Genomic DNA, 57,671 nt, shown 5'->3' with positions numbered 1-57,671 from the left:
GATGTCCATTAGTGAAAAAATGTTGTACTTAGTCATGAATATGCATGATTAATTCCGGACACGACCCCCCTGCTAGGCATTCTATCTCCAAACTAGACCACTCCTTCCGACCGAAACCCATCTACGAACTCTTGCACTAATAGCTTGTCTTTTGTTTTTGATGAGTCTATTATTTAGCCTGGGTCTATTTTTTATTCGACGAGGAATCATGCGGGCAGCAGAAATACCTAGCGATCTTAAGTGGAGTGTACGAAAGCGTCTCGAGTTTATCGAGCATGAGCTGTTTTGGTCGGGTCAGCTCAAGAGGCAAACGGTTATCGACAAGACGGGGGTGTCTAGGCCCCAAGTCAGCTTGGATATTGCGCAGTACAAGGAGTTGGCCGAAAACAACATGACCTACTCCCTGAGCGACAAAACGTACTATGTGACAGACACATTTAAACCCGTTTTTATTGATACCGCTCCCGAGACATTTCTACTTCAGCAAGTCGGGCAATATGCTGAGCATGTGACCTTTCCACTTCGCCATGTCAGCCCCGATCATTTGCGCGTGATTCAGCGAGCAATTGAAAAGAAATCCTGGGTGACGATTGATTACAGTTCATTGTCGCAAAGCACAACACGACATCGCATTATTGCACCTCATCACTATGTCCACGATGGCCGGCGATGGCATGTGAGGGCTTATGATTTTGCCTCTGAATCTTTCCGTGATTTTGTTTTAGGTCGAATCGGTCGCACGGTTGAGACTCAACCGAGCAGAAGTAAGGGAAAACAGTCGTGGAATCCACGTCACGACAAGGGATGGAATACAAAAGTTTCACTTATTCTCAGGCCTCATCCTGACCTTCCCGAAGATAAGCAAGAGATTGTGGCACTCGATTATGAAATGAAAGCCGGACAAGCGGTGTTGAAGGTGCGTCAAGCCTGCCTGTTTTATGTAATAGGGCATATGCGCCTGCTTGACCCATCACCAAATCCATACATTCAACAAGTGGTTCTTGAAAACCGCGAGGAAATACTGACATTGCTGGAGGGGCAAAATGTCTGAACCCAACGAATCCGAGGACCAATCGACTGAGCAAGAGCGGCCGGTCGAAGACCTTGCATCTTTTTTTCATCCGAACATCGACCCCGATGATCTGCCTGGAGTGTTTCGTCTCAAGCAAGCTCAGGAGACTCTCGACGTTTTCTCTGCTTTGTTTTCAGGCTCTTCGAACTCAATTCTGGTGCGAATTTTGATACTGCAGGGAATCGGTAGTCGTTCAGAACAACCCCAGTGGACATCACGCGATTTAGAACGGTTATTCTCTTTCTTGGCTCCGGTTAAGTTTAACTCGGCTCTGCTCACTCTCAAAAAGAACAAGTTGTTGGCATATCTGCCGGAAGTCGGAGCCTACGAACTCAGCCCATTAGGACGCATGGCCTTAGCCTCCTTGTCGACGATTCTGGCCTTTGGACAAGAGGACGGCAGTGAGATCGGCTATATCACCTCACAGATTGCTGCTAGCCAGGCACTCGGCAAAGTGAATTCTGATGCGATGGAACACCTCCTGGGCCGCTTGACGGATCTGGACAGCTTCTTTGATCGTGCGCTCTTATCAGGGTCTGAGAAACGGATTAAGCAGGCTGAAGCTCGGCTTGAATCCGTTTGGTCCTGGGTCTCTAAGGGGACAGAGGTGATTGAGTCGATAAGTGCGGATCTTGAAGCGGATATCAGCGTTCATCGTCTTGCTCAAGAGATCGGAGGGCGCCAAAGTAAGATGCTTCATATCGCGGCGCGATTCCAGTCTGAACTGAACTTGATTGAAAAGAATCAAGTTATGATAGGTAGGGGGGTATCGACATCGGACATCTCCAACTGGTTGGAACGTCAGTCGATAGAAGATCTGGTCATTCTTGGGGAGCAATATTGTCCAACCACTCCCCAGCAGGCATTTGTTCTGGAAGACATCCTTGCCGATATCGCTGAGGACGTTATGGATGCTGAAAAAGGAGCCCAAGAAGAAGATATCATTCCACCTCTCCCCGAATCCGAAGAACTGACGGGGGTTGAGTTTGACTTCCTTAGCTACAAGCCGCTGCACGATCTTCATGGCGAATTGGTAGAGGTCAAGTCCTCAATGCCTATTGAGGAAGTGGTTCCAAGAGAGGACTTTGCAACATCCTCTTATCGTCTATCATTGTTGTCCCTGATTGGGCGCTGCGGAGAACTGGAAAAGAATAATCCGGTTAAGATTCTTGCAGGGCTTCCATTGGAAATGAAGATCCATAACTCTGATGTTCCAACAAAAATACAACGCTGCGGCATCGAAGAACTTTCGGCTGGAGCGATTACCCCGACTGGAGAATCGGCATGATGCACAACCAAGCACAAACTCTTGTTGCTCGACTGATCTCGCACCGATGGCTGCCACGAACCGATGAAATGGTAGCTCCTCTTATTACAAACGAAGAGTTTAGACAAAATGTGCTGTCGCGATTAGAATCATGTGGATTACGCCTTTTGGAAAATCCCTTTTCAGACCATGTCGCCATTGGACTGGCTCCGCAAGTCACGGATCAGGTGATGGGCCAGGACACCCATTACTTGTCGAACAACTTCAATTTGCCCAAGGATGCCGTCGCTCTTCTTGTCATTTTGTGGGCGCTTTTGATTATACCGAAACGGCAACGACAATATTCAGCCGGCGTAGAAGAAGAACCGCAGATGTCGTTTTTACCCTCCCCCGTTCTGGTCACCGTCCGGGATGTCGAAAAACCTATTGTCCGGCTTTCTGCATTGATCAACGATTTTGGTCGAAAACTTGGCGGAAAGAGTCGGATCAACATCAACCTGAAAATCTTGAAGCGTCATGGATTCATTACAATGCGCGGTAACGATCTGATGGAAGGGCCTATCCTAGACTTGGCTCTGGATTACGACTTCCTTGGGTCTCGGATTATTGATGGAACTTTGGGGGATTTACTCCGCGATCCTGATCAGTCGATCGATGATGTCAACGATGATAAGTATGAAGAGGATGATATGGTGTTGGAGGGGGAGAACAATGTTCGAATTCAAGAACTTTGAAGCTGTCCATTGGGACTTCTGGCAAAGAATAGCTATCCCGCTGGATGGGCAGATCAATACCGTTGTAGGGCCGAATGGGTCGGGAAAAACAACGCTTCTGGATGGCATCCGGACTCTTTTGGGCATCCGCTGTTCTTCTGAACGCGATTATCGACGCTATGTGCGTCGGAAGAAGATGGCCACATCATGGTTACGTTCTGTCGTCAAAAACGAGCGAACTGCTCGAGGTTTTGCGGCCTTTTTCCCCATCGTCAACAGTGAAGTAACCCTCGCCTGTCGTATCCGTCGCAAGGGAGGCGATTGGGAACGTCACTACTGTATTCTTGAAGGGGATGTCCCTATCGAACAGCTTGAGGAAAAAGCTGGTAAAGACTGGTTCGGTCTGAACGAATACAACTCTTTGCTAGCAAAAGCGGGGTTACGTGGTGCCATTCGTAAAGTTTTGACCCTCGAACAGGGAGCAACGGATGAACTCTGCACACGCTCCCCCCGAGAAATACTGAATCTGGTCTTTGAAGCGTATGGGGAGCAGAAGACCCTCGATAATTACCAAAAGGCAAAAGATGACCAGGCCATCATTAAGCAAGAACTCGACGAACTTGACCGAGATCTGGCATCACTTGGCCTTGAGATTCAGACAAATCAGGGGAAAATCGATAACTACAATGAGTGGAAGCGCAAGACCGAGGACGTCTATAGGTTATTGACCGAAGATATCCCTCGCATGGAACTTATGGAACAAAGCGAGCAGTCAGTTGGAGCCCGAAGGAACATCAAAGGGATTCGCCGTAAAGTGGCAGAAAAGAGAGAAACCCTTGTAGAACGACGCCAGACTCTTTCAAGTCTTAACACTCAGATTCAAGAAGCAGAGAGCAGTAAATGCATTGCCCAGAGTGAAGAAGATTCCTGTCGTGCGAGCTTTAGCAGTGTGTCACAGCAACTTACTAGTCTCAAAAAGACCCTGCAAGAAAAAGAGCGCCTTGAGAGTCTGGTTACAACGCGTAACGATGGTTTTGACGCTGAAGATTTCACACAGAAACTCGATGCAGCTCATCAAGATAAGGCTCGGATTGAAAACCGGATCAAAGAGATCTCAAAACAGATTAAAGAGGATACCGGCCGACAAACTCGTTTGGAAGTCAGTAACCAGAAGGATTTACCTAAACCGACTGACGACCTCATAAAGGCATTAAAAAATGCTGGGGTGTCGGCGCAGGTTTTCCGCGATACAGTCGAAATTCCTGAGCCGAGCTGGCAGCCAGCGATTGAAGGCTTGATAGCAGGCGAAGCGTTTACAATTCTTCTGGATAACCCTGATGACCGAAAAAAGGCACAAGTTTTTGGAGAAGATCAGAAGTATCGCTCACTGATCACGGCGGATAGAAAAGACAAACCAAAGCCTCGCGTCGGCTCAATTTTAGAGATGGTTGAATTCTCTGCCCCTGTTCAATCCTGGGTCATCGACTTACTTAATCGGACGATGCGCGTGGAAGATGTCCATGAAGGAAACTTTCTCCCCCAGGGGCAGGACTATATAACCAGAAAAGGCTATCACAGCACACAAAGGGGTGGTCGTTACGTCGGGGTGGATTTGCGTAGCAAGTTCACATTTGGTACTGGTGCGGTGCGTGCAGAACTGGAAGAAATTGCAGTCAGGCTACGGGACCTCAGAGAAGAGGCGGGAAAACTCGGAGAGGAACTGAATACTGCAAAGGACACGATTACAGATTGTCAACGATTACTCAACGGCTGGGATGCGGACGCTGAGCTGAAATCAAAACTACATGAGTTTACAGATGCAGAGAAACGTCTTCCAGAAATCCAGGAGCAGCACGATAGTCTTGAGAGTCAGGTAGAAGGAGCCTCCAAAAAAAGGGTCGGATTCGAAAACACCATCAACGCCCTGAATAAAGCCCTCGGCAATGTTGAGGGTCAAATCAAAACCATGGATGAGGATATTTTTGCCGCACAAAGAACAATCAAGGGCGAACAATCAAAATTACAGGACTGGCGTAAGTCTATCCTAAGTATTCGTCTTAAAATTCCTGTTTCGGGTCGAACCAAAGAGATTCTTGCTGACCTAAAGGCGCAACATGAAACCCTCGCTGGTGCTAAAAAAGCACTTGAGCTACGCCAAGATGACTTACAAAGTCAAGAATGGGAAACAGACCCTGTTGTCATTCAGATTGGCGCGCGTCTAGTCGCTGAATACAAGACCAAAGAGGAAACGGTATCTAAACGCCGTGGGGATAATAACCGGGCGTTAATGGAGATCCAACACGCGCGAGAACAATACATCCACGTTCTTAAAGCGACGCTGAACCGATATATCAAAAATGTCCGTGCACTTTCAGCTATCGCCGGAGTTGAAGTCAGACATAAAATGCCTGTTCTCGTAAATGATGATCTGTCTCTTGCCAGTGCCGGTTTGCAGATCGAGTTCAGATTTGATCGCAAGGAAACGGATGAGACGTCAGGGGGACAAAAGGTCATCAAGAGCCTCATCTTGCTTGTCAGTCTCATGATGGATCAGGGTGAAAGCGGAGGCTTCATATTTATCGATGAACCATTCGCGCATCTGGATGTCATGAACATCGCCCTTGTTAGCAATTTCTTGCGATCAAGCGGTGCCCAGTTCGTCCTGACCACCCCCTCGACCCACGATATCAAGGTCTTTGAAACTTCAGATATTACGTTATCTACCCGAACTTGGCGTTCCCCTGAACCTTGGGCACCCCAAATTGCATGGGCACGACGTCAAAAAACAGAGGACGCCGCATGACGATAGATCCAAAGATTATCGTTACAACCGAGGGTGTTGGTGAACGCAGTACCCTTAAAGGAAAACGATTCTGCCGACCGTCCTTTACACCTCCCACCGACTTCGGGCACCTTGCAGAAGATCAGAGAGATATGATCCGTTCGTGGGTGAAGGACATCACCCCCCGAAAGAAATGGTCTACGATTCGTAAAAAAGCCGGATTCACCGGCACGCTTTTGGCAGAAGACCTGATCAGCCTTCTATTAAACCACGGCTGGCTGGAGACGGAGGAAAAACGCACATCCCAAGGGTGGGAAAAGACGTGGATCACATTTCTTTATTACGAGGATTTGCGAGAAAAACTTGGATTAGTGAATCGGACCACCTTGCAGGAACAGGCGGATAATCTTGAAGGGGAGTTCAGACCTATCCTCCTCTGCGCTGCAGATCATTTGACCGCCTTTGGTCCTGAAACACGGTTAAAACGCCATGGACTACTTTGCTCGCTGGACAAATGGATAACCGAAAAGCGATTCGGTACTAAGCGTGACTTCTCTCTTTTTGCCCGAGGAACAACAAAAGCCATTACATCCTCCGAATGGGACTGGCTCGAATCGAATATCGATTTTGAGGAGGTTGGAATCTCGGGACACACCCCTCTTCTTTACATCAAATTACCTTCGGTTGTTTCGACTGAGGAGGGGGCTCTTGATTTACGACTTCTCCCCGGCCAGATAGGTCTCACTCAACAGCAAATTTTGACTATCACCAAGATCAATAATCCAATCTCTTGCTGGCGATTTGTCGAGAACTTGACGTCCTTCGAGCGCGTCGTCAAAAACTCTGCGTCTGAAGAGGGAATCGTCTGGCTTCCTGGTTTCGCCCCGAGTTGGTGGCAGATCTGTATCAAGCACCTTCTTCAGCTTTCTGCTACTCCAGTCTTTATCGCTAGTGACCCTGACCCAGCCGGGCTCCATATCGCTTCTCAGGTAGGTTCACTGTGCGCAGAGCTGGGCGTTGATTGGTCTCCCTGGAAGATGGATCCGAGTTTTTTTTCTGAGTCCTCCTCTCTTTCTATGTTGACTGTACATGATAAGAATCTGTTGAGGTCATTCATTGCAAGCGAACATCGACATCCAGACTTATTGATTTTGGCCGACTGGATCGAAAAGAACGGGCTTAAGGGTGAGCAGGAGCTATTCCTGTAAATGTCCATAACAGTTCAAGCTAGAACGGGGAATAGATTTTTTTGATAAGAAAGTCTGGCAGATTTCAGATAAGAGCAGGTAGCAGGGTTTGCATGATAATGGATGGCGGGGTTTGACTGGAATAAATACGATTCTGTCGACACCTTGATAACTCGCTAAAAAAAGATCGATCTTGATAGGGAGAATGAAGCCCCAGATCTAAGAATCCGGGGCTTGGTTCATGACCTCCTCGATTTTCCTCGATGCGATTTCGCTGGTTCGGGCCAGAGATGACGTCGCGACTTTTGCGTAGATTTGTGTACTCTTCAGAGATTTGTGACCGAGAATCTTACCGACAATGGAGATGTCCACACCGGCGTTCAATAAGTGAGAGGCGTGGCTGCGTCTGAGATCATGAATCCTCAGACCGGTGATCTTTGACTCACGGCAAACCGTCGCGAAGGTCCTTCTCACATCCTGTAAGTGCCCCGATTCCGAACTCGTGCGTGACGGGAATACCCAAGGGTTCGACGCTTTGCGTTTCTGCTTCATCTTTGTAAGCAGGCCATGACTGACCGAATTCAGTGCCACGTAGCGTGATTCACCATTCTTTGTGTCGCGCAGGTGGAGGTGGCGATCTGCCAGACTGACATCTTCCCAGCGTAAGCTCAGGAGCTCGGACTTCCTCATTCCCAGAGCAATCAGTAAAAAGATCGCGCAGGCCGAAGGCTGGTCAAGCTTTGTCTGTAACACCTGGATGAAACGAGTGTATTCATCCTCCTGTAAAAACCGGTCACGGCTTCTGTTTTCCTTGGCCTTCTTGATCCCCCGGCAGGGATTCTTTTCCAGTAAATCGTATTCCAGTGCCAACTTAAAGATGGACGACAGCAGGCTTAGGTGGCGGTTCCCCGTGGTGCCGCTGGTCTCATCACACACCTGCTGGTGAAACAGCATGACCTCCCGTTTTGAGATATCCGCCAGTGGTGTTGCCCCAAAGGTTTTGATGATCCGCTTATCCAGCATGTTTTGCTGATTGTGGAAGGTCTTGTAGTGTTTCCTTGCATAGGGCAAGAAATCCTGCTCAACGAATTGCGCCAGGGTCAGTTGGGACTGTGGCTGTTGCTCCTGACGCGGATCAATCCCGTCAGCAATCAGTCTTTTGAAGTGGCGGGTCTTATCAATGGCCTCCTGTAAGCTGAACAGCGGGTAGGGGCCGATGGTGATGAATAACCGCTTGCCGCGAAACTTCTGCTTAAAGCGCCAGGAACGTGAACCGTTCTTATACACGGCGAGACACAGGTTTGTTTCCTGAGCCACGGAATATTCAATATTGGACGTCTTTGAGTTTGATGGCGGACCGGGAAGGGACTCGATCACCCGCACCGTCATCCGTTTTGTTTTGGTTCTGGTCATTATTACACTCCGTTGTATTGGTCAAAAATGGGATCAAAAAAAGGATCGTCATCTGTGAGATCAGTGGGTCGTCTCCCGGCAGGGTCATCAAATATGACCACTGCCGGGAATGAAGGAACTCACGGGTTGGTAGTAGGTTGGTTTTGAGTCGAAGAACGACGCGTTAGGAGGGATCACTCGTGACGTTGTAACTCCCCATGGCGTAATAGCAGACAAAATTCTTTTGCCACACATCAAAGAGCGCTCTGCCTGTGGCAATGTCATAATCCCGGCCCATGTGACCAAAGACCCCTAAGCCAAAATCAAAGTCGAGTTCCTTTGTTAATTCGGCATAGGGGCCGACACCGACGTAGGCGAAATCAGTGATGTAGGCAATTTGACCCGAGGAACGGATCATGATCTCCACGGGGTGAAAGCCACCGCTCTCGGCGCTGTAGTTGTGATCTCGAAAGTGGAGAATGATATCACCGCTCACGTCAGAATTGAGTCGCTGCAGTTCATGGTTGAGAAGTGATACCAGTTTGGTGCTGAGGCGATAGGGACATGCCTGTGTATCAATTGTCATGTAAGACTCCTTGATAAAAATAGAGCCCTGATCCGATAAGGGATCAGGGCGCATTGGTTCATGAAGTTTATTCGCTGTTTGTGTGAAAGGTTAAGAAGAGTGAGCCGCAGCTTCCGCCTTGAGAACTTCGATCAGATGCAGATCAAGCCAAGGACCAGCTTCCAGAAAAACCGCGATGGTCTTGTCAGCATCAATAGCGACCACCATTTCGTAAATATCCCGGCCTACTTCGCGGTGGAGCTCAACATGCTCGAAGCCCAGCCATTCATTGTCCAACAGGTCATAAAGGCCGCCTTGAGCCAGGTCGGTTAATTGAGTCAGGTCATCACCCGGCTCCAGCCAGATCAGATAGCCGAAGATGTCTGGATCATAGATATCGTCTGTGCCTTCAAACTCTTGCATCCGCTTGATGACAAGTTCAGGCAGAATCCCCTTGAGGGATTCTGCCTGTTGGGTCGATGTAATACGGATCATGGTAAGTCTCCTGAGCTGTGACCAAACTGTTCAGCACGTTCTTCCGCGCATTGTTTGATCTCCCGGCTTATCAGGTTATTGAGGGATGCCAGTATCCCCGTCATCAGAGCAATGTCGTCAACAAAGCCACCCGGTAACGGGTCGGGTATCGCATCTATCGGGCAGATCAGATAACCCAGAACGGCGATAATAGAAAGTCTAACGGCGTAGGGTGTTTCCTTGGCCTTGAGCAGCTCATATAGCAAGCAGGCCTTAAGTACGATCAGACGTAACGCTCGGCCCGAGAGATCTTGCAATTTCATCGTCAGCTTCTCGGAACTGTAATGCCTTTCGTAGTCGGGGAAGGTGGGAAGACTCATGACAGTTCCTCCGTGATTTTCTTTCGCCAGCTATCAGGGAGCCATTTCTTGTCCGGGATAATAAGGGTGATTACACACTGATTGTCACGCAGCAGTCGGCACAGATACGCCTCGGCGTTGGAAATATGCTCAATGCTTTCAAATGGAATACGATGAAACATTGCCCCGAATTGGTTGATCACGGTTTTATCCGTGTCGCAATGCTCCAGAAGGAAGACCGCGCCGTCATCGGCTTCAAGGCGGGAACTGTGAGCGATCGATAGTTCAACAGTCAGGATCTGTTCAATCAATGCTGCAAGTGGTGGGGCAAGGTCGGATTGTTGAATGTCTTTCAAGCAAGCGTACTGTTTCATAAGGGTTACCTCCGTAGATAGGGTTGATATCAAGGAGGTAATATCTATTTGAACAGGTCGATATATACGGAAACGGGGACTGCAGATCACGGACCTTTGCTGTGTTTCGTTTGAAGATGTCACAAGGGGTATTTTAACCGAGTAGGTGACGGTAAAGGAAGTTGATCCATTGCTCACGCGCACTGGTAGCTGGGTAGGAAAGTCATAGAGGATTCTCTCTGACGAAATGGTATGTGGGTCAATCTGGGATCAATCTAAAAGAAATCAGACCAACCTACAACCAACCTTGTGAGGAATCCGTAGTTGGATTGTGTCGGTAACTCTGGGCGGATTTTTGCCAAAAATGGAGTAGTTTGGATCTGGGGGATTTTTTTAATCTGTGGGAAGGATGAACTAAGCGAAACGAGATGCTGGGGGTGGTTTGATTGGTGGTGCAGGTTTGTAACATACTGATAAGAAAGTAAAAAGCCCTGCCGATCAGTGATCAGCAGGGCTATATGCTTTGGCGTCCCCAGGGGGATTCGAACCCCCGTCGCCGCCGTGAAAGGGCGGTGTCCTGGGCCAGGCTAGACGATAGGGACTTATGTATAAAAATGGTGAGCCGGGGGGGGATCGAACCCACGACCATCTGATTAAAAGTCAGATGCTCTACCAACTGAGCTACCGGCTCACAACGAGGAGTGTTATACGTGATGACCCTATTGAAGTCAACCCTTTTTTCTAACCTAAAATAAATTATCCGGCAAATGGATTGCGCAGTTGAATTGTTTGGTCTCTGCGCGGGCCGACAGAGGCAAGAACAACTGGGCAACCGGTAATTTCCTCGAGCTTATTCAGATAATTTTTCACTTTGTCAGGGAACTCTTCATAGCTTGTTACGGCGCTGAGTGCGCACTTCCACCCTTCAATTTCTTCATAGACCGGTTTGCATTCTTTGAGGACGTTGGCGTCCTGGGGAAATTCTTCGAGCAGTTCCCCTTGGTAGGAATACGCGGTGCAGACTTTGATGGAATCAAGTCCGTCCAGAACATCCAGCTTGGTGATCGCCAGTCCGGTCAGGCCGTTGGTGCGAACTGCTTCGCGTAATGCCACCGCGTCAAACCAACCCGTGCGACGGGGGCGGCCGGTTGTCGCGCCGAATTCGGAACCTGCTTTACGCAGGGTCTCGCCCATCTCGTCATGCAGTTCCGTCGGGAACGGGCCCTCGCCAACGCGGGTAACATAGGCTTTGGAAATGCCGATAACCTCATTGATGAAGCGTGGGCCAAATCCGCTGCCAATTGCTGCTCCGCCAGCGCATGTGGATGAGGAGGTGACATACGGATAAGTGCCGTGGTCAACATCGAGTAGGCTGCCCTGGGCGCCTTCAAACAGGATGTTTTGGCCCTGTTTGCGGCAGTCGTCAAGCAACAGCGAGGCGTTCCCAACATATTTTTTCAGGATTTCACCGTAAGCATTGTATTCCTCAAGAATCTCTTCTTCAGTCAACGGGGAATCCTTGAGGAAGTTTTCCAGCAGAAAGTTTTTCTCTGGAAGGAATTCCTTGACCTTCATGGCAAAGACTGTCGGGTTGATCAGGTCGGACAGGCGAATGCCACGGCGACCGACCTTGTCTTCGTAGGTGGGGCCAATGCCGCGGCCTGTCGTGCCGATGCGGCGCTCACCCGGCTTGTTTTCACGCGCAATATCAATTTTCTTATGGTACGGCATGATAATATGGACGTTGCGGTCGATGATCAGTTGAGAATCGTCCGTCATGTAGCCTTTTTTCTTCAATCCCTCGATCTCTTCGATGAAAACCTTGGGATCGAGAACGACGCCATTACCAATGATGCAGCGTTTGCCTTTGTGGAGGATGCCGGAGGGGATCAGGTGCAGGACGGTTTTTTCATCACCAACTACCAGAGTATGTCCAGCGTTGTTGCCACCCTGGTAGCGCACGACTGCATTGGCATTCTCCGTATAGATGTCAACGACTTTGCCTTTGCCCTCATCGCCCCATTGGGCACCAACGATTACAACGTTTGCCATTTTTTTTCTCCTTATTTGCTACAGCTTAATTTGACCACTGGTCAGCTCGGCCATCGATATGGTGGTGTTCTGGCCATCGCTCAGCGTTTTTACTTCGATTTGGTCCGAAGTCGCTGTAACGGTCATTAAATATGTAAAGTTCATTTTCTTGGCGTATGTTTGTGCTTGCTCCAATGTCCGTGGGATGTCGATACAGACCGAGCGACCTTGAGCCCTTAACTGGCGTGCGACGCTGTGGGCTTGACCTGTTTCGTTGTCGCAGCAGTGGATGAGGATTTCCGTTGCCGGCTGAATAGTTTGGCTCAACTCGTCAGACATGGAAAACAGCAGGTTGAGCAGGTTGAACGCAAACCCGGTTGCCGGTGCTTGCAATCCATATCCAGCGGTCAAATTGTCATAGCGGCCACCGAGGCAAACCGCTTGACCGTAACCACTCAGGAAGCCTTGGAACGTGATGCCGGTATAGTAGTCAAGACCGCGCAGTTCGCCTAAGTCAACGGTAATATGCTGATCAACACCATAAATCTCCAGTGTTTTCAGAACGCTGTGCAGGTCGTCCAGAGCGCGTTTTGAGCGATCGTTAGTAACGACGGTTGCCGCCTGATCAAGAACGCTGCGGTTGCCAAACAGGCGAGGCAGGGCAAGGATTTCATCTTTTTCTGCGTCACTGATGTTCAGCGTTTCGAGATGTTGTTTCAGGCTTGAACTGTCTTTGCGCAGAATATCTTGCTGAACGGCGCAAAGATCCTGCGGGGTAAGGTTGAGGGAGTTGAGTGCCCCGCGGTAAAATTCAACTTGACCAATATCAATGGTGTATTGCGGTGTGGCAAGGCGGTCAAAGCATTCCAGCGCCATCGCGATCATTTCAGCATCTGCTTGAGGCCCGTTGTGGCCGATCAGTTCAACACCGGATTGAAAAACTTCCCGATCTTTTCCGGCCTGCTCTTCGGTATGACGCAATACGCGGCACGAATAGCACAACCGCTGCGGGAGTGGAGCTTCCTTGAGACGGGTGGCGAAAATCCGCGCGACTTGTGGCGTGATGTCAGGAGGAAAGGCCAGCAGCTTACCACTTTGGCGATCATCAAAGCGCAGTGTGCACTCTTTAAGATCATTGCCGAGACCCTGTTCCAAAACATCGAGGAATTCGAGGGACGGCGGTGTGATCGGCTGGAATCCCCACTGCTTGAATACGTCGTGCAGACAGCTTTTTAGGTGTTCAATCTTTACTGAATTGAGGGGCAGAAAGTCTTTTACTCCCTTGGGGATCATCGCTTCAATGGTTGCGGTTGTTTTCATGATGCTCTCTTCTTGTGGCAGCACGGCCGCCTTTGGGATCTTAAATAGTAAATGAACCGTATCGAATGGCTTATGGGAGATCAATCTGAACGGCGGAGAGAATGCTGTCGTGTCGACGCAATTCTTCCATGACCTGTTCTGGGATTTTGTGATCCACAGTGACCAGGCTCATGGCGTCCCCGGTGGATTTTTGTCGTGATAAATTCATCATCGCGACATTGATCTCAGCTTCTGCCAATAAGCGTCCGAGCAGGGCGATTACGCCGGGACGGTCCAGGTTGCGGACCACCAGAAGGTGCCCGCTCGGAATCGTCTCAATGGCATAATCATCCACACCGATAATGCGGCACTCACGGTTGTTAAAGATGGCGCCGCGCACCGATTGGCTTCCCTGTTCTCCCGAAACGATCAACTCTATCATGTTCGAGAAGCCGTCGGCAACATTTCTGCGCGTTTCAGTGACAGTTATTCCCCGTTCCCGTACAACATGAGTGGCGTTGACATAGTTAATCCGGTTGCCGATGATTGGAGTGAGAAAGCCCTTGAGCAGCGTCATTGTCATCGGTTCCATCGGGTGGCTGGTGAGGTCGCCGCTGTATTCAATGGTGATGGCATTAAACGGCATGTGCAATAGTTGAGCGAGAAATAGTCCCATGCGTTCAGCCATGTCGAGATAGGGGCGCATGGCCTCAAGGTGGTCAATGCTGATGGATGGAACGTTCAGGGCGTTGCGCACGGTTTTATTGGTGAGAAAGTCAATCACTTGGTGGGCCGCCTGGACCGTCACGTTGGTCTGGGCATCCACTGTCGCTGCCCGCAGATGTGGTGTGCAGATGACATTGTCCATGTGTAACAACCGGTTGTCCGGTGCCGGGGGTTCCGTTGCAAAGGTATCAAGCGCTGCACCGGCAAAGGTCCCATCTGTCAGTGCGTTGACCAGATCGTCTTCATTGATCAGACCCCCAAGGGCGCAGTTGATCAAACGGCAGCCGGGTTTAACCATGGCAAACGTTTCGGCGTTGAGGATCTGTTCCGTTTCCAGTGTCAGCGGCAGGTGGAGCGAGATGAAATCCGCCGTTGATAAAAGATCTTCAAGTGAGACTTTACTGGCCCCCAGTCGCGTAATCACCTCTTCGGAAAGATAGGGATCGTAAAGGTTGACATGCATATGCAGGCCGCGAGCGTATTCAATGACACGACGGCCAATTTTTCCGCCGCCGATGACACCGAGTGTTTTATCGTTGATATCCGAACCGAGGAATTCTGTTGACTGCCATTTCCCTTGGCTCATTGATTCATGGGCTTGAGGAATCAGGCGAGCTAGGGACATCATCATTGCGATGGCATGCTCGGCAATTGTTGTGGTGCTCCCCAGTGGGGTGTTGGTGACAACGATGCCCTTTATGTTGGCCGCGTCCATGGCGATGTTCTCAACGCCGATGCCAGCGCGGGCGATAATTTTCAGCCGCTTGGCGGCAAAGATCAGTTCTTCGCTGACCGTGGTGCCGCCGCGAACGATCAAAGCATCATAGTTGTTGATGATTTTCAGAAGATTGTCGTGGGTGATACCGGGTTGATAGTCTGCAGTGATGCCTTCAGCCTCGTCGAAAAGCTTTAAACCGGCAGAGGAAAAGTTGTCTGAAATGAGAACTTGCAAGAAGGTCACCTCGACGCAAGGTCGATCATCTATCGGGAGGTTTGTAATGTAAACAGTTTGACCTTAAGCAACCTAGCAACAGCCCGGAGAGGTGTCAAGGTCAAAGAGGGGTGGAATTTAGCCGCAATAAAAAAGGCCCTGCCGGGTTGGCAGGGCCTTTGTAATTTTTTAATTCGATTTTTTACAGCTTGATGACGTTAGCTGCTTGAGGGCCTTTCTGGCCATCAGTAATTTCGAATTCGACGCGATCGCCTTCAGCGAGGGATTTGAAGCCGTCGCCTTGGATCGCTGAAAAGTGAACAAATACATCCGGACCACCATCTTGCTCAATGAAACCAAATCCTTTTGCGTCATTGAACCACTTTACTGAACCTTGTGCCATTGTGAACTACTCCTTTTTTAGCCGGCAGCGCCGGTCTGTCAGTGTGCCGACAGCCGGAATTCTGTGGTGCGTTATTTCGTACCGTAAATCAAAAGAAATTCCGTACTAAACTGCAGGCATAAGATTACGCTAACATGACGCGAAGTGGGTGGGCAAGAAAAAAGTGCCTGGATTACGTGTAAGATACTAAATCTACACAATAAAAAAGCGCCGACGTTGCCGCCGGCGCTTTTTTATGAAACAGTTTGGCGATTAGCCTTCGACGATTGCGCCTACCGGGCAAGCATCAGCACATGCACCACAGTCAGTGCAGGTGTCAGCGTCGATAACGTACTTGTCAGAACCCTCAGAGATAGCCTCTACCGGGCAGCTGTCTTCACATGCACCGCAGCTGGTGCAATCTTCAGTGATTTCGTAAGCCATTTTAAATCTCCTTTAGCATGGTTAAATCGTGGGCTGTCTAACCAGCCCGATTGTATAAACTGACTCTCAATATACAGAGTTTTCTTGTCATGTCTAGCAAAAAAATGGCGAGTTCTCTCACCCGTCAACAGGCCTGTTTATGGTTGTTTCCGAGTTGTAAGGTCAGAAAAGACGCAGGCCTGTCTGGTAAACCAGAGTAGCTAGACCAAAAGCGATGGCGGTATTGAAAAACAGAGCAAAACAGGCCCAGCGCCATGAGGTTTCGCGCGCCATAACAACAATCGTGACAAAGCAGGGGGCGTAAAGCAGTACAAACAAAATGGCACTGATGGCACTGATGCGGTTCCAGTCGTTGTCTTTGGCGATGCGGTCAATCAGGCTGGTAGGCTCGTCGGAATCAACTTCGCCAAGGGAATAGGCTGTTCCCAGAGTTGAAACGATCACTTCTTTAGCGGCGACGCCACCGATCAGTGCGATATTGGTCCGCCAGTTAAACCCGGCCCAGGAACTGATCGGCTCAAGCATTTTTCCGAGTTGGCCGGCAGCAGAGGACTTTAGAGCCTCAAGGCTTTGACGGCGTGAAATCTCTGTGAGTTGACCTTCTAACTGGGCAACTTGCTCTGTGGTATTCGCATGCCTCAACTGCTGTTGCAGTTGGCTCCGTTGAAGGTTAAAGGATTCGGTTTGGGTGTGGTCGGGGCGGGGGAAGGTCATGGCCAGCCAGAGCAGAATGGAGATCGCCAGAATGACGGTGCCGGCTTTCTTGATGTATTCCCAGGTTCGTTCCCACGTGTGGATCAGTATCCCCTGCAGTGTCGGCCAGCGGTACGGAGGAAGTTCCATGACAAACGGCGTTGATTCGCCGCGGATCAGGGTTGATCGCAGTAGCCGAGCAACCAGCAATGCCATGGCCCAGGCCGTCAGCGTGATTCCGAACATGATCAGAGGCCGGTATTCGGCAAAGAATGCTCCAATCAGCAATAAAAAAACCGGAATTTTGGCGCCGCAAGGCATAAACGGAGCGGTCAGGATGGTGGCTAATTTTTCGCGGGGACTGCGTAAGGTGCGTGCCGCCATAACGCCTGGAACGGCGCATCCACCGGCAATGCCGCCGGAGATGATAAACGGCATGACTGAGCTGCCGTGCAAGCCAAACGTGCGAAAGATCTTGTCCATCATGTAGGCCACCCGGGCCATGTAGCCGCAATCTTCGAGGAACGCGATCATGATAAACATGATGACAATGAGCGGGACAAAGCTCAGGACACCGCCAACGCCGTCGATAACGCCGGAGACCACAAGCGATTGCAGGTAGCCGCCGTCCGGCAGCCAGCCACCAACAGTTCTGCCCAGCCATGAAAACAGAAATTCAAGGGCTTGAAGAGGATAGTCCCCCAGTGTGAATGTGATCTGAAACATCAGGTAGAGCAAGATCATCATCAAGGCGGGGCCGAAAACCTTATGGGTCAGAACCTTGTCCAGGTTATCGGTCAGGTCCATCCGTTCAACATCTTCGGGGTAGGTGACAATGCCCCGTTTCAGTAGAGAATGGATGAAACCGTAACGGTAGTCGGCAATGATCGCTTCGGGAAACGAGTTTAACGTTTTTGCACAGTGGTCACGTAGATTTTCAACAATACTGTTGAGTTCGTCGGCAATGGATGGGTTTTCTTTGCGGCCCTGTTCAATGATTTGCTCATCGTCTTCGAGGTATTTGATGGCCAACCATCGTGACGGATAGCGCTGGGTCAGAAACTGGTGCTGCTCGATTGCGGTGATGAGTGTTTCCAGCACCGGATCAATGTCCGGGCCGTAGGAAATTTGCAATGGTTGCCAGGTAGACTGGTCTTCCGCCGCTTCGATAATGCGGTCGAGCAGTTCCGGCTTTCCTTCTCCACTGCGGGCCACGGTGCCGACCACTGGACAGCCCATGCCTTTGGCCAGCTTTTTCAGGTCAATGGACATTCCCTTGTTGCGGACATCGTCCATCATGTTCAGCGCCAGGAGGATTGGCGCACCAAGCTCCATAAATTGAATGGTCAGGTAAAGGTGCCGTTCAAGTTTCGTAGCATCAACGACATTGACTACCAGTTCAGGGCGTTCCTCTACCAGAACTTGACGGGCAACCAGTTCTTCCTGGGTGTAGGCTGTCAATGAGTAACATCCGGGCAGGTCAACGATATTGAGTTCGGTCTCCTGATGAATCAGGCGGCCTTCTTTGCGCTCGACGGTGATGCCGGGGTAATTGCCAACATGTTGCCGTGACCCGGTGACATTATTGAATAAGGTCGTTTTGCCGGCATTCGGGTTGCCGGCAAATGCGACGTGGCAGGATTGCATCAGTTCGAATCTTTCTTGGCGACGTGGATATAATCGGCCTCGTTGTTACGTAGTGTCAGAGTGAAACCGCGTAAGCGCAAGGCGACGGGGTCTTTCAGTGGTGCGCGACCGATAATTTCAATTTCAGTGCCGGGAACAAGCCCCATGTCGCGCAGGCGGCGTCCCATTTCCCCCGGAGCCGTGACCGAAGTGATGGTTGCTTTATCGTGAACTTGTAACAAACGGATAGATGCGCTCATAAGGGTACCATGTTGAATAAATTGAGTATTCTTTGATTTTGAAAGTGTATTTCATTATAGTTTTGCCGGAGTGTGAGTCAAGGACAAACGCATGTTGGGCTGTTAATGTTATGATGTTGACCTTTTGATTCACACACTGACACGATAAGTTGATTTTTAAAACATCAAAATGTAGGCAACTCTCTTGGGGGAAAGATCATGGGCGGACGTCTTATTTTGCTTCCCGGCTTGGCAGCGGATGAACGGATGTATCAAGGGATTAACTGCTCGTGTCGTGAACTGGTGACGCCGCGACTTCTCATTCCTCGGCGGCAGGAAACCATGGCCTGCTATGCCCGACGTCATGTTGAGGCGCTGGATGTCGCTGCCGATGATGTGGTCGGTGGCTGTTCGTTTGGCAGCCTGGTGGCCAGTGAAATTGCCCGCCAGCACCCCTGCCGGGGGCTGGTTTTACTCAGTGGCGCAGTCTCGTCACAAGCGGTTGTCTCAAAAGGGCAGCAGTTGAATCGCTGGGCGACGTGGATCCCCTATCCTGTGATTCGGCATATTCTGACTCGTCGTTGGTTTTTGCAGCGCGTGTTTGGTGGTGGAACTGAGGCGCAGTTGGCGCTGGGTCGGACGATGATTCTCGAAGCACCTGCACAGCTCGTACGAGAGGGTGGGCGGCTGGCGGTCAGCTATTTTCCTCAACAGGATATTGCGGTTCCGGTTTTTGCCCTTCATGGAGCTCAGGACCAGGTGATTCGCCCGCCGCAGTTATCTGAGCTGGAACTTCTTGATGAGGCCGGCCACGGCATGGTAGTGAGTCATGCCAACACGGTATCGCAGTTTCTTGACAGATGCTGTCAGGAGCTGTTTTGAGGTATTGCAATGCCAGCGAAAATAAAAAAAGCCCGGCTGCATAAAGCGGCCGGGCTTTTTGTTGTGCATCCTGAAACGGATTAGAAGCTGTAACCGAAGGCTACATAACCCGTATAGGAATCACCATCTTCATCACCGTAGACATACATCTCATCAGATTCGAAGATGTCGTAGGTACCCGAAATCTTCGTATAGAAGGCATCGGAGAAGTTGTAAGTGGCGCCGAGAGTGATCTCGTACTGCTCGTATGAGAGGTCAGAGTACTCGTCGATCAGGTTGTTCTGGTCTACAGAATCGTAGTTGTACGCACCGCCACCCATGATGAGGGAAGCGCGCTCATAGAAATCCCAATCCCATTCGTCGTCAGCTTTGTTGTACACAACGCTGGCGTTGAGGTTGAGCTTTTCTGTCGCCTGATAGTCGGCAGTGAAAGAAACAGTGTGTACTTGGGACTCATACTCAACGATGTCACAGATCGACCCAAACTGGGCCGAAGAAACTGCGTTCGCTCAGCCATGGTACCAGCCAACGCAGGCACGGTTTTCAGTGTCCTGGTTGTTGAAAGTGTACGACATGGTGAGGTTGAGTTTGTCGCTCGGGGCATACCAGAAGGTAACGCCGGGAACATAAGTCGTCTGCTCGTATTCTACGTCGTCGTTCTCTTCGTAGCGAACGCGGGCAAACAGGGTGGCTGCCATGTTGGCAGACGGTGCCCAAGTGGTGCTCAGCTTGGTTTCGTGAACCGTATCAGGCTCCGTTGTGGCATCCATAGTACGGTTGGGATAGACGCTATTCCAGTACCATACTGCCGTGGCGCTGTTGTTCTCGATGCCGTAGTAGTCTGCTGTGTCGAGGTACCACAGGCCGGAACCGAGGGGATCCTCAGTGCCGATACCTTGGGCAATACCGGTAACGTCTTCACCACCGAACGGATCATCAATATCCTGGTAAGTGTAGCTGATGCGGCCGGACAGCTTGTTGCTCAGGCGAGTTTTCAGAGCAGCTTTGAAGCTGTGGGTTTCAGTTTCGCCCAGCTCTTCTTCAACGCGCTCAACTTCTTCGTACTCGTAGCCCAGGCGCAAAGTGGTGGCTTTAGCCAGACGGATAACTACGTCAGCACCAGCGTCAGTGACTTCGCGTTCTTCAGCAGAGTGGTACTCGTCGCTTGCACCGAAAGGCAGCAGGGACAGAGCGGGGTCAGCGTCGTAGCGAGCAGAATCTTCGCGGGCCTGATAGTAGATCTCGTTGTCGTCTGCTTCGATCTCATAGTAAGAACCGCGCAGGGACAGGCTGATCATTTTGTTGAACTTGGTGGCCAGCTTGGCACCGAAAGATTCGTACTCGGTGGTCAGCGTGTCGCCGTCAAGCAGTTGGTAGTCGGTTTGAGTTTCCGACTTGGAGCTGTCTACTTCAGATTTAACATAGCTTGCAGTGATGCTGGTGTTGCGGGGCAGATCAACGCGCGCCTTGATCATGTGTGTCTCTTTTTCAGAGTCAGGCGTACGGTTGAGCTCCAGGTCGCCCGCTTCATAAATCAGCTGGTCTGCCGCAGAGGGGTTGCCAGCATCTTCGTAGTAGCGGGTCGGGGTGGTGCTGTCTTCGTCAAAGTAACGCGTGAGGTACTCATAGTCCACGGTCAGGATACCGAATTTACCGGTAGCGCCGAAGGTGTACTCTTCAGTGATCTCATCGATGTCTTTGCCAACGGCAGAAACGTGACAACCGTCACACTTGGACAGGCCGATGGCTTGTTCCATGCCCTCGCGTGTTTCAATGCGAATGCCTGCCTTGAACGTCACGTTAGGCAGTTGGGGCAGAGTCAGTTCTGCTTCGTTTTTCCACTCTTTGCGGGTCACGATATACTCGTTATCCAGCTCTTGAGCGTAAGCTTCAGCAGCATCATAGTTCAGGGTAACGCCACCGACTGAGGTAACACCAATCTCGGCCAGGTCGGCAAAGATTTTATCGGTCGTTACAGAAGGCTGGGAACCGCCGGTGTCCTCACGGGCGGTGGCGCCCATCTGGTCCAACGTTTCATGATCCTTCCAGTGTTGCATAACACTGTACTCGCTGCCGAGTTTGAAAATACGACCTGCGTCGATTTCCAGAGCATGCTGCTGATCGCGAGCGCCATTAACTTCACTCTCGACTTCCAGCAGGAAAGAACCTTTTTCAAATTCCAAGTCCAGTTTCGGTGCCAGAGCAACCCCGTCATCCTTATGGACTGTTGCGAATTCATTTACACGTGCTGCATTGTCCTTGGTGGTGACAGCACTCATGCCTAGTTCCCAAGAACCGGACAGGTGGGCTTCGTCACCTTCAGCTGCTGCCACAGTGGCAGTGGCCAGCATCGCCAGGACGGACATCAATGCAAGCAGCCACAATCGGCTTTGCTTCATAGTTTTGCCTCCTATTAATACGAGCTGTTAACGAGTCAGGCCGTGGCCACTGAGTGGCTGGGACGGATAGTCACTGCCGTGGACAACCTTGTGACAGGTTGAGCACTTGGTGCCGAATGATGTCTGGAAACCCTCAGTTCCATGGGGGTTTGCAGTTTCCGTCATACCTGGAACTGTTGCGATGGTGCCAGCCGGGCTTCCTGGTGTCTGGGCAGAGTTGCGCAGAATGTGGAAGTGACCTTCATGGCATTGCAGGCACAGGAACGGCTCGTTTTGTACCAACAGGTTGTTTGCAACACTGCCGTGGGGGTCGTGGCAGATGGTGCAATCATCTTCAACCGGTGCATGGCCGAAGACAAAGGGGCCTTGGTAACGCGTATGGCAGTTCAAGCACAGATCGTTAAGACGCTCATCCGTGTTCAGGGACTCACCAACAGCACCGTGAGTGTTGTGGCAGCTGGAGCAGTTCATCTTGCCTTCAGCCAAAGGATGGCTGGAAGGGAAGTGTGATTTTGCCTGCTCTTCCTGGTGGCAGCTGTAGCACAGCTCAGGATCTTCCATCTTCAGGCTGAATTTGCCTTCGCCGTCATGGATGCTGTGGCAGTCGACACAACCGACATCGCTCAGAGCGTGAGCACTGTGGGTGTAGTCCATCAGTTTGCCGTCGGTGTGACATTTGGCGCAGATTGCCGATGCTTCGTCAGAGAGCAGTTCTGCAGGGCGCAGAATCATCTCAGTGTCGCCATCGTTATCAACGTGCTGGCTGCCGGGACCGTGGCAGGATTCGCAGCCTTTTTCCGCGCCCATCAGCTCCCAGGTTGCCAGGCGACCGTGAATGGTCTTGGCGAAGCCTTCAGCCGATGTAGAGGTGGCGAACATGTCGCCGGCCATGTCGTCGTGGCAGTCTGCGCAGGTCTCTTGACCGACGTAGCATGCACCTTCGATCACAGGCAGGGTCAGTACTTTTTCCCGGATACTTCCTGTGGCGCAAGCGCCAAGGATGAGTAGCAGGGGAAGAGCCTTCACCAGCCATGAGGCCTTGGTGTTGAACTTCCTTCGCATGTTTTCTCCTTTCGTTCTTCCTCCAATGATGTGCCCTGACCTTGGTTCTTTCCCGTATACCCATTAACGCTGTGTCGCTGGCGGGAAAGTTAAGGTCAAGAAAAACAGAGAGTTAAGCATGAAATGACTGTCCGATCATATTTATGCATAACGCCCACGTTTGATATCACTGTGTACAATACTTTTACGAGCTGGTAGTGTAAAACGAATCATTTTAATGGCTACATAAGCTTGGCTTATAGAATCCTTTTTTCATATTCGGAATACCCTATGGAAACACAATATCTAAAGACATTACTTATCGCTGCAGAAGAGGGGAGTTTCTCTCGGGCGGCGGCGAAACTGCATTTAACCCAATCCGCTGTCTCGCAACGGACCAAGAGCCTTGAAGCGTGTTGCGGCGAGCAGCTTCTCGATCGTTCCGGTGCGGTGTTGGAGCCGACGGCTGCTGGTCGCATTGTCCTTGAAGGGGCGCGGCGTATTCTGGATATGGAAGAGCAGATGCTGCAGGAGTTGCGATCACTGACGGACCGGCAGCATCTTTATATCTGTTGCACCCCGGCCTTTGGCATGGCACATCTGCCGCAAATTCTTAAACGCTTCATGCAGGAGTTCGGTGAAGTGGAGGACCTCAAGTTTTTGTTCGGTGCGCCGTTGCAGGCCTTGGACGGTATCAAAAACGGCGAGTTTGATGTGGCAGTCATTGAGCATCTTGCCGATATGGATTTTGGCACGATGCGTCATATGGACCTGCCCCAAGACGAGATGATCTTTGTCAGCTCACCAACCTATGGTCCGACAGCGCATGACATCACCCTGGAAGATATTCAGCAGTGTAACTTTATCACCCGGCGCGATGGCTGTAGCTGTCGTGATTTGCTGAGCTTCAACTTAAAAGGCACCGGGGGGGATCTTGCGGACTTCCGTCGCGTCATGGTGCTGGATGATTTCAGTCTGATCATCAAAGAGGTTCTGGCCGGGCAGGGGGTGACGTTTATTTCCCGCTCTGCGGTGCAGGAGTATCTTGATGAGGGGCGCCTGCTTGAGCACCATGTTCCCGGCTTTCACTGCTACCGACATCGCAGCATTGTGGCCAGAGAGTGTGAGTCGTCCGCGTCATTAAAGAGGGCGTTCATGGAGAGTGTCTGTCGTCACTTTGAACTCGATCCCGGTGAGTAATGGCATTACCCTCTTTAACGCGCGTTTTTGAGTTGTTGCTCGAACGGTTTGGTTCCCAATCGTGGTGGCCCGCCGATGATACATTTGAGATGATGGTGGGCGCGGTTTTGACTCAGAACACTGCATGGCGCAATGTGGAACTGTCCATTGCTGCTCTTAAAGAGGCTCAGGTGATGACCCCCTTGGCGTTACACCGGCTTGAGCACCAGGAGTTGCAGGTCTTGATTCGCAGCTCTGGATTCTTTCAGCGTAAGAGTCAGTGTTTGAAAAATCTGGCGGCAGTGATTTGCCGTGACTATCAGGGGCGGGTGGATTCTTTTCTCGGCGGAGATCTGCACGCTGTCCGTCAGCGGCTTCTCGACCAGCCCGGTATTGGCCCGGAAACGGCTGACTGCATGGTTCTGTATGGTGCCGGTCTTCCCATTTTTGTCGTTGATGCCTATACTCGCCGAATCTTCTCCAGATTGGGGTTGCTTGACGCCAAAGCACGTTACGACATGGTCCAGCGCTACGCGATGCAGCACCTTCCTGCTGACACCTCGCTATTTAATGAATTCCATGCATTGTTGGTTGAGCTGGGTAAGGTCTGTTGTCGTAGTCGTAATCCCCGTTGTGAGGCGTGCCCGTTAAATCAACACTGCCGGAGCGCCTTCAGTCGCTAACTTTGCCAGGAATAAATTGTTAGCGATGTCGGCTCGCGAATTTCTCACAAGTGATCTTCTGGATAGTCGGCCTCACGAATAAATACCTTGATCGTGTTTGACACCACCCGCAATCTTCCATTTTCGAGGATGAGAACCTGACGAAGGTTTGATCGGTTGAAATGGATTTTGATCGGTTTATTGCGTTTGTCAGGTTTTAATCCTGTCTATTCCTCTTTGTGCGGTTTTCGCTTTCAGGCCATTGCCTGTATTTCGTTTGAGTAACTAAGCGAAAGAAAATCGTTCCCTGGTCTTTTCTCAGGACCGGTCTTTAAATGTTAACCGGGCTCATGTCCGCCGTTTTTCTTGACTTCCTAGGCTATTCTGATAACTTGATTTGCTTATTTTCAACCTGTTTTTCCGTACCGAAAAACTGTCGGGCGGGAGCTTGCCATATATATTATATATAAATCAGTCAAAGGCGAGGACACCATGGACTACAAAGATACCTTGAATCTGCCGAAAACAGACTTCCCCATGCGCGGCAATCTGCCCAAGCGGGAACCTGAAATGCTGCAACAGTGGGAGAAGATGGACCTCAACGGCGAGATCCGCAAAGCCACTGCCGGACGGCCCCGTTTTACATTGCATGACGGTCCTCCGTATGCCAACGGTCATACCCATATCGGCCACGCACTGAACAAGATTCTCAAGGATATTGTCCTCAAAAGCCGCCGCATGCAGGGCTTTGACGTGCCTTATGTTCCGGGCTGGGATTGCCACGGCTTGCCCATCGAATTGATGGTGGATAAAAAGCTCGGCAAGAAAAAGCGCGACATGACGAAGGCTGAAATCCGCCGTGAGTGCCGCAATTATGCCACTGAATGGGTGGACACCCAGGCCAGTGAATTTAAACGGCTGGGTATCTTTGGTGAATGGGACGATCCCTATCTAACCATGCACGACAGCTATGAAGCGGCCACCGCCCGAGAATTGGCGCGCTTCGCTGAACGTGGAGGTCTGTACAAAGGCAAGAAACCGGTGCACTGGTGTTCCTCCTGTGTGACCGCCCTGGCGGAAGCCGAGGTGGAATACGCCGATCACGTCTCACCATCCATCTTTGTTAAGTTTCCCTATGTGGATACGTTGCCCGTCGAACTGAACGCTCTCGAAGGCAAGTCGCTTTATTTTGTCATCTGGACGACGACACCGTGGACCATTCCCGCCAACCTGGGCATCTGTCTTAATCCTGAACTGGACTATGTCGCGGTGGAAGTGGCTGGTGGTGATGTGCTGGTTCTGGCCGAAGGATTGTATCAGGGCGTGCTCAAGGAGTTGGAGCTCGAAGGGCAGGTCATTGCCAGCTTCAAAGCACCGCTGTTTGAAAACAAGCGGTGCCGTCATCCGTTCTATGAGCGTGATTCCCTGGTTATTCTTGGCGACCATGTCACTCTGGAAGCCGGTACCGGCTGTGTTCATACCGCTCCCGGTCATGGTCACGATGACTATGTCGTTGGTCTGAAGTACGGTCTGGATATTTACAATCCGGTCGATGATTACGGCCGTTATCGTAAAGATGTCGAACTGTTTGGCGGCATGAAGCTGGCCGAGGCCAATGATGCTGTGTGCGACAAGCTGACCGAGGTGGGCGCGTTGCTCAAGGTCAGCAAGGTGGAGCACAGTTATCCGCACTGCTGGCGCTGTAAAAAACCGGTTATTTTCCGGGCGACGGCACAGTGGTTTATCTCCATGGAGAAAAACGACCTGCGGCAGCAGGCGCTTAAACACATCAACGATGTGCAGTGGATCCCCGGCTGGGGGCGTGAGCGCATCTACGGCATGATTGAGAAGCGTCCCGACTGGTGTATCAGTCGTCAGCGGACCTGGGGCGTGCCGATTACGGTCTTCTATTGTGCCGAATGTGGAGAGGCGTTGGCCGACGGCAAGACCATGCATCATGTCGCCGATCTGTTTGAGGACGGCGGGAGTGATCAGTGGTACGAAAAAGAGGTCAGTGAATTGCTGCCCGAAGGGACTGTGTGTCCCTCCTGTGGCCACGACCACTTTACCAAAGAGTCCGATATTCTTGATGTCTGGTTCGATTCCGGTGTTTCACACGCTGCCGTGGTTGAAAATCGCGATTATCTCGATTCCCCGGCCGATCTCTATCTCGAAGGCAGTGATCAGCATCGTGGTTGGTTCCATTCCAGCCTGTTGGCTGCGGTGGGTACACGTGGCGTTGCGCCTTACAAGGCCGTATTAACGCACGGCTTTGTTGTGGATGGCAATGGGCGCAAGATGTCCAAGTCGCAGGGTAATGTTGTTGCTCCCGATGCCGTGATCAACAAGTTTGGTGCCGAAGTGCTGCGCCTGTGGGTGGCGGCACAGGATTACCAGGACGATATCCGGATCAGTCAGGAGATTCTTCAGCGACTGTCGGACGCCTATCGGCGGATCCGTAATACGGCGCGTTACATCCTCAGCAATATTTACGATTTTGATCCGGCAACGGACAGTGTTGCCGATGGTGATCTGTTGGAGCTCGATCGCTGGGCGTTGTCACGCCTGGAAAGTCTGGTTGGCCGAGTGGAAAAAGCCTACAATGATTACGAATTCCACATGCTGTATCATGCCGTCCATAATTTCTGCAGCGTTGAATTGAGTTCCATTTACCTGGATATCCTCAAGGATCGCGTCTACACTGCTGCACCCAACAGTGTGGCGCGACGCAGTGCTCAGACGGCCATGTATCGTATTCTTGATGCCTTGACCCGCCTGATTGCACCGGTGCTGTCGTTTACAGCGGATGAAATCTGGGCACAAATGCCGGGTGAGCGTGAAGCCAGTGTCCACTTGGCTGGATTCCCCCGCTTTGAAACCAGCCTGCTCGACAGCGGACTTGATGATCTTTATCAGCAACTGTGGACTGTGCGCTCCGAAGTGTCCAAAGCACTTGAGCTGGCACGTGATGCCAAGCTGATCGGTAATTCTCTGGAAGCCAAAGTTACGGTTGCCGTCAGTGATGACGCCTGCCGTACATTGCTAGAGAAATATGCCGAGCAATTGCCAACCCTGTGGATTGTGTCTCAGACTGACCTGGCGGAGTCCGTTGCCGATGGTTACGCGTCCGAGAAGATTGACGGTCTGAAGATTCTGGTTGAAAAAGCCGCTGGTGACAAATGCGAACGGTGTTGGAATTACTCAACTCAGCTCGGTGAAGACAGCGACCATCCCCAGGCCTGCCCGAAATGTCTTGCAGCTCTGAAAGAGCGGGGTCAAGCCTGACGATGGCGCAGCGCTATCGTCTCCTGATTCTGGTCACGCTAGTTGTGCTGGTGGGCGATCAATGGAGTAAGTGGTATATTGATCACACCATGACATTGCACCAGAGCCGTACGGTGATTGAGCACTTTTTTAATATCACCTATGTTCACAACAGTGGTGCGGCTTTCGGTATCCTGGCCAACAGTGAGCTGCGCCTGCCGCTTTTGTCGGGTGTTGCCCTGATCGCTTGTGGCGTGATCGGTTGGATGTTTTGTAAGTTGCCGTTAACGGCATTTTGGCAACGTTTTGGTCTGGCGCTGGTCTTTTCCGGAGCGCTTGGTAATCTGATTGACCGGGTGCGTCTTGGTGTGGTGATTGATTTTCTCGATGTCCACTGGTATCACCACCATTGGCCGGCATTCAACGTTGCTGATTCGGCCATCACCGTCGGAGTTGGTCTGTTGCTGGTCGATTTGTGGCAGGAAGAACGACGCAAACGGAAACACGCCTGATCATGACAAAGGAGGTCGAATGAAGACTTTGATCGCGTCATTATTGTTGATCCTTGTGTTGACACTGACCGGATGCGAGTGTATCGGCGGCCTGGGCCGTGATATCCAGTACGCAGGACACTGGTTGGAAGATACCTCCGAAAGCGTACGAAAATAATTTCTTTTTCGAGGTGGAAATCTGGTGAAACCTCTTGCCTTTTTCTAAACCTCGTGGTACTACATTGAGCCGTTGAAAATGATGTCGGGGCGTAGCGCAGCCTGGTAGCGCACCTGCTTCGGGAGCAGGGGGCCGGAGGTTCAAATCCTCTCGCCCCGACCATTAATTTTCGATTGATTCTGTGATCATAGCCCTACTTCAATATGTGAAGTAGGGCTTTTCATTTTTTGCCGCCCACGCGACACATTTCCTTCCCGTTACGCCAACTGATCAACCGCCACCCGATAGCGTGGATCTTCAATCACGTTGACCTCAATCATGCTGCCCGCATTGGCCAGCAATGAGCGGCATTCAGGGCTGAGATGCTTGAGACGTAACTTTTTTCCCTGGCCGAGATAGCGTTCGGTCAAACTGTTGACCGCCTCCAGACCTGAATGATCACAGACGCGTGAGTCGCGGAAGTCGATCACCACTTCGTCGGGGTCTTTGCTCGGGGTGAATTGTTCGTTAAAAGAGCGTACTGAGCCGAAAAACAGCGGCCCGTTCAAGTGGTATGTCTTAACGCCGTCGTTATCAAGAGAGGTTTCTGAATCGATCCGACGGGCACTTTGCCAGGCAAAGACCAGCGCTGAAACAATCACTCCGGTCGCCACGGCAATAGCCAGGTCGGTGAAAACCGTGACCGCGGAAACCAGTACCAATACCAAAGCGTCAGAGAACGGAATTTTGTGCAGAATGCGCAGGCTCGACCAGGCAAAGGTGCCGATCACCACCGTAAACATCACACCGATTAACGCAGCCAGTGGGATCATCTCAATCAGGCTGGAGGCAAAAACAATAAAACACATGAGTGCTAAGGCTGCTGTGATCCCTGACAAACGTCCGCGGCCACCGGAGTTGATATTGATGATGCTCTGGCCAATCATGGCGCAACCACCCATGCCGCCGAAAAACCCCGTAATGATATTGGCGACGCCCTGACTGATGCACTCCCGGTTGCCACGCCCGCGGGTCTCGGTGATTTCATCGATCAGTGTCAATGTCATCAACGATTCGATTAGACCGATCGCCGCGAGGATCACCGCGTAGGGAAGGATAATCGCCAGAGTGTCAAGGCCTGGCGAGACCATGGGCAGGTGAAAGGAAGGCAATGCGCCGGATACGGAAGCCAGGTCGCCAACCGTGCGGGTGTCCAGGTTGAAGATGTGCACTAGTGCCGTGACCACTAAAATAGCCGCGAGTGCCGAGGGGAAGGCCAGGGTCAGCTTGGGAAGCAGGAAGATAATTGCCATTGTAATCGCAACCAGTCCGAGCATCAGGTAGAGGGACTGGCCATGGAGCCAGTGAAGTTTTCCTGTTGTATCAGCGACCTTGAACTGACCGAGTTGAGCAAGGAATATGACGATGGCAAGGCCATTGACGAACCCGAGCATCACCGGATGGGGAATCAGGCGGATGAATTTGCCGAGTCGCAATACTCCGGCCGTGACTTGAAAGATCCCCATCAGCACCACTGTGGCAAAGAGATATTCAATGCCGTGCCCAGCAACAAGATCGACCATGACGACAGCCAGGGCGCCGGTGGCCCCGGAGATCATTCCTGGACGTCCACCGATAATGGCAGTAATCAGGCCGATCATAAAGGCGGCATAAAGGCCAACCAGTGGCGCGACTCCGGCGACAAAAGCAAAGGCCACGGCTTCGGGAACGAGTGCTAAAGAGACGGTGAGACCGGACAGAATGTCGGCTTTGGCATTCGCGGATTTTCTGACAATAAAATCAAACATCGTTTTCCTTAAATAGTTGAATTTGCATTGTAATTGGGAAAAAGACGCAGATTGTATTGGTTTAGCAACAAGGAGGCAAGTTAGTTTTTTGCCATGTCGTGGGGGGGTATTTTCTAGACGCATTTCACGTGGTTGTGAAGTGCGATGCTGGTCTGGCGACGGTTCAAGGATGATGTGGTTGGAGCGGTTTTATCCAGAACGTGTTAGGTGTCCGTAAAAAAATCGCCAAGGATATGGCGGCATGACTTAGTAGCGCGTTTCCCGCATAAAATATTCTTCCGGATCGCGGTTTAAAAGTTTCAGCTTCTGCTCATACATTTTTTGTTTTGAATCGCAGTATTTGCGGTTGTTGTTTTTTTGGCAATCCCACTGGTAGTAGTGGATTCTCTCTTTGAGCATGTCTTCTTCAACGTCGACTGTTTTTTTGAATCTGCGTTTTTCAATAGCTCTCTTCATCTCATTACCGTCATTGGGTTTGGCATATTTATGTGAATTGACAGCATCTAATTGCTGGTGAACCCGACGTTGGAATGTTTCAGACGGTTGTCTTTGCGCATGGCTCTCCTGGCTGTATTCTCGAACAATAACGTCTTCTTTGCTCACACCCGAAGGTTCTTTGTTTGTGACGTGCAGTTGTCCATCGTCATCTTTCCAGGTGTAGAAGTCGGCTGACGCCAACGAGGTCAAAGAGGTAAGAAATATGGTCACTGTCAGGATGGTTTTTTTCACGTTTGCTCCTTGTTGATTTGTTAATTGAGTCTACATTTTCTACAGAGTCGCCATCAAGGGTTTTAATTTTTGCCCAGGTTGCCCGTAGTGGGGGGCAGCCTGTAAAATCACGTATTGTCCCTGGATTGATAAAAAACAGCTTGAAGTGAGATTAGTGCAACTTGTTGATATTGTGATTTTTATCCCCTTATTTGTTGAATTGGTGTAAGGTGGAGAAGCTAAGGTAAAATCTGCGATAAATGATGAGCGTCCGGGTGTGCAATGGCGCATGCACCGGTTTTCTACAGGTAACGACGCCTTTTCTTCCGTCATGGAAGAGAGGGCGTCGTTTTTTTTTAACCACATTCAGGAAAAGAGAGGGAGGCATGAAAAAAATCGATTGCATTATTAAACCCTTCAAGCTGGATGACGTGAAGACTGCGCTGACAGATCTTGGTATTGCCGGGATGACAGTAAGTGAAGTGCGTGGCTTTGGGCGTCAAAAAGGGCACATGGAGCTGTATCGTGGCGCCGAATATCAAACCGATTTCCTGCCGAAGGTCAAGGTCGAGTTGGTGGTTGATGATCAGCAGGTCAGCGATGTTGTCTCTGCTTTGCAGAAAGAAGCCTGTACGGGCCGAATTGGTGATGGAAAGATTTTTGTCACTCCCGTTGAAGAGTCAATTCGCATTCGCACCGGTGAAACCGGCAACGATTCTCTTTAAACCCACGCGATGATTTCAAGGAGGTAAAGTATGAAACGGTTACTTTCACTTATTTTGGTCGGGGCATTTCTGGCCCTGCCGGTTTTTGCGCTGGCGGATGAAGCTGCGCCGATTACGCCGGACGATGTTCAGAACAATCTCAACTTTGTCTGGACTCTTGTTGCCGCCTTTCTCGTGTTTCTCATGCAGGCCGGTTTTGCCATGGTTGAGGCCGGATTCACTCGGGCCAAAAATGCCTGCAACATTATGATGAAAAATATGATGGATTTTTCTGTCGGCGCTTTGGCATTCTGGGCCATTGGTTTTGGTCTGATGTTCGGGACTACCAACGGTTTTTTTGGTACCAGTGATTTCTTTTTCAGCGGTGCCAGCGGTGACGGAGAGGCTTGGAACTATGCCTTCTGGATGTTCCAGGTGGTTTTTGCGGCGACCGCAGCAACGATTATTTCCGGTGCCGTAGCTGAACGAACCAAGTTCAGTGCCTACCTGGTATATTCATTCTTCGTTTCCGCATTGATCTATCCGGTGTTTGGTTCCTGGGCCTGGGGCAGCTTGTTTCATGGCGCTGGCTGGCTCGAAGGGATGGGCTTCATCGACTTTGCCGGTTCAACGGTTGTTCACTCCGTGGGGGGCTGGCTGGCGTTGGCCGGTGCGATTGTTGTCGGTCCCCGCCTTGGCAAATATACCAAAGAGGGCAAGGTTAAGCCCATTCCCGGTCACAATATTCCCGTTGCCTCTCTTGGTGTCTTTCTCCTCTGGTTTGGCTGGTATGGATTTAATCCCGGCTCAACAACTACCGGTGATACCTCGATCGCCCTTATTGCCGTAACCACGACGCTGGCGGCCGCAGCGGGTGCCGTTGCTGCCATGTTGTTTACCTGGGTTAAGTTTGGCAAAAGCGATATCGGTATGACGTTGAATGGTGCGTTGGCCGGTCTGGTCGGAATCACAGCTGGATGCGCCAATGTCTCAGTGCCTTCATCCGTAGTGATTGGTTTGGTTGCCGGCGTCCTGGTCGTCCTGTCTGTTTTGTTCTTTGATAAAATTAAAGTGGATGATCCTGTTGGTGCGGTTTCTGTTCATGGTGTTTGCGGTGCCTGGGGAACCTTGGCCGCAGGCCTGTTTGACAGCGCTGGTTTTTCAATGCACACCGTTGGAGTGCAACTGATTGGTATTGCTACCTGCTTTGTCTGGGCCCTTGGTGCCGGTCTGGTGTTGTTTAAAGCGATTGACCTGGTTATTGGCATGCGCGTGACGGCTGAAGAAGAGATGACCGGTCTCGACTTTTCCGAACATGGTGCCAGTGCTTATCCGGATTTTCAGACAGTTCATCTGGGCAGTGGTGGTATGCCGGGTGGTCCCGGTGGCTTGAGCGGCCAACCTGTTGCCGCCGCTGAACCCGTGAACGGCAAGCCGGTCACACAAGCTTGATCCGTTACCACCAACACGATGTGTTGGTCTGGTCCTGTTGGCAAGCACCCTCCAAGCACTGTTGTTGGGAGGGTGCTTGTCTTTTTGTCTGGGACGACGTTGCGGTTGCGTGAGAGAATCGTTAAATTGGTTGCTATTAAAAAAAGACCATGATACATAGTTTTTGTTGCAGTCGCTGGTCAACTCGCAATACGCCGCAAAAGTTAATTAGAAATATAAACACATTAACCTTGTTGGCCTGTGCCTGATGGATGCGCCGGGCGATCGGATATTCAGGTGGGACGCTTGACGTGATCGATACCAAATTATCATCCTCAATACCAACACATACGTTGTTCCGCCATTGGCGCTGCCTTGTGGCGCCTTTTTTTGGCGCGGTTATCGTCTGTGTGATCTCCTTTGTTCAGAAAGTCAAATGGGGCGGTGATCTTCCTTATGACCTGGCTGGCTACGCCACACCGTCTCTGGTTGGTTGGGTGGCCGGCTCCTTTGTCAGCATTGGCCTCTGGCGCTCACGTGAATTGATGTTGCGGCTGCAGCGCACTTCATTGGCATTGAAAGAGCAAGCGGAAAAGAAGAGTCACGTTCTCGATTCGGTGGGCGAGGGGATCTGCGAATTCGATGCGGATGGTCTTTGCTGTTATGCCAACCGTGAAGCGTGTCGAATGCTCGGCTACAGCTCCTTTGAGATGAGTGGAAAAAATATCTTTTCTCTGTTTCGTTATCACGATCGCTATGGCCATGAAGTGTCCCTTGAGCCATTGTGGTCCCATCGAACGTTCAGTACTCAAAAGCGTGATACCATCTATGAAGAGATCCTTTGGCAGAGAGAACATGAGATTATTGCCACGGAAATTTGCATTTATCCGGCATTGAATGCAAAAGATGGCGGGATTCTTGTGTTCCGCGACGCGTCAGTGCGCCAGGAGATGCAGTCTAAAATTAATTTTCTGGAGAGTCATGACCCTCTCACCCAGCTCAACAACAAAAATACCTTCATGTCTGAGCTGGCCACAATAATTGATCGGGTTCGAAATCAAAATGAAAGATATGCCCTGCTTCTGGTCGATATTGACCGATTTCAAGCGCTCTATGATGTGTTGGGGAGTTATGTCAGTGACCAGTTGCTGATTCAGTATGCCCATTTTTTACAACGAACAGTTGCTGAGCAGGATGTGGTTGCGCGAATCGGTGGTGATCGATTTGCCGTGCTGAAAAAGGTGTCCACTGACCAACAGGCACGTGGCTTTGCGCAATGGTTGGTTAGCGAGTCGCAGTCTTTTGAACCCGTCTGGCATCTGGAAAAGGTGAATTTGACCGTCAGTGTCGGGGTTAAAATTATTGAACCTGGAGATGAGTCCGTTGACGACGTGTTTCTTGGTGCGGAAAAAGCCTGTGGACAGGCCAAAGCGGAGGGGCGCAGTCGATTCAAAGTGTACAATCCACTTGCTCCGGTTTATCGCAAGCTGAATCGTCAGATCCGTGCGCTGCCATTTATCCGAGAGGCTCTCCATCGAAATCTGTTCTTTCTGCGAAGACAAAAAATCTGTCCCGTTGGGAATGTTGAGCCTCACAGTGATTGTTATGAAGTGTTGTTGTCGATGCAGTTGGCCGATGGCAGCAGCCTGGCTCCAGAAGAGTTTTTGACCGCAGCCGAACGCTATGATCTGATGCCGTCGATTGATCGTTGGGTGATAAATCACTGCTTTGACTGGCTTGAAGAGGATGGTGAACGTTGGAAGAATCTTGATTTTATGGCGATCAATTTGTCGGGGAAAAGTTTTAATGACCCAACTTTTCTGGCGTATCTGGAAACGAAATTACGCCGTGCGACGTTCCCTGCGGAAAAGATTTGCTTCGAAATTACCGAAACCGCTGCCGTAGAGAATGAGGAGCGTAGTGTCACTTTTATCCACCGTATTAAGCGGTTTGGCTGTCGCTTCGCCCTGGACGATTTTGGCAGTGGCATGTCGTCGTTTCGCTATTTGAAAAACTTTCCTGTTGACGTGATTAAGATAGACGGCAGCTTTATCGTCGATATGGTAGAAAACGAGCTGTCACGGGAAATTGTTACCTCCATTCATAATATCGCTTCAGCTCTTGGGCTGAAGACCGTCGCTGAACATGCCGAAGATCAACAGACACTCCAGGTGTTGCAGGAGATCGGGGTTGATTATGTCCAAGGCTATGTCGTCGAAAAGCCGAAAGTTTTTTGTTCCGGAACCGCTGTCGACTCTCCTGAGCCGGTGGCTCTGCGCCAGTAATTGCCTGTCGATTTGACCCGCCCGAATGGCTATGTTAGCATGGTAAGCATATGGTGGCGTTCTGTCTGGACGTTCCGACCATAGACCCGCTCATGAGGTGGACCGTTCAGGCCTGGTCTGTTCGGGACGAACCCTCTGTCTTGGGGGCAGCACTGGTTTGAGGTGATCCGCTTCAATACCGGGTGCGGGTGGCCCCGTCGCTTTCAAAAATCCCAAAGATGTACGCTTCTCCAGGTCGTATTGAGACGAATTGTTTGTCGTTTTGTCGGCCATCCTTTGTTGTAGCCAGCCCTTCATTGTTGTCTGAGTGTTCTCCTGTGGTTTCTGCGCTGCCTGTCTCATCCCGTTAACCTGTTGTGGTGTATGTCTCATGATGATGTATTCAATGAGAAATCCGTGAAAGGAGGGGAGACCGTGGAACTCAAAGTGGTTGATGGCAATCTGGCCAAAGCCATGCGTTTGATGAAACGAAAACTGCAACAGGAGGGGTTGTTTCGTGAAATGAAGAAAAGGCGTTATTACGAAAAACCCAGTGCCAAGCGTAAACGCAAGCAAAAAGAGTCCCTGCAACGTGAACGGAAACGGCAACGTAAACTCGACCGGTTCGATTAACTGAATCGATAGGTACGAAAGAGGACATACAATGAAATCGACAACATCTGCTCTGGAAAATGACCTGCCAACCGATTGGATGGCTCTTGATTGGCAAAAAGAACTTAGCAACAACATCACGTCTGTTGACGAATTAAAGGCCTATCTTCCTCTGAGTTACGACGAAGAGGCGGATCTGCGCACCGTGACAGAAGCCCATCCGATGAATATCCCGCGTTATTATCTCAGCCTGATTGATCCCAACGATGCGCACGACCCGATTCGCAAACTGGCGGTTCCGGCTGCAGAAGAATTGGTCGTGGCCGGTGCTATGGGCGAAACAACCAAAGATCCTTACGGTGACGACAAACACGATAAAGGCAACGGTATTCTACATAAGTATTCCTACACCGCGTTGGTGGTGGCCACGGAATACTGCTCCATGTACTGCCGACATTGCTTTCGCAAACGGATGGTAGGACTACCCAACCACCAAACCGTGGAAAATTTTCATAACGCAGCAAAATATATTGCCGCGCATCCTGAAATAACCAATGTCGTGATTTCAGGTGGTGATCCACTGTTGCTGCCGACCCATGTTATTCGCAAAATGTTGGCTGCTTTGGAGGATATCCCTCACCTCAACTTCGTCCGCATCGGCTCACGGGCTCCGGTGGTCTATCCGATCCGATTTGCCGATGACGAACTGATTGACGTATTACGGGATTTTGGTCGCAAAAAAACCTTGCAGATGCCGACCCATTTCAATCATCCAGTGGAATTGACCTCCGAAGCGGCCGAAGCGATTCGACGGGTTCGCGAAGCGGGGGTCACGGTGAATAACCAGGCGGTTTTTTTAAGCGGGGTCAACGACGATGTTGAAACGCTGACTGAGCTGATGAACGGATTGCTGCGCATCGGAGTGAATCCGTACTACCTGTACCAGTGTATGCCCGTGGCGCGCGTGCGCCACCATTTCCAGGTGCCGCTGAAGCGTGGTGTTGATATTGTCGATGAGGCGCGCAGGCGCATGGATGGCTACGCCAAACGTTTCAAGTTCATCATCGGTCATGATATCGGAAAATTGGAAATTTGTGGTCGCAGTGGCGATACCATGGTTCTGAAACAGATTCATGCCCGTCAGGAAGCGCCGCAGGAATGTTCCCGCTTGCTGTTCCGGCGACTCAATGACACCGGCGGCTGGCTGGACGACCTTGAAGAGGTTGATCTTTAACAAGTCATTAAAAAAGTGTGAATGGGCGTGTGCTCGGTTCCACGAAGACAAACCAAACAAGCCGTCCGCACCTGTGGGCGGCTTGTTTGGTTTCCGGGTGACAGGGCCTGGCTTCAGCGTGGGGGGTTAAAGAGGGTGGCCATGGAGCAGTTCGCACACCTGCGCCACTTCGTCTTCGCGACCAAGCAGCATCAGGGTATCGCCTTTCTCGAGGCAGAAAGAGCCTGACGGGCTATAGATGGTTTGATTCTGGCGGATAATCCCAACCACGGTGACACCGGTCTGGTTGCGTAGATCCATTTCAGCCAGACTGCGGTCAAGGCACGGCGAGTCATCGGGTACCGCTTGATATTGCAGGCGTCCTCCCTTGAGGACAGATAATCCTTCGGTTGGAATTTCGGCATCAACCATTGAGGTATAGTGTTCTTTACGCAAGTTGGCGATAACGTGGAGAATATGACCCTCGCTGAACTCAAAGCGATGCATCAGGTTGGCGCCAAGTTGCAGGCTGGCTTCAAATTCATCGGGGACCACTTCGTTAGCTCCTAGGGCACACAGATGTTCCAGCTCGGCGACATAACGGGTGCGAGCGAGAATGTAAAGATCCGGATTATGATGGCGTGCCGTGGGGATCGCCCGGGCCAGAGCCGCCGGGTCATTAATCGACAGGACGAGTGCTTTGGCCCGGTGAATGCCGAGTTCGTGAAGCACATCACCCGACGTGGCATCACCGTAGATGACAAAATCCCCCTTTTGACGGCCCTTATGAACACTGTCGCCGTTGAGTTCCACATACACATGTGGGATATGAAAACGGCGCAGAATGCGGCCGATGTTGCGTCCTGACAAACCGTACCCGGCGATGATCACATGGCCGGTAAGGTTGCCGGTCTGTTCTTGAATCTCCGGGTGGATTTCGGTGCGCGGTTTACCGAGCAGCCCGGATAGAGCGGCTGCCCAGCGTTCGGCCTGGCCGGCGATCAGTGGTGTCAGGATCATTGTCAGGGCAATCACCGCCAGGGTGATCTGATACACCTGATCGTCAATGAGCTGCAACGACGTGGCCGCTTTCATAAACACGAAAGAGAATTCACCGGCCTGAAACAATAGGAAGCCGGTTAATAAGATGATTCGCAACGGAAACCGACACAATGCTGTTGCCAGGGCTGCGGCGAAAAATTTAATGGCAAAGACCGCCAGGGTTGCCGAAAGCACGATGGTCCAATTCGCGAGCACCAGATCCAGATTGACCAGCATACCGATAGAGACAAAGAAGATGGCCAGAAACGTGTCACGAAACGGCAGGATATCCGACAGCGCCTGGTGGGCATAAGGAGATTCAGCCAACGCCAGACCGGCGAGGAACGCTCCGAGTTCCAGTGACAGGCCCACGGCACTGGTTAGCCATGCCGTGACCAGAATCAAGGCGAGAATGGTCAGGCGAAAGAGTTCCTGAGAACGCGTCTTGAGAATCGCCAGCAGGAACGGCTGGAGCAGAAAGCGCGAAAAGATCAGCAAGCCGACCATCAACAGGGCGACCTTGCCAATCTCTTTGATGGAAAAGGTCAGATCCTGCCCGGCCAAAAGTGGCAAGGCGACGAGAAAAAACACCACAGCCAAATCTTGAGCGAGCAGAATCCCCAACGACATGCGGCCATGACTGGTGTCGATCTCACCGCGTTCACTGAGCAGTTTGAGGACAATGGCCGTGGAGGAAAGGGCCAGAGCCATCGCCAGCGTCAGGCTGGTTGTCATGGAAAAGCCGAACAGGGTGCCAATGCCTGTGAACAGGGCCCCGCATAACAGAATTTGCGACAGGCCGCCTGCCAGCAGAAGTTTCTTGAGACGCAACAACCGCGAGATCGAAAATTCGAGACCGATGGTGAACAATAGCAGGATGACGCCAAATTCAGCGATCACTTCAACTTCGTGAATATTTTTGATCAGGTAAAAACCGTAAGGACCGGCAATGATCCCCGAGATCAGATAGCCGATGATCGGAGACAGCTTGAGGCGCGTAAAGATCAGCGCGCTGCCCAGGGCCAGAGCTAATAAAATCAACAAATCCAACAAAAACAGATGGTCGGGCATCGGTGGTTGCTTTCTCTCATTGCGTGTTGTAGCCGTGTGGCCGTGATGGGGATAACACCGGGTGTCTGGAGAACTGTGCACCAGGCGGTTCGCGTCTGTTACAAAAGATTTGTATATTCTGGCATATACCGCTTTGGCAGGCAATCATTACCGACGATACTTCCTCTCAGGGCCTGGGGTTTTGCTCGGGTGAGCCGGGAGATAACGGTTCTGTTCCCAGGCAAATTGTGGTATTAAACCCAGACGAAAATCTGTATCTGTGAACCGGAGAAACAGTCAGGGCGCAACCTGTTTTTTCAAAGACGAAAAGGGTCGAAATCATGATGGAGCTGACCGTCATCCTGCTGGTGTCTTATCTGATCGGGGCTATCCCCAGCGGTGTGGTGTTAACACGCTTGAGTGGGGCCACCGATGTCCGCAAAGCCGGCAGTGGCAACATCGGGGCAACCAATGTCTATCGTGTAGCGGGAAAGCGACTGGGGATCCTGACCCTGCTGGCAGATATGCTCAAAGGGGTTGTGCCGCTGCTGGCAGTACAATGGTTGTACAGTTCTGAGCCCAAGGTGCTGGCATGGGTTGCCGTGGCCTTGTTTGTCGGTCATTGCTATCCCGTCTACCTGATGTTCAAGGGGGGCAAAGGGGTGGCCACGGCTCTGGGGATTTATCTGGTGTTATCACCGGCTTCAGTGGGGATTGCATTGCTGGTTTTTGCCTTTGTCCTGTGGCGCTGGCAGTACGTCTCGTTGGCGTCGATCTGTGCGGCTGCGGTTATTCCGGCCCTGGTCTATGGTTTTGAGCGCTCTTTACCGATTTTTATCGCCACGCTGGTGATTGCTGCCGGTGTTATTTATCGTCATCGCGGCAATATCTCCCGATTGCTTGATGGAAGCGAAAGTCGTTTCAAAGGATAACCGCGTGGCCGACTCATCTCCATCCAATGAATCGCCTGCGTTGCCAAAACAGCGGCGAGTTTTCAAGAAATTTTTTGCCGCCGGTGTGCTTGTCTGTTTCGCTCTTCTGGTGCTCGGTGTCTATGCCCTGCGCCCCTGTCAGATTGATCGGGACCTGTTTTTCACCGTATCCAGTGGTCAATCGCTGGCTGCTGTTGCGCGAACGTTGCATCGTGATGGATTGATTGCTGATCCTTTTGCTTTTCGGGTTTTGGCGCGCTGGCATGGTCAGGGACGGAAGATTCAGGCGGGCAGTTATCGGTTTGCCGCCGGTCGTTATCAGCCGGGATCGGTGCTGCAGATTCTGGTTGAAGGACGGGTGGAATTGGTCCAATGCACACTGCCGGAGGGGATGACGGCTCTTGAGGTGGCGCATCGGTGCAGCGCAGCCGGAATTGGACAGCTCGAGCGCTACCGTGCCTTGTTCTCAGATCGTGACTTCCTCAATGCGTTGGGCGTGGACGCCCTGGAAGGCTATCTGTTTCCGGAAACCTACCGTTTTGCACCCGGCGTCAGTGAATCTTCCGTGTTGACCACCATGGTTACAGAGATGCGTCGTCATCTCAACAAGTCCCTGCTGACTGCGGCTGCAAAGCAGGGATTGAATGAATTGCAGTTGCTCACCCTCGCCTCAATCATTCAAAAAGAGGCGGGTAATGTTGAAGAGATGCCACTGATTTCAGCGGTCTTCCATAACCGGCTTAAGCGGGGGATGTTGCTGCAGGCTGATCCAACGGTGATCTATGGCCTGGGTGAATTTGACGGCAACCTGACCCGTATCCACTTGCGCACGCCGACGCCTTATAACACCTATGTTCACCGCGGTTTGCCCCCTGGGCCGATCGCCAATCCCGGCCTCGATGCTCTCACTGCAGCGGCTCATCCGGCTGACGAAAACTATCTGTATTTTGTCGCTACCGGCGATGGTGTCCATTACTTTTCCAAGACACTCAAAGAACACAACCGGGCCGTGCGCCGTTATCAGTTGCGTCGTTAGTAACTCTCAAAATGTGAATATTTGCGAGATGTTGTCTCGCAAAGCCGCTTTTATCGATTTTTTGCGTTCCCGCCTTGCATCACTCAACGAAAAGTCTTAGAGTAGCCACCAGCCAGACGGTGTCCATTGGTGGACATCGCCTAACGAGACTTGGCACCTGAAGAATTCTTCAGGTTGAAATTGAAGATTCGTAAGGTACCTATCACCTGGCCCCGCCTTTACCCTGTCCCGTGTCTCGTGTAAAGACCATGACCATCTGATATCTACCTGACGACGAACTTATCAGGAGGATGCTGATGACTTCGCGTTTGGTACCAGAGCTGTGGTGTTGCCTCAAAGAGGGCTACAACCGCCAGCGGCTGGTGGAAGATCTATTGTCCGGCATGATCGTCGGAATTGTCGCTTTACCTTTAGCCATCGCCTTTGCCATTGCTTCAGGGGTTAAGCCGGAGCAGGGGCTTTATACGGCTGTGATCGCCGGCTTTCTCATCTCACTGCTCAGTGGTAGTCGGGTGCAGATCGGTGGCCCCACCGGGGCGTTTATCGTCGTGGTATTCTCCATTGTTCAGCAGTATGGCTATGGTGGATTGGCGGTTGCTACCATCATGGCCGGTGCCTTGCTGGTGGTCATGGGGGTGTGTCGCCTGGGCGGGGCGATCAAGTTTATTCCTTACCCGATGACCATCGGTTTTACCAGCGGTATTGCCCTGATTATTGCCATCACGCAAGGCAAAGATCTGCTTGGCTTGACCTTGACCCGCTCTGCAGAGGGAATTGTCGATCGGGTTCTGTTGTACGTTGACGCGATTGACACGCTTAACCTGCATGCCGTGATCATTGCCGGACTGGCCATGGCGATTCTGTTGTTGTGGCCGAAGGTGACCAAAAAGGTTCCCGGCTCCATTATTGCCCTGCTGGTGACCACAGCTCTGGTTCATGTGATGGACTGGCCGGTGGCAACCATTGGTAGCGCATTTGGCGATGTGCCTTCTACGCTGCCCATGCCGCATCTGCCGTCAATCGACCTGGCCATGGTTCCACAATTGATCTCTCCAGCCCTGACCATTGCTCTGCTGGCTGCGATTGAGTCGTTGTTATCCGCTGTGGTGGCGGATGGGATGACTGGACGGCGTCATAAATCCAATATGGAGCTGGTTGCTCAAGGGGTGGCCAACATTGCATCGCCGCTGTTTGGTGGCATTCCGGCGACCGGTGCCATCGCGCGCACGGCAACCAATGTGAAAAGCGGTGGAACCTCGCCGGTGTCGGGCATTGTTCATGCCCTGACGTTGCTGCTGATCATGATGCTGTTTGGACGCTGGGCTCGTTTGATTCCTATGGCAACGCTGGCGGCCATACTGCTGATTGTTGCCTATCACATGAGCGAGTGGCGTCACTTTGTCAAATTGTTTCGTTCGCCGCGCAACGACATTGTCGTTATGTTGACCACCTTTGTGCTGACGGTCTTTGTCGATCTGACTGTGGCGATTGAGACGGGGGTGGTGCTGTCGGCACTGTTGTTCATGCAGCGCATGGCCAATGCCACTGAAGTGCGGCATATCAGTCGAGAGATCAATGATGAAGAGGATGAGGAGGATGATCAACCGATCTGTGGTCGCCAGATCCCTTCGTGTGTCGAAGTTTTCGAGATTCACGGACCGTTTTTTTTCGGTGCCACCAATCAGTTTAAAGATACGCTGAGCATTATCAAGGAACCGCCGCAGATTCTGATCTTGCGCATGCGTCATATTTTCACCATTGACGCGACGGCAATTCGGGTTCTTGAAGATGTGCTGGAGAAAACCCAGCGTGACGGGACGCAGTTGATGTTGTCGGGAGTACGGCCGCATCTGCTGAAGAAACTCCAGAAAACACACCTATACGATGAAATAGGTCAGGGCAACATCTTTGCCGAAATCGATACTGCTCTTACTGTTGCGCGGGGCCTGTGTCGCAAAAGCGACGACTGAATTTCCTCCATGTTTCAGGAAGCCCCATGGCGATAGCGTTGACCCGGTTGCCATGGGGGGAGTGCTTTGCTGTTGAGCCGTAGAGTGTTTACCTCAGTGGGGGAACACGACCCTGTAACGCAAAACGGCACCAGGATAACCTGGTGCCGTTTTTTTGTAACGTTTATATTATGCTCTATTTGACCCACAGCGGCAGCGTGCCGATGACAATGTCAAATACCGGAATGACCAACAGGTAGGTGATAATGGTCGTAAAGATAACACCGACGATATTGAGTCCGAACCCGCTGCGAACCATCTGAGGGATGGTGACATAGCCGGAGCCGAAGACAATGGCATTCGGTGGCGTTGCCACTGGCAGCATGAATGCGCAGGATGCGGCAATGGCTGCCGGAATGACCAACAGCAGCGGATTCTGGTTGATACCGATGGCGACAGCACTGAGGATCGGCATAACCATGGCTGCGGTTGCGGTGTTGGAGGTCAATTCGGTGAGGAAGATGATCAGCGCGGTAACCGCTACAACCAGAACCAGAATCGGGGCATTGTTGAGCAGGCTGACTTGTGAACCGATCCAGGTGGCTAGGCCGGTTTGTTTGAATCCAGCCGCCATGGCCAGTCCGCCGCCGAACAGCAATAGAACACCCCACGGCATTTTTGACGCCCAGTGCCAGTCCATGACGAAAATATTTTTCTTCATGTTGACCGGAATCATAAACAACACCAGAGCACCGGTCATGGCGATGGCTGCATCGGTGACCAAGGTCGGGTCCGGGAACAAAAAGCCGAGCTGTTTGCGGAAAATCCAGCCCAGGGCGGTGAGGCCAAAGACCACTGCGGTCCATTTTTCACCGCTCGACATGCGTCCCATCTGCTTCAATTCGTCGAGGATCATTTCACGACCACCGGGAACTCTTTTCAGTTTCATCGGGTTGGCGATCCGGGTCAGCCACAACCAGCACAACGGCAGCATGACGACAACCAGAGGAACACCAACTTTCAACCAGTCCACGTAGCTGATTTCAAAGCCGTAGGTTTTATTCAGATAACCGGCAAGAACGGTGTTGGGCGGAGTACCGATCAAAGTGGCCATGCCGCCGATGGATGCGGCATAGGCAATGCCGAGCATCAGGTTGAGGCCGAATGAGAAATGCTCAGGAGAGAAATCGATCTCTTTATCAAGCCCCTCTTTTTTACCCTCTTCGATAACGTGGCTGATGATGGCCAGGCCGATAGGCATCATCATTACGGCAGTCGCGGTGTTGGAAACAAAGGCGGACAAGGTTGCTGTGGCGGCCATGAAACCGAAAATGAGCCGACTGGGCGAAAACCCGACCAGTTTGACAATCGTCATGGCGATACGGCGGTGGAGATCCCAGCGTTGCATGGACAGGGCAATGATAAAGCCGCCCATGAACAGAAAGATCAGATGACTGGCATAGGGTGCGGCGGCACTCTTGGTGTGCATGATGCCGAGCAATGGAAACAGCATCAATGGCAGCAGGCTGGTCGCTGGAATGGGGATGGATTCACACATCCACCAGGTGGCCATCAGTAGAGCGACAGCCGCCATTTTCTGGGCGGAAGGTTCCATGCCGGCCGGGGTGGGAATCAGCAGCATGGTGATGAATAACAGAGGGCCTAACCATAGACCGACTTTCTGGCGCGTGGTATAGCTCCTCGGCTCCTCTTCGTGCATCCCCTCGGGTGATGTGCGCAATCGTTCCAGGTGTTCTGCCGGAGCGTCCTCGATTTCATGAACGAGATCCGCGTCCTTTTCCTGCAAGCCTTCTTTGAAATGAAGGTGTTTTTTGATGGTGCTTTTCGGATTGAACAAAGTGAGAGATTTCACCTCAACGTGCATCTCCCAGAGACGGTTCCAGACTGCAGTGATCATAAAAAAATTCCCCTTTCAAGCTTAAATGGCTGTCGGGGAGAAAAGAGCAACCTTAGTGCCAACTTTGTGTTGAAGAAAACGACTTATTTTATTCTGTAGAACGTTGTTATTCCATGCTTTTTCCGTTTACGCCTTTCTGGACAAAAAAAGGCCAAAATCCGCAGATGGCGGATTTTGGCCTTTAATGGCGAAAAGCGGACAGATGTTTTTTGTCAATCGTCGATTTTATGACGTTGTTTGAACTGCACCAACCATTTCTGCAGTTCCTTCTCTTCGTGCTCCAGTTCAAAGGAGTTGATCAGGCCGCGATGAATGGCGACGGATACCGCCCGGTTGCGCGGGTTAAACGCTTCACCGACTTTCTCGGCCTGGAATTGTTCCTGATCGATACTGAGTTTGTTGTACAAAGAGTTGAGGCGACTTTGTACGCCACGACGTGACAGATAGCGTCGCTGAGCAATGAGGTTGTCGGTCAAGCCCAGCGAGATGTCAATCAGAGCCTCGAATTCGATGTCGGACAGCGCCGTCTGACTATGGTCGGTGCGGCCTTGAACTTTGCGCACTTCCGGGTCAATCCAACATTGCTCATCGATTAACACGGTAACCACGGCGCCGGCAATTCTCTCTTTGGTATTGGATTTGAGGATGTAGCCGTAGACCGTTTCCGGTGGCACAATGCGCAGCAGCGAACGCACATACATCTCGTCTTTAAACTGGCTCCAGAAAATGATGCGCGCCTGTGGTTTCTGGTCCCATAACGATTTCGCAAAATCAATGCCGTTCATTTCAGGCATTTGGATATCACTGATAACCAAGGGTTGTTCACAGTCCAGAGCCATTTTCAGAGCATCTTCACCGTTACTGGCACGGGAAACCTGAAATGCCTGCTGCAGGTGTTCCGCCAGTAGGTGTTCTAGGAATTCAAAATCCTTAGGGTTGTCTTCGGCGATGATAATTTTAACGGGATCCATAACCTGTTTCTCCTCTATCCTCCTGCGAGGAAATGACGGTAGTTATGCCGCCTTGTCGTTGTGTTGCGTTTTCTGAATAACCGGCATGGTCAATTCAAAACGGGTACCGCTTGAAAAACGTGACGGTTTCCAGGAAACCGTGGCGCCAATAGTTCTGGCACGCTCTTGGATGTTATGCAGACCGCGACCAAGCCTCTCCTGGTTGGGGGTGAACCCGTTGCCGTTGTCCTCAACCGACAGCAATACCTGATCATTGCAGAAATCAAAATTGACTTCATAACGGGTGGCACCGGAATGTTTATAGACATTGTGGACAGCTTCGACAACGATGCGGTACAGGTGAAGTTGTTGAGATTTCGGCAGGGCCAGATCTTCTGCTGCTTCAGTCGCGTAGTAATGGCTTTCCATCTGTTTGCCGTTGTTGCTGTTGCGATGGGTTTCGATGTGTGATTGCAGAGCGGCATTGAGACCGAGGACATCCAATGTTTGTGGATGAAGGTCGTCCATAACCGCACGCAGATTATTGATGGCGCTTTGTAATTCCTCTTCCAGTCTGTTCGCTACATTCGCACAACTGCCGCTTTTCAACTCCTGAATATCACGCAGGATAGAAGAAAGATCGGATAACGTCTGGTCGTGAAGATCGCGGGCGATGCGCCGCCGTTCCTCTTCGCCGCCTTCGAGCAGCTTTTCCGCACCAACCACCCGTACCAGCTTGTCAGCCATATTGAACAGAGAAACGGTCAGGTCGTCCAGCTCATCACTGATGGTCTCTGGGGCGCTGACGGAATCCCGTTCACCGCGCACCAGACTGCTGGCACCATTGGAGATTCGCTGGATGCGACGCAGAATACGCCGGGAGAAAAACAGCGACAACAGGATGCCCAAAACGATGGCAGCGCTGAGGACAATCAATGACACCAGGGCCGTGCGGGCAACCAGTTCGTCCATGTATTCGTTTTTAAGATTATTCAGTTTGCCGCGCTGGCTGCGCGCGGTTTCAATCAGAGTGATCAACTGCGGACGCAGGATCGACAGAGATTCGATAAAACGTTCAGTATCAATGCCGTCGGCTGGATCGAGATCGCCGACAGCCTGATTGAGAACCGTGACGGTTTCTTTTGGGACTTCCAGATAGAGCAGGGTGCGGTCAATGGCGCTGGAAAGATGCTCGTAGAGCTGGTCCATCTCCTCCAGCTTGGGGGCGTTGAGGATGAAGTTGCGTCGCAGCGAGGTGGACAGGGCGTGAATCCTTTTAGCCGCCAGATCCGCTTCTGCCAGCGAAATAAACACTTTGCCCAAGTTAGCTGCCTGGCGTCGTTCGACAGACAGGTCCCAGTAGGTGTATTGAAGAAAGACCAACAGCAGGCTCATAATCAGCAAAACCGCTGCCGGTGCCATCAGTATCTGGTGTTTAAGTTTTATGCGCATATGATTAAAGCTAGCATAGCACCCTGGCTAAAACACTGTGCAAATGCACAGAAGCATGATCTCTTCCCATCGGGAAATCGCTTGTCGTTACCGCGTTGTACGGCAACGACAAGCGGTGGTGGCGGATGACGTGTTTATGGTGGTTCGCAGATGCCGGAGTCTTTTACCCCCGACAAGTTACTTTTTCGCCTTGATTGCGATAAAAAACAGTCCTTTGCCGCGTTGGATAAGCAGCCGTTGGATGGTTTTGTTGTCTGATTTCTCCAGAGTCGTTTTAAATTCCTGCGCTGTCGCGATCTCCTGATTATTGAACTCAATAATTACATCACCGGGACGTAGCCCAGATTCTGCGGACGCGCTGTTCGGTTCAACCGCGGTGATGACGACGCCATGTTTGGCCTGAATGTTCAGACGACGGCGCAATTCAGGTGTGATCTCCATGACCGTTAAGCCCAGAGCGTTGGTGCGGCTGGTGACTTTGACCGGATTGCCGTCGTCACTCATTTTGCCGACTTCAACCTCAAATGTCTCTTCTTTGCCGTCACGAAAAACAGTGACGTCAGCGGTTTCTCCAACTGGGATCTCCGCGACCAATCGTGGCAGGTCAGTCATTGAGACAATTTTCTTATCGTTAAGGCGCAGGATAATATCACCGCGTTCCAAGCCAGCTTTTTCTGCTGGAGAGTTGCCCGCAACAGAGGAAATCAGGGCCCCTTCCGCCGTGTCGAGTCCAAACGAATCGGCCAGTTCATCGGAAACATGCTGAATGGTAACACCTAACCAGCCACGTGTGACATGACCAGTTTCTTTGAGTTGGGGCAGGATGTTTTTGGCCGCATTGATGGGGATGGCAAAACCGATCCCTTGGCCGCCGGCGACAATGGCGGTATTGATTCCCACGACTTCGCCGCGGGTGTTGAACAGCGGACCGCCGGAGTTGCCGGGATTGATCGAAGCGTCGGTTTGAATGAAGTTATCGTAGGGGCCGGCGCCGATGACACGTCCCTTGGCCGAGACAATGCCGACGGTGACGGTTTGTTCCAGGCCAAACGGGTTGCCGATTGCCATGACCCATTCGCCGATTTCGAGGCGATCGCTATTGCCGAGTTTGACGGTCGGCAGTGTCTCGTCACTGTCGATTTTCAATAGAGCTAGGTCCAGTTTCTGGTCAATGCCCTTCACTGTTGCCGGGTAGGTTTTACCGCCGGCCAGCTGAACCGTAATCTCGTCGGCATCGTCGACCACGTGGTCGTTAGTGAGGATATAACCGTCAGAAGAGATGATGAATCCGGAACCGAGCGATTTTTGTTTGTGCTGCGGCATTTCGCGGCCCTGGAAGAAATTTTCAAAAAATTCTTCAAAAAAATCGCGATGGCGCGAATCGAACTGGTTGAGCATGGAACTGTGGGCATCAGCGGTTTTTGAGGAGCTGATATTGACAACCGCCGGTTTAAGTTCCTTGGTCAGTTTGACAAAATCGGGCGTGTTGCCCCAGCACAGCAGGGGAACGAGGAGCATGCTTGTCAAAGTTATAAAGGCGCAGGTTAAACGCTTCATTGGGATACCTCCATACAGTCTGACGTGAAACGGAATAAACGGTGTCACCGATTGCTGACGTGAGAATCGGTTTGATCAGAAAAACAGCTTTTATCAAAAGCCTATCGTGCATTCTAAGGGCAGTAGAGATCAAGATGAAAGGCGTGTTTCATGGTTTTTTCAAGAATAATTTATGAGAAGTGCGACTGTGCTTTTGCACAGAATCAGTTCTTGTCCTTCGACTCTTCACCAAGTGTTGGTCCGGCAAGGGGCAGGCACACTTCAAAGCGGCTGCCCTCGTTGACGGTTGAGGTGACACGGATGGTCCCATCGTGAGCTTCGGTGATCCATTTAACGATGGCCAGCCCCAATCCTGTGCCGCCGTGGGCGCGGTTTCGCGCTTCATCGGTACGGTAAAAACGCTCAAAGATATGGGGCAGATGTTCTGGAGCGATGCCGATACCGCTGTCGATCACCGCAACGGTTACGGTGTCATCACAACGTGAGACATCAATATCCACCCGTCCCCCTTCAGAGGTGTAGCGGATGGCGTTGCTCAGCAGGTTGAGAAACAACTGGCGCAGACGGAGATCATCGCCGCGAATGGAGACTTCCGAGTCGGCACCATGGTGCATCGACACGGTGATGTCTTTTCCTTCGGCCAGGGTTCTGCCCTGAATGTAAAGCTCCTGAACCAGATCACTGAGACTGAGCTGGCCGATGGACAGAGGCAGCTCGCCCGATTCGCTTTTGGCCAGCGTGAGCAGATCTTCGAGTATCCGTCCCATCCGGTCGATCTCTTCCATGTTGGACTGCAGTGCGGCGCGAAACTCTTCCGGTGTTTTGGCCCAGTGCAAGGTGACTTCCGTTTCGCCACGCAAAATGGTCAACGGTGTGCGCAATTCATGAGAGGCGTCACCGGAAAACTGACGAACTCGCTGTACCGCACTTTCCAAGCGTTCAAGCATGGCGTTGTATTCGTCGCGCAGTATTCCGAGCTCGACGCAGGACGTTGGGAAATCAGCCCTCAGAGACAGATGGTCGATGGACATGTCGCGAAAATTGTCAACCATCTGCAGCAGCGTGCGGCGATGGATGTTGAGGACAAGGCGGAAGCCCAGGGAGAACAGGGTGATTATAACGATAGAGCAGGCGACGATAGTCAGCAGACGCACGTTTGCTGACCAGTCGGTGGTATGGACCAGACAGGTAACGCCAGCACTGGCGGCCATAGCCACCGCCAGTGCCAGCGCGACAATCAGAGTAAGACGACTTCTAGCCGTACTCAGCAATTAGTCCTCCTTGAGAACGTAACCGACACCACGAATGGTGTGAATCAGTTTTTTGCTGTAATCCTTGTCGATTTTTTTACGCAGGTAGTTGACGTAGACATCGATGATGTTGGTGAATGAGTCAAAGGTGTAATCCCAGACATGTTCGGCAATCATGGTCCGCGTCAACACCTGGTTGGGATTGCGCATAAAATATTCGAGCAGGCCGTATTCCTTGGCCGTCAGATCGATCTCTTTGTCGGCACGCCATACCTTGTGGGTGACCGGGTCGAGGCGCAGATCGGCAAAGTAGATCTCTGCACCGCGGTCTTTTGCCCCACGACGGACCAGCGCTTTAACACGGGCCAGCAGCTCAGCAAAGGCAAACGGCTTGGTCAGGTAGTCGTCGCTGCCGCTGTCAAGACCGGCAACGATATCTTCGACACTGTCTTTGGCGGTCAGGCACAGTACCGGTGTGGTCACTTCTTTGCTGCGCAGTTCCTTAATGACAGTCAGACCGTCTTTTTTCGGCAGCATAATGTCCATCAGGATCAGGTCATAATGGTTACTTTCCGCCATATAAAGACCTTCTTCGCCGTTTGCAGCGATATCGACTGTAAAGTTTTCCTCTTCGAGGCCGCGCTTGATAAAACTGGCGACTTTTTTCTCATCTTCAACAACGAGAATTTTCATGGTTGATCTCCTTTATTTTTACTGTGGTGCAGCAAGAACTGCTTCGTTCAAATCAGCTTGGGGCTGAAGGTTATTTGAGTTTCAATTTGACCAGGACCTCGTTAGCGGTCTCCTCAACGGCTTTGCCGGTGACATTGACCGTGGCCCATTTCTGGCGGCGGAAAAAGTTGCGCGCCTGTTTCAGTTCCAGTTCAATCTGTTCAAAGTCGGCGTAGGCCGTTCTCGGGTCCTGGCCGAGGTTGCGTAACCGTGAGGCGCGCAGCTCCACCAGACGTTCCGGGTTGATCAACAGGCCAACGACTCGCTTGTGGTCCATTTTCAACAGTTCCGCTGGCGGGTCGATTCCATGCACCAACGGAATGTTGGCCACCTTCCAGCCGCGGTGCGCCAGATAGATGGACAGCGGGGTTTTGCTGGTGCGGGACACGCCAACCAAAACGATGTCCGCATTGTTGAGAAAGCGGACTTCTTGACCGTCATCGTTGCGGACGGTGAATTCAACCGCTTCAATACGGCGAAAATACTCTTCATCAACGCTGTGCAGTAGGCCCGGGGTTTCATTCGGAGTGGCACCGAAAAATTCCGAGCATTTCATCAGCAACGGCGTCATGATGTCCAAACTGGTCAGGCCGAGGGCTTCACACTCATCGTGAACAAGACGGGATAATTCACAATTGACCATGGTATAAATGACCAACGCGCGGCGTTCAGCAGCCGCATCCAGTGCCTCGTAAACCTGATTTTTCGTGCGAACATTGCTGATTCTGTTAATCTGTACTGACTGCCCTTTGAACTGGGTTAATGCCGCTGTAATAATGTTTTCGGCTGTTTCGCCGGTGGCATCAGAAAGCAGAAAGACTGTCAGGTTGTGTGTCATAGGCGATTCATTAGACCTCTGTTATGGTTTATATCAGGTCTTGCCTGTTCCGCAAGTACAATCTGTGTGTCTCTCATAAAAAAACATTTTTATATGATGGTATCTCTGTATCTTATCTGGTAGGTGCTTCATTAGTTTGGGGTAAAATTTAAACGTAACGGTTGGGGGTCTGTCAAGGTTTTTTATTGCCTTTAAAAGTCAGCTTTGCTACATAAGCGAAATGACTGATAAATGGATGGAAATCAAGGTCTGTGTTCCCGTGGCCTGTGCCGATGTGTTGTGTCATGAGCTTTATGAGCTTGGCAGCGTCGGTGTTGTGGTTGAGGAAAGACAGTTGGATACGTTTGTCCCTCCGGACCCGGATGAGACAGACAGTGACATGTTTACAATTAAAGCCTATTTTGACGAAGACCTGCCGGCAGCGCAGCGCGTTGCTTCGGTTGAGGGCTGTTTAAAGCGGCTGGCTGAATTTTTCCCCGACCTTGGTGCGGTAGATGTCGGAGTGGCGGATATCGGTCAGCAGGACTGGGCGGAAGGTTGGAAACAGCACTTTCAGGCGACGCGAATCGGAGCGCGATTGGTGATCAAACCAAGTTGGGAAGAGTTTTCCGGCCAAGACGGTGATGTGGTGGTCACGCTTGATCCTGGCATGGCATTTGGTACCGGCACCCATGGCACGACCCGCTTGTGCCTGGAGACACTGGCCGCGTTGTTCGATGGTGGCGAGGCGATCCATCATGTTCTCGATGTGGGTACCGGTTCCGGTATCCTGGCCATAGCCGCCGCTGCCCTTGGTGCCGAACGGGTCGTTGCCTGTGATATCGACCCCATTGCCTGTGAAACAGCGCGCGAAAACTGTGTCCTCAATGAGGTGATCGATCGTGTTGAGGTCACGGACAGGTTGCTCGAAGAGTTAACAGGAACGTACGACGTGGTCCTGGCCAATATTCTTGCCGAAGAAAATATACGCCTGGCACAGGCTCTGATCGATCGTGTTCGTCCAGGCGGCGTGTTAATTCTGTCCGGTATTCTTGAAGAGAAGGTGTCGTTAGTGACCACAGCCTTTTCAACCCTGGGGCTGAATGCCCCTGACCTGTTCTATGATGAGGAATGGGCGTGTATTCAGTATCGACTCGGTCACTGATGCGGCGCTTTTTTACTCCACAGATAACATTTACCCACTCCAGTGCTGACCTTCCTCGCGATGTCGCTCATCACATCAGCACCGTGTTGCGATTGCGTACGGATGACCGGATTGTTTTGTGCGATGGCCGTGGCGGTTGCGCAGAGTGCCGAATCGACGAGATCTCACCGAAACGTTGTCGTGTGACACGTCTCCGTCACTGGCTGGAACAGGAAACCGCCTTGCCGGTGACCCTGATTCAGGGGCTGCCGCACAGTGACAAGTTGGATTTGATTCTGCAAAAAACCACGGAGCTTGGCGTCCAACAGGTGAGGCCGGTACGTTGTCAGCGCTGCCAATACCCCATTGCTCCAGCCAAAGCCGCCCGAAAACTCGAACGCTGGCAAAAAATTGTTACCGAGGCCGCCCGCCAGTCGGAACGTTCCTGGCTGCCCGAAGTTGCGGCTCTGTGCTCTTTTGAAGAGGCGTTGCAGCACTGTGATGCCGATGTCAAACTGGTGTTGTGGGAGCAGGCGGACCAGCCGCTGCAACGCGTGCTGCCGGAAATCTCTCCCGACCGAGTTGCTGTGGTGGTGGGGCCGGAAGGGGGGCTGGCGCAAGAGGAGGTCGCTCTGGCGGTTGAGCACGGCTTTGTGGCTGTAGGCCTTGGCCCGCGTATTTTAAGGACAGAAACCGCCGGGATGGCGTTGATGGCGATTTTGCAGTATCAGTATGGTGATCTGAATCGGATCCCGCGTGAGCAGATTGTTTCGGAGTGAGATAGATGCGTTGTCCCCAGTGTGGTTATCACAGCTTCGATGAATTGAGCGCCTGCAAAAAGTGCGGCACGCCATTACTGGCCCGCCATGCGGGACGCAGGCCTGATGCGCCGGTTGAGGGGCAACTGTTCAGTCCCGAAGAGCTGAAGAAGCGCGCGGAGATTTTTTCGACACCGGTGAAAGCTTTGTCTGGAATGTCGCCGTTGCGTGCTGTTGAAAAACAACGCCAGAGCGGGGCCAAAGATCCGTCGTGTTCTGAACAGATGGCGCTGCCCTCTTTTCTGCTTGATGATCCCCATGAAACAACCAACAACTGGGAAGGGTGGTCTGCCGCTGAGCCACAAGAGTTGCCGGTCCAATTGATGTGGCGTCGAGCCCTGGCCACACTGGTCGATCTGCTCGCCCTGGTCGGATTGCTGGCCCTGTTTGCTGTGGTGGCCTGGCATCTGCAAGGCTGGACCCTGGGGCAATGGCTTGAACACGTGCGTCAGGATGCACTGTTGCGACTGGCCTGTTATCTGTTGATCGTTTTGATGGCGTTTCTTTATTTTTTTCTCGGTCATTACCTTACGGGGCAAACGTTGGGGAAAGTCCTCTTTGCCGTGCGGGTGGTTAGCGACAATGGGGCGCCTTTAACGATGGCCCAGACCGTATTACGCTCGACGGGAAGTGTGTTATCGTTGTTGTGCTTGGGAGCCGGTTTTGTCGCTATCTGGCGTGATGAACAACAGCGCGGCTGGAGTGATCGCCTGGCCGGAACCCGGATTGTTGACAGCCGGGAGGATGGTCCTGACGCGTTACCACAGACTGTTACGGAGGAAACGCAATGAAATTTATTAAAATGCATGGGGCCGGTAACGATTATGTGTATGTCGACGGGTTTCAGCAGGATGTGCATCGTCCGGAAGAGCTGGCCGTCCGCATCAGTGATCGCCATTTCGGTGTCGGTTCCGACGGGTTGATTCTGATTCTGCCGTCGGACTGTGCCGATGCGCGTATGCGCATGTTCAATGCTGACGGCAGCGAGGCGCAGATGTGTGGCAACGGCATTCGCTGCGTGGCCAAGTATCTGTGTGATCAACAATCTGATCGAGGTTCGCAGCTGACCATCGAAACCCTCGCCGGCGTGCTGAGTGTCGATGTGACGGCGGATACGGAAAACCCCGCCATCAGTCAGGTGACGGTTAATATGGGCCAGCCGCGTTTGCAGCGTGGCCAGATCCCCATGACTGGGCCGCAACAGGACCAGGCTTTAGAGGTTGAAATCCGTGTCAAAAACCGCACCTTTACTGCCAGCTGTGTGTCCATGGGCAATCCGCATTGTGTTGTTTATGTTGATGATGTCGAGCAGTTCGATGTTGCCTATTGGGGCGCGCTGCTGGAAAATCATCCGTTGTTTCCCGAACGGATCAATGTTGAATTTGTCGAAATCATCTCTGGTTCCGAGGTTCGCCAGCGCACCTGGGAACGTGGAGCTGGAGAAACTCTGGCCTGCGGTACAGGGGCTTCAGCCGTTACTGTGGCCGGGTTTCTCACCGGGCGCACCCAGCGCACGATCCGCAATCATCTGCGTGGTGGTGTGTTGACCCTGGAGTATTGCGATGATGAAACCGTGATGATGACCGGCCCCGCCGAACAGGTTTTTACCGGTGATTATCCATGGCCGGAGGCTTGATGGACGCGGTTTTTTTTGACCTCGACAACACCCTTTACAGTGCTGAACACAACCTGTTCAATCTGATTGATGTCCGCATTAACCGCTACATGCACGAAGTGGTCGGCATTGCTCCCGAACGTGTCGACGGGCTGCGGCGTCACTACTGGGCGGTCTACGGTGTGACCCTGCAAGGTCTGATTCAGGAGTACGGTGCTGATGCCGAACATTACCTTGATTATGTGCATGATATTGATGTGTCCAGCCGTCTGAGCGCTGATCCGTGTCTCGAACAGGAACTGGGGCGAATTTGCGCGCGAAAATTCGTGTTTACCAATGGCAGTCGCGATCATGCCCAGCGGGTGCTCGGTTGCCTGGGGATTGAGCGCTGTTTTGAAGCGATCTACGATATCCGGGTGAGTAATTATATTCCAAAACCACAGGAACTACCTTATCTGGCTGTGCTCAAGGCCAGTGGTGTTGCGCCTCAGTGCAGTATCATGGTCGAAGATTCGGTACCCAATCTGCATACTGCCGCCCGCTTGGGCATGAAAACAATTCTGGTAGGTGGCGATAGCGATGAAACGGCCCATTTCGATGCTGTTGCCCGCACGGCCAGTGAAGCAGCCCGAGTGGTGCAACAATGGCAGGGGGATGCATGAGAGCGGTATTGCAGCGGGTGACACAGGCGGATGTGCAGGTGGATGGTGACACCACCGGTGCTATTGATCAGGGGATTCTGGTCTTGCTGGGCGTGGCCCGCGACGACAGTGTGGCAGATGTTGATTACCTGGTCGATAAGCTGGTCAATCTGCGTATTTTTGAAGATGACGCCGGTAAAATGAATCTGTCGTTGGAACAGATCGGTGGCAAGGTGCTGGCCGTGTCTCAATTTACCCTGCTGGCCGATTGCCGTAAAGGGCGGCGGCCGGGATTTTCCGCTGCCGCACCGCCAGATGAGGCGGATGCTTTGTATCAGGGGTTTGTTGCCCGATTGCGTCAGCGTGGGATTGCTGTCGAGTGTGGGGTGTTTCAGGCTGACATGAAAGTATCATTGATTAATGACGGACCGGTGACCCTGTTGCTGGACAGTCGTAAGGAGTTTTGATGGTGGATGAGGGGATGGAGCCAAGCCGGTCAGCCAAGAAGAGGGCGGCCAAGGAAGTTGAACAGATGGCCTGGGAGCTGACTGAACTGCCGGATGCCGAAGTGGCTCTGTTGCCGTTAAATGATCTTCTGTCCAAGGCCCTGAATGACGTTCGTCAGACCCGTGGCCACGGATCGCGCAAGCGCCAACTCAAGTTTTTTTCCGGGCTATTGCGCCGCGAACCGGAGCAGTGTGACGAGTTGCGCGCCTTTCTGGCCGGTGAACATCAGCAACAACTGGATCAGAATCGACGGACTCATCAGTTGGAACAGTTGCGTGAACGGTTGTGTGATGTGACCCAGCGAGCCGAAGCGATGGATGAGGTGCAGGAGCTGTTGCCTTTGGTGGATATTGTGGAATTGAAAAAATGGCTCAACGGGTATCGCGGTCCGCAGGATAAGCGCGCTTATCGTCAGGTATTTCGACTGTTGCGGGCGGCCAGTGATGCGGCAGAAGAGTCCTGAACGTAAAAAACCCGGAGGGAAACTCCGGGTTTTTTACGTGTTCCTTGATGTGACCGTGGTTTACAGTGCTTTGTTGATGAACTCCTCAAGCTGATTCTTGGGAATCGCACCAACCAGTTGGTCCACCACCTCACCGTTTTTGAACAGTACCAGGGTCGGAATGCCGCGCACGCCGTACTGGCCGGGAGTGTTGGGGTTTTCATCCACATTTACCTTGCCGATTTTGACTTGACCACTGAACTGATTGGCCAGCTCGTCAATAACCGGGGCGATCGCTTTACAAGGGGCGCACCAAGTGGCCCAGAAGTCGACCAGCACGGGCTGGTCAGCTTTGAGAACTTCCGCATCAAAATTATCATCGGTAAACTGTACAACGTTATCGTTAGCCATGAGATTGTTTCCTCCTCTACTGAGTGATAAATCGCTCTCAATGATAGAAACAGATCAGG

At 51.7% G+C, this 57,671-nt stretch carries 51 protein-coding genes and 3 tRNA genes; 27 read left to right on the top strand and 27 right to left on the bottom strand.

The annotated features are described in order from the left end of the window. Nucleotides 1-208: 208 nt before the first annotated feature. Genes DACE_RS01655 through DACE_RS01635 form a run of 5 tightly spaced genes read left to right on the top strand, consistent with a single transcriptional unit; the run spans nt 209 to nt 7,042 of the window. Nucleotides 209-1,051, top strand: a complete 843-nt coding sequence (locus DACE_RS01655; protein ID WP_005997810.1) for a helix-turn-helix transcriptional regulator — start codon at nt 209-211, stop codon at nt 1,049-1,051. Continuing rightward, nucleotides 1,044-2,360, top strand: a complete 1,317-nt coding sequence (locus DACE_RS01650) for a hypothetical protein (RefSeq protein ID WP_005997809.1) — start codon at nt 1,044-1,046, stop codon at nt 2,358-2,360. Before DACE_RS01655 ends, DACE_RS01650 begins: the two co-directional genes overlap by 8 nt. Next, on the top strand, nt 2,357-3,073 hold the full coding sequence (locus DACE_RS18305) for a hypothetical protein (RefSeq protein ID WP_005997808.1): 717 nt from the start codon (nt 2,357-2,359) through the stop codon (nt 3,071-3,073). The genes DACE_RS01650 and DACE_RS18305 overlap by 4 nt, the downstream gene beginning before the upstream one ends. After that, entirely contained in the window at nt 3,051-5,855 is a 2,805-nt protein-coding gene (locus DACE_RS01640) for an ATP-binding protein (protein ID WP_005997807.1), read from the top strand. Before DACE_RS18305 ends, DACE_RS01640 begins: the two co-directional genes overlap by 23 nt. Further along, nucleotides 5,852-7,042, top strand: coding sequence for a hypothetical protein (locus DACE_RS01635; RefSeq protein WP_005997806.1), 1,191 nt, complete (start codon nt 5,852-5,854; stop codon nt 7,040-7,042). The genes DACE_RS01640 and DACE_RS01635 overlap by 4 nt, the downstream gene beginning before the upstream one ends. Nucleotides 7,043-7,240: 198 nt before the next feature. Here DACE_RS01635 and DACE_RS01630 read toward each other — a convergent pair whose 3' ends face one another. The 14 genes from DACE_RS01630 to DACE_RS01565 form a co-directional block, all read right to left on the bottom strand. Continuing rightward, nucleotides 7,241-8,434: a site-specific integrase gene (locus DACE_RS01630; RefSeq protein ID WP_005997805.1), complete on the bottom strand. Its 1,194-nt coding sequence runs from the start codon at nt 8,432-8,434 to the stop codon at nt 7,241-7,243. Between the two features lie 163 nt (nt 8,435-8,597). Beyond that, complete coding sequence (locus DACE_RS01625) at nt 8,598-8,999, bottom strand: DUF2787 family protein (RefSeq protein ID WP_005997804.1); 402 nt, start codon at nt 8,997-8,999, stop codon at nt 8,598-8,600. A 90-nt stretch (nt 9,000-9,089) separates the two neighbouring features. Then, on the bottom strand, nt 9,090-9,473 hold the full coding sequence (locus DACE_RS01620) for a hypothetical protein (RefSeq protein ID WP_005997803.1): 384 nt from the start codon (nt 9,471-9,473) through the stop codon (nt 9,090-9,092). Beyond that, nucleotides 9,470-9,832 (bottom strand): YkvA family protein, encoded by a 363-nt coding sequence (locus DACE_RS01615; protein ID WP_005997801.1) that lies wholly within the window; start codon nt 9,830-9,832, stop codon nt 9,470-9,472. Before DACE_RS01615 ends, DACE_RS01620 begins: the two co-directional genes overlap by 4 nt. Then, nucleotides 9,829-10,185, bottom strand: a complete 357-nt coding sequence (locus DACE_RS01610; protein ID WP_040365885.1) for a hypothetical protein — start codon at nt 10,183-10,185, stop codon at nt 9,829-9,831. The genes DACE_RS01615 and DACE_RS01610 overlap by 4 nt, the downstream gene beginning before the upstream one ends. 503 nt (nt 10,186-10,688) lie before the next feature. Beyond that, nucleotides 10,689-10,766: transfer RNA gene (locus tag DACE_RS01605), tRNA-Glu, on the bottom strand. 13 nt (nt 10,767-10,779) lie between these two features. Further along, nucleotides 10,780-10,855 (bottom strand) — tRNA-Lys (locus DACE_RS01600). A gap of 65 nt (nt 10,856-10,920) precedes the next feature. Further along, a complete protein-coding gene (locus tag DACE_RS01595) occupies nt 10,921-12,216 on the bottom strand; it encodes an adenylosuccinate synthase (RefSeq protein ID WP_005997797.1) in 1,296 nt (431 codons plus the stop codon). A gap of 18 nt (nt 12,217-12,234) precedes the next feature. Continuing rightward, complete coding sequence (gene hisZ, locus DACE_RS01590) at nt 12,235-13,515, bottom strand: ATP phosphoribosyltransferase regulatory subunit (protein WP_040365884.1); 1,281 nt, start codon at nt 13,513-13,515, stop codon at nt 12,235-12,237. Between the two features lie 70 nt (nt 13,516-13,585). Further along, complete coding sequence (gene serA / locus DACE_RS01585) at nt 13,586-15,181, bottom strand: phosphoglycerate dehydrogenase (RefSeq protein WP_394708468.1); 1,596 nt, start codon at nt 15,179-15,181, stop codon at nt 13,586-13,588. 172 nt (nt 15,182-15,353) lie between these two features. Beyond that, nucleotides 15,354-15,554 carry a cold-shock protein gene (locus DACE_RS01580; RefSeq protein WP_005997791.1) on the bottom strand — a complete coding sequence of 67 codons (201 nt, stop codon included), beginning with the start codon at nt 15,552-15,554 and terminating at the stop codon, nt 15,354-15,356. A gap of 252 nt (nt 15,555-15,806) precedes the next feature. Next, nucleotides 15,807-15,977, bottom strand: coding sequence for a DUF362 domain-containing protein (locus tag DACE_RS01575; protein WP_040365883.1), 171 nt, complete (start codon nt 15,975-15,977; stop codon nt 15,807-15,809). A 162-nt stretch (nt 15,978-16,139) separates the two neighbouring features. Next, entirely contained in the window at nt 16,140-18,317 is a 2,178-nt protein-coding gene (gene feoB, locus DACE_RS01570; protein WP_005997789.1) for a ferrous iron transport protein B, read from the bottom strand. Continuing rightward, entirely contained in the window at nt 18,317-18,556 is a 240-nt protein-coding gene (locus DACE_RS01565) for a FeoA family protein (protein WP_005997779.1), read from the bottom strand. The genes feoB and DACE_RS01565 overlap by 1 nt, the downstream gene beginning before the upstream one ends. 198 nt (nt 18,557-18,754) lie before the next feature. Here DACE_RS01565 and DACE_RS16915 point away from each other — a divergent pair, with 198 nt between their 5' ends. Continuing rightward, nucleotides 18,755-19,417 (top strand): alpha/beta fold hydrolase, encoded by a 663-nt coding sequence (locus tag DACE_RS16915; RefSeq protein WP_005997777.1) that lies wholly within the window; start codon nt 18,755-18,757, stop codon nt 19,415-19,417. A gap of 80 nt (nt 19,418-19,497) precedes the next feature. Here the strand turns inward: DACE_RS16915 and DACE_RS01550 are convergent, their stop codons facing one another. Both DACE_RS01550 and DACE_RS01545 read right to left on the bottom strand, forming a co-directional pair. Continuing rightward, nucleotides 19,498-21,816 (bottom strand): GSU2204 family CXXCH-containing (seleno)protein, encoded by a 2,319-nt coding sequence (locus DACE_RS01550; protein ID WP_272940843.1) that lies wholly within the window; start codon nt 21,814-21,816, stop codon nt 19,498-19,500. Nucleotides 21,817-21,843: 27 nt separating this feature from the next. After that, complete coding sequence (locus DACE_RS01545; protein ID WP_005997767.1) at nt 21,844-22,878, bottom strand: GSU2203 family decaheme c-type cytochrome; 1,035 nt, start codon at nt 22,876-22,878, stop codon at nt 21,844-21,846. A 270-nt stretch (nt 22,879-23,148) separates the two neighbouring features. Between DACE_RS01545 and DACE_RS01540 the strand changes: the two genes are divergently transcribed. From DACE_RS01540 to DACE_RS01520, 6 genes are all read left to right on the top strand, one after another. Further along, nucleotides 23,149-24,057 (top strand): LysR family transcriptional regulator, encoded by a 909-nt coding sequence (locus tag DACE_RS01540; RefSeq protein WP_005997766.1) that lies wholly within the window; start codon nt 23,149-23,151, stop codon nt 24,055-24,057. Beyond that, nucleotides 24,057-24,719 carry an endonuclease III domain-containing protein gene (locus tag DACE_RS01535; protein ID WP_005997765.1) on the top strand — a complete coding sequence of 221 codons (663 nt, stop codon included), beginning with the start codon at nt 24,057-24,059 and terminating at the stop codon, nt 24,717-24,719. Before DACE_RS01540 ends, DACE_RS01535 begins: the two co-directional genes overlap by 1 nt. 471 nt (nt 24,720-25,190) lie before the next feature. Continuing rightward, complete coding sequence (ileS, locus tag DACE_RS01530; protein WP_005997764.1) at nt 25,191-27,983, top strand: isoleucine--tRNA ligase; 2,793 nt, start codon at nt 25,191-25,193, stop codon at nt 27,981-27,983. A 2-nt stretch (nt 27,984-27,985) separates the two neighbouring features. Continuing rightward, entirely contained in the window at nt 27,986-28,474 is a 489-nt protein-coding gene (lspA, locus tag DACE_RS01525; RefSeq protein ID WP_005997763.1) for a signal peptidase II, read from the top strand. A 19-nt stretch (nt 28,475-28,493) separates the two neighbouring features. Continuing rightward, nucleotides 28,494-28,631 carry a hypothetical protein gene (locus DACE_RS18395; RefSeq protein WP_176290180.1) on the top strand — a complete coding sequence of 46 codons (138 nt, stop codon included), beginning with the start codon at nt 28,494-28,496 and terminating at the stop codon, nt 28,629-28,631. Nucleotides 28,632-28,716: 85 nt separating this feature from the next. Further along, a tRNA-Pro gene (locus DACE_RS01520) sits at nt 28,717-28,793 on the top strand. Nucleotides 28,794-28,888: 95 nt separating this feature from the next. On the opposite strand, the gene DACE_RS01515 is transcribed toward DACE_RS01520, so the two are convergent. Continuing rightward, the gene (locus DACE_RS01515; RefSeq protein ID WP_005997762.1) at nt 28,889-30,418 is read right to left on the bottom strand and encodes a SulP family inorganic anion transporter; all 1,530 of its coding nucleotides are present in this window, start codon (nt 30,416-30,418) and stop codon (nt 28,889-28,891) included. A 246-nt stretch (nt 30,419-30,664) separates the two neighbouring features. Further along, nucleotides 30,665-31,147: a DUF4124 domain-containing protein gene (locus DACE_RS01510; protein ID WP_005997761.1), complete on the bottom strand. Its 483-nt coding sequence runs from the start codon at nt 31,145-31,147 to the stop codon at nt 30,665-30,667. A 365-nt stretch (nt 31,148-31,512) separates the two neighbouring features. On the opposite strand from DACE_RS01510, the gene DACE_RS01505 reads away from it, so the two are divergent. From DACE_RS01505 to DACE_RS01480, 5 genes are all read left to right on the top strand, one after another. Next, nucleotides 31,513-31,851 carry a P-II family nitrogen regulator gene (locus DACE_RS01505; RefSeq protein WP_005997760.1) on the top strand — a complete coding sequence of 113 codons (339 nt, stop codon included), beginning with the start codon at nt 31,513-31,515 and terminating at the stop codon, nt 31,849-31,851. 30 nt (nt 31,852-31,881) lie between these two features. Then, nucleotides 31,882-33,282, top strand: a complete 1,401-nt coding sequence (locus tag DACE_RS01500) for an ammonium transporter (protein WP_005997759.1) — start codon at nt 31,882-31,884, stop codon at nt 33,280-33,282. A 290-nt stretch (nt 33,283-33,572) separates the two neighbouring features. After that, entirely contained in the window at nt 33,573-35,546 is a 1,974-nt protein-coding gene (locus DACE_RS01495; protein WP_005997758.1) for a putative bifunctional diguanylate cyclase/phosphodiesterase, read from the top strand. 414 nt (nt 35,547-35,960) lie between these two features. Beyond that, nucleotides 35,961-36,158, top strand: coding sequence for a 30S ribosomal protein S21 (gene rpsU / locus DACE_RS01485; RefSeq protein ID WP_040365879.1), 198 nt, complete (start codon nt 35,961-35,963; stop codon nt 36,156-36,158). Between the two features lie 31 nt (nt 36,159-36,189). After that, the gene (locus DACE_RS01480) at nt 36,190-37,371 is read left to right on the top strand and encodes a KamA family radical SAM protein (protein ID WP_005997756.1); all 1,182 of its coding nucleotides are present in this window, start codon (nt 36,190-36,192) and stop codon (nt 37,369-37,371) included. Nucleotides 37,372-37,497: 126 nt separating this feature from the next. On the opposite strand, the gene DACE_RS01475 is transcribed toward DACE_RS01480, so the two are convergent. After that, a complete protein-coding gene (locus DACE_RS01475) occupies nt 37,498-39,462 on the bottom strand; it encodes a monovalent cation:proton antiporter family protein (RefSeq protein ID WP_005997754.1) in 1,965 nt (654 codons plus the stop codon). A gap of 320 nt (nt 39,463-39,782) precedes the next feature. On the opposite strand from DACE_RS01475, the gene plsY reads away from it, so the two are divergent. The 3 genes from plsY (at nt 39,783) to DACE_RS01460 (ending at nt 43,379) form a co-directional block, all read left to right on the top strand. Then, complete coding sequence (gene plsY / locus DACE_RS01470; protein WP_005997753.1) at nt 39,783-40,373, top strand: glycerol-3-phosphate 1-O-acyltransferase PlsY; 591 nt, start codon at nt 39,783-39,785, stop codon at nt 40,371-40,373. 4 nt (nt 40,374-40,377) lie between these two features. Further along, entirely contained in the window at nt 40,378-41,409 is a 1,032-nt protein-coding gene (mltG, locus tag DACE_RS01465) for an endolytic transglycosylase MltG (RefSeq protein WP_050769954.1), read from the top strand. A 296-nt stretch (nt 41,410-41,705) separates the two neighbouring features. After that, a complete protein-coding gene (locus tag DACE_RS01460) occupies nt 41,706-43,379 on the top strand; it encodes a SulP family inorganic anion transporter (protein WP_005997751.1) in 1,674 nt (557 codons plus the stop codon). A gap of 175 nt (nt 43,380-43,554) precedes the next feature. Here DACE_RS01460 and DACE_RS01455 read toward each other — a convergent pair whose 3' ends face one another. The 7 genes from DACE_RS01455 to DACE_RS01425 form a co-directional block, all read right to left on the bottom strand. Next, nucleotides 43,555-45,276 (bottom strand): SLC13 family permease, encoded by a 1,722-nt coding sequence (locus tag DACE_RS01455; RefSeq protein WP_005997750.1) that lies wholly within the window; start codon nt 45,274-45,276, stop codon nt 43,555-43,557. Nucleotides 45,277-45,488: 212 nt separating this feature from the next. Next, nucleotides 45,489-46,247, bottom strand: a complete 759-nt coding sequence (locus tag DACE_RS01450) for a response regulator transcription factor (protein WP_005997749.1) — start codon at nt 46,245-46,247, stop codon at nt 45,489-45,491. 42 nt (nt 46,248-46,289) lie between these two features. Then, complete coding sequence (locus DACE_RS01445; protein WP_005997748.1) at nt 46,290-47,678, bottom strand: sensor histidine kinase; 1,389 nt, start codon at nt 47,676-47,678, stop codon at nt 46,290-46,292. 177 nt (nt 47,679-47,855) lie between these two features. Then, nucleotides 47,856-49,235, bottom strand: a complete 1,380-nt coding sequence (locus DACE_RS01440; protein WP_005997747.1) for a DegQ family serine endoprotease — start codon at nt 49,233-49,235, stop codon at nt 47,856-47,858. A gap of 203 nt (nt 49,236-49,438) precedes the next feature. After that, a complete protein-coding gene (locus DACE_RS01435; protein WP_005997746.1) occupies nt 49,439-50,506 on the bottom strand; it encodes a sensor histidine kinase in 1,068 nt (355 codons plus the stop codon). Then, nucleotides 50,507-51,178 (bottom strand): response regulator, encoded by a 672-nt coding sequence (locus DACE_RS01430; protein WP_005997745.1) that lies wholly within the window; start codon nt 51,176-51,178, stop codon nt 50,507-50,509. 70 nt (nt 51,179-51,248) lie between these two features. After that, entirely contained in the window at nt 51,249-52,055 is an 807-nt protein-coding gene (locus tag DACE_RS01425; RefSeq protein ID WP_005997744.1) for a pyruvate, water dikinase regulatory protein, read from the bottom strand. A gap of 235 nt (nt 52,056-52,290) precedes the next feature. On the opposite strand from DACE_RS01425, the gene prmA reads away from it, so the two are divergent. From prmA to yjgA, 7 genes are read left to right on the top strand one after another with little or no spacing between them, the layout of a single operon-like run. Further along, on the top strand, nt 52,291-53,199 hold the full coding sequence (prmA, locus tag DACE_RS01420; RefSeq protein ID WP_238326382.1) for a 50S ribosomal protein L11 methyltransferase: 909 nt from the start codon (nt 52,291-52,293) through the stop codon (nt 53,197-53,199). Then, entirely contained in the window at nt 53,172-53,957 is a 786-nt protein-coding gene (locus tag DACE_RS01415; RefSeq protein WP_005997742.1) for a 16S rRNA (uracil(1498)-N(3))-methyltransferase, read from the top strand. The genes prmA and DACE_RS01415 overlap by 28 nt, the downstream gene beginning before the upstream one ends. 5 nt (nt 53,958-53,962) lie before the next feature. Continuing rightward, entirely contained in the window at nt 53,963-54,787 is an 825-nt protein-coding gene (locus DACE_RS16910; RefSeq protein WP_005997741.1) for an RDD family protein, read from the top strand. Then, nucleotides 54,784-55,632 carry a diaminopimelate epimerase gene (gene dapF, locus DACE_RS01405; RefSeq protein WP_005997740.1) on the top strand — a complete coding sequence of 283 codons (849 nt, stop codon included), beginning with the start codon at nt 54,784-54,786 and terminating at the stop codon, nt 55,630-55,632. The genes DACE_RS16910 and dapF overlap by 4 nt, the downstream gene beginning before the upstream one ends. Beyond that, the gene (locus DACE_RS01400; RefSeq protein WP_005997739.1) at nt 55,632-56,273 is read left to right on the top strand and encodes a pyrimidine 5'-nucleotidase; all 642 of its coding nucleotides are present in this window, start codon (nt 55,632-55,634) and stop codon (nt 56,271-56,273) included. The genes dapF and DACE_RS01400 overlap by 1 nt, the downstream gene beginning before the upstream one ends. After that, nucleotides 56,270-56,719 carry a D-aminoacyl-tRNA deacylase gene (gene dtd, locus DACE_RS01395; RefSeq protein ID WP_005997738.1) on the top strand — a complete coding sequence of 150 codons (450 nt, stop codon included), beginning with the start codon at nt 56,270-56,272 and terminating at the stop codon, nt 56,717-56,719. The genes DACE_RS01400 and dtd overlap by 4 nt, the downstream gene beginning before the upstream one ends. Further along, nucleotides 56,719-57,222 carry a ribosome biogenesis factor YjgA gene (gene yjgA, locus DACE_RS16905; RefSeq protein WP_005997737.1) on the top strand — a complete coding sequence of 168 codons (504 nt, stop codon included), beginning with the start codon at nt 56,719-56,721 and terminating at the stop codon, nt 57,220-57,222. Before dtd ends, yjgA begins: the two co-directional genes overlap by 1 nt. A gap of 60 nt (nt 57,223-57,282) precedes the next feature. Here yjgA and trxA read toward each other — a convergent pair whose 3' ends face one another. Next, entirely contained in the window at nt 57,283-57,612 is a 330-nt protein-coding gene (trxA, locus tag DACE_RS01385) for a thioredoxin TrxA (protein WP_005997735.1), read from the bottom strand. Nucleotides 57,613-57,671: the final 59 nt, after the last annotated feature.

Source organism: Desulfuromonas acetoxidans DSM 684, assembly GCF_000167355.1.
Lineage (GTDB): Bacteria > Desulfobacterota > Desulfuromonadia > Desulfuromonadales > Desulfuromonadaceae > Desulfuromonas > Desulfuromonas acetoxidans.
Note: the sequence above shows the minus strand (reverse complement) of the source record. Positions and strands in the feature narration are given on the sequence as shown.

Coding starts and splice junctions, on each gene's coding strand:
- DACE_RS16910 (WP_005997741.1), top strand. CDS start 53,963: ATGCGTTGTCCCCAGTGTGGTTATCACAGCTTCGATGAATTGAGCGCC.
- plsY (WP_005997753.1), top strand. CDS start 39,783: ATGATGGAGCTGACCGTCATCCTGCTGGTGTCTTATCTGATCGGGGCT.
- dtd (WP_005997738.1), top strand. CDS start 56,270: ATGAGAGCGGTATTGCAGCGGGTGACACAGGCGGATGTGCAGGTGGAT.
- DACE_RS01595 (WP_005997797.1), bottom strand. CDS start 12,216: ATGGCAAACGTTGTAATCGTTGGTGCCCAATGGGGCGATGAGGGCAAA.
- lspA (WP_005997763.1), top strand. CDS start 27,986: ATGGCGCAGCGCTATCGTCTCCTGATTCTGGTCACGCTAGTTGTGCTG.
- DACE_RS16915 (WP_005997777.1), top strand. CDS start 18,755: ATGGGCGGACGTCTTATTTTGCTTCCCGGCTTGGCAGCGGATGAACGG.
- yjgA (WP_005997737.1), top strand. CDS start 56,719: ATGGTGGATGAGGGGATGGAGCCAAGCCGGTCAGCCAAGAAGAGGGCG.
- DACE_RS01615 (WP_005997801.1), bottom strand. CDS start 9,832: ATGAGTCTTCCCACCTTCCCCGACTACGAAAGGCATTACAGTTCCGAG.
- DACE_RS01425 (WP_005997744.1), bottom strand. CDS start 52,055: ATGACACACAACCTGACAGTCTTTCTGCTTTCTGATGCCACCGGCGAA.
- DACE_RS01630 (WP_005997805.1), bottom strand. CDS start 8,434: ATGACCAGAACCAAAACAAAACGGATGACGGTGCGGGTGATCGAGTCC.
- DACE_RS01650 (WP_005997809.1), top strand. CDS start 1,044: ATGTCTGAACCCAACGAATCCGAGGACCAATCGACTGAGCAAGAGCGG.
- DACE_RS01445 (WP_005997748.1), bottom strand. CDS start 47,678: ATGCGCATAAAACTTAAACACCAGATACTGATGGCACCGGCAGCGGTT.
- DACE_RS01480 (WP_005997756.1), top strand. CDS start 36,190: ATGAAATCGACAACATCTGCTCTGGAAAATGACCTGCCAACCGATTGG.
- DACE_RS01430 (WP_005997745.1), bottom strand. CDS start 51,178: ATGAAAATTCTCGTTGTTGAAGATGAGAAAAAAGTCGCCAGTTTTATC.
- DACE_RS01475 (WP_005997754.1), bottom strand. CDS start 39,462: ATGCCCGACCATCTGTTTTTGTTGGATTTGTTGATTTTATTAGCTCTG.
- DACE_RS01450 (WP_005997749.1), bottom strand. CDS start 46,247: ATGGATCCCGTTAAAATTATCATCGCCGAAGACAACCCTAAGGATTTT.
- DACE_RS01655 (WP_005997810.1), top strand. CDS start 209: ATGCGGGCAGCAGAAATACCTAGCGATCTTAAGTGGAGTGTACGAAAG.
- DACE_RS01635 (WP_005997806.1), top strand. CDS start 5,852: ATGACGATAGATCCAAAGATTATCGTTACAACCGAGGGTGTTGGTGAA.
- DACE_RS01540 (WP_005997766.1), top strand. CDS start 23,149: ATGGAAACACAATATCTAAAGACATTACTTATCGCTGCAGAAGAGGGG.
- DACE_RS01640 (WP_005997807.1), top strand. CDS start 3,051: ATGTTCGAATTCAAGAACTTTGAAGCTGTCCATTGGGACTTCTGGCAA.
- DACE_RS01505 (WP_005997760.1), top strand. CDS start 31,513: ATGAAAAAAATCGATTGCATTATTAAACCCTTCAAGCTGGATGACGTG.
- DACE_RS01545 (WP_005997767.1), bottom strand. CDS start 22,878: ATGCGAAGGAAGTTCAACACCAAGGCCTCATGGCTGGTGAAGGCTCTT.
- DACE_RS01620 (WP_005997803.1), bottom strand. CDS start 9,473: ATGATCCGTATTACATCGACCCAACAGGCAGAATCCCTCAAGGGGATT.
- DACE_RS01455 (WP_005997750.1), bottom strand. CDS start 45,276: ATGATCACTGCAGTCTGGAACCGTCTCTGGGAGATGCACGTTGAGGTG.
- DACE_RS01440 (WP_005997747.1), bottom strand. CDS start 49,235: ATGAAGCGTTTAACCTGCGCCTTTATAACTTTGACAAGCATGCTCCTC.
- dapF (WP_005997740.1), top strand. CDS start 54,784: ATGAAATTTATTAAAATGCATGGGGCCGGTAACGATTATGTGTATGTC.
- DACE_RS01460 (WP_005997751.1), top strand. CDS start 41,706: ATGACTTCGCGTTTGGTACCAGAGCTGTGGTGTTGCCTCAAAGAGGGC.
- hisZ (WP_040365884.1), bottom strand. CDS start 13,515: ATGAAAACAACCGCAACCATTGAAGCGATGATCCCCAAGGGAGTAAAA.
- DACE_RS01610 (WP_040365885.1), bottom strand. CDS start 10,185: ATGAAACAGTACGCTTGCTTGAAAGACATTCAACAATCCGACCTTGCC.
- DACE_RS01575 (WP_040365883.1), bottom strand. CDS start 15,977: ATGGCTTACGAAATCACTGAAGATTGCACCAGCTGCGGTGCATGTGAA.
- feoB (WP_005997789.1), bottom strand. CDS start 18,317: ATGCAATCCTGCCACGTCGCATTTGCCGGCAACCCGAATGCCGGCAAA.
- DACE_RS01535 (WP_005997765.1), top strand. CDS start 24,057: ATGGCATTACCCTCTTTAACGCGCGTTTTTGAGTTGTTGCTCGAACGG.
- DACE_RS01400 (WP_005997739.1), top strand. CDS start 55,632: ATGGACGCGGTTTTTTTTGACCTCGACAACACCCTTTACAGTGCTGAA.
- DACE_RS01625 (WP_005997804.1), bottom strand. CDS start 8,999: ATGACAATTGATACACAGGCATGTCCCTATCGCCTCAGCACCAAACTG.
- DACE_RS01515 (WP_005997762.1), bottom strand. CDS start 30,418: ATGTTTGATTTTATTGTCAGAAAATCCGCGAATGCCAAAGCCGACATT.
- DACE_RS18305 (WP_005997808.1), top strand. CDS start 2,357: ATGATGCACAACCAAGCACAAACTCTTGTTGCTCGACTGATCTCGCAC.
- ileS (WP_005997764.1), top strand. CDS start 25,191: ATGGACTACAAAGATACCTTGAATCTGCCGAAAACAGACTTCCCCATG.
- DACE_RS18395 (WP_176290180.1), top strand. CDS start 28,494: ATGAAGACTTTGATCGCGTCATTATTGTTGATCCTTGTGTTGACACTG.
- DACE_RS01565 (WP_005997779.1), bottom strand. CDS start 18,556: ATGAGCGCATCTATCCGTTTGTTACAAGTTCACGATAAAGCAACCATC.
- DACE_RS01580 (WP_005997791.1), bottom strand. CDS start 15,554: ATGGCACAAGGTTCAGTAAAGTGGTTCAATGACGCAAAAGGATTTGGT.
- prmA (WP_238326382.1), top strand. CDS start 52,291: ATGGAAATCAAGGTCTGTGTTCCCGTGGCCTGTGCCGATGTGTTGTGT.
- trxA (WP_005997735.1), bottom strand. CDS start 57,612: ATGGCTAACGATAACGTTGTACAGTTTACCGATGATAATTTTGATGCG.
- DACE_RS01500 (WP_005997759.1), top strand. CDS start 31,882: ATGAAACGGTTACTTTCACTTATTTTGGTCGGGGCATTTCTGGCCCTG.